This window comes from Enterobacter cloacae complex sp. EB5, assembly GCF_031432835.1.
Classification (GTDB): Bacteria; Pseudomonadota; Gammaproteobacteria; order Enterobacterales; family Enterobacteriaceae; genus Enterobacter; species Enterobacter hormaechei_C.
On sequence record NZ_CP133860.1, the window covers coordinates 1,084,870 to 1,142,540 of the forward strand.

The following is a 57,671-nucleotide window of genomic DNA, read 5'->3' on the forward strand; positions in this document are numbered from 1 at the left end:
GGCTGGTAATCTCCCGGCAGTGTAATATCATCAAGACGGGCATTTGCCCGTCTTGTCATTTGTGCGGTCAACTGCTTCAATATCTGACGTTTTGATTATCCACTGAGGAATTATTATGCGTGCTTTACCGATCTGTCTTTTAGCACTGATGCTGAGCGGCTGTTCTATGCTAAGCAGATCTCCTGTTGAACCTGTTCAAAGCACTGCAACCCCGCCAAAAGCGGAGCCAGCAAAACCGAAAGCGCCTCGCGCTGCGCCGGTACGTATTATTACCAAAGCCGACGAGCTGGTCGGTAAGCCATTCCGTGAACTGGGCGAAGTGAGCGGCGAATCCTGCCAGGCAACGAATCAGGACTCCCCACCCAATATTCCGACAGCCCGCAAGCGTATGCAAATCAACGCGTCGAAAATGAAAGCCAACGCGGTGCTGCTGCACAGCTGCGAAGTCACCAGCGGCACACCAGGTTGCTATCGCCAGGCGGTATGTATCGGTTCTGCGCTTAACATTACGGCGAAATGAGTTCATTTCAGTTCGAGCAGATAGGCGTTATCCGCTCCCCTTATAAAGAAAAGTTCGCCGTGCCGCGTCAGCCGGGTCTGGTCATTAACGGCGGCGGCGAGCTTCATCTTGTCGCGCCATATAATCAGGCCGATGCAGTGCGCGGGCTTGAGGCGTTCAGCCATTTATGGGTGGTCTTTGTATTTCACCAGACCATGGAAGGCGGCTGGCGTCCCACCGTGCGTCCGCCTCGTCTGGGCGGAAATGCCAGAATGGGTGTCTTTGCCACCCGCTCAACCTTTCGTCCCAACCCCATCGGGATGTCGCTGGTCGAGCTGAAAGGCATACGTTGTCAGAAAGATCAGGTGATCCTGGAGTTAGGTAGCCTTGACCTGGTTGATGGCACGCCGGTCATAGATATTAAGCCTTACCTGCCCTTCGCCGAAGCGCTGCCGGATGCCCGGGCAAGCTATGCACAGGACGCACCGCAGGCAGATATGCCGGTTCACTTCACGTCTGAAATTACAACGCAAATCAGCGAGCTGGAAAAGCGTTATCCTCGTCTGCGTGACTTTATCGTTGAAGTGCTGGCCCAGGACCCCCGTCCCGCCTACCGCAAAGAAGAGGAATCCGGGAAAACGTACGCCGTCTGGCTGCTGGACTTTAACGTGCGCTGGCGCGTGACTGCGGCGGGTTTTGAAGTGTTTGCCCTGGAACCCAGGTAATTTTGTTCTCCTCTCTTTTGGCATCTTTGCCACACTGGTAAACTAAACCACTTTTTTTGTGTCAGGCTGGTGTTTCAGCCTGTTCCAATCGTCGAAATGGAACCGTAACAACATGCGTACTAGCCAATATCTGCTCTCCACTCTGAAGGAGACACCTGCCGACGCCGAGGTGATCAGCCACCAGCTGATGCTGCGCGCCGGGATGATCCGCAAGCTGGCCTCCGGGTTATACACCTGGCTGCCGACCGGCGTGCGCGTCCTGAAAAAAGTCGAAAACATCGTGCGTGAAGAGATGAACAACGCCGGTGCTATCGAGGTGTTAATGCCGGTCGTTCAGCCCTCTGAACTGTGGCAGGAGAGCGGTCGCTGGGAGCAGTACGGTCCTGAACTGCTGCGTATTGCCGATCGTGGCGATCGTCCATTCGTTCTCGGCCCAACGCATGAAGAAGTGATCACCGATCTGATCCGTAACGAGCTGAGCTCTTACAAACAGCTGCCGCTGAACTTCTTCCAGATCCAGACTAAGTTCCGTGACGAAGTGCGTCCACGCTTTGGCGTCATGCGTTCTCGCGAGTTCCTGATGAAAGATGCTTACTCTTTCCATACTTCTCAGGAATCGCTGCAAGAGACCTACGACAAAATGTACGCGGCCTACAGCAAAATCTTCTCCCGCATGGGGCTGGATTTCCGTGCTGTACAGGCTGATACCGGTTCAATCGGCGGTAGCGCCTCCCATGAATTCCAGGTTCTGGCGCAGAGCGGCGAAGACGATGTGATCTTCTCTGACTCCTCTGATTACGCCGCGAACATCGAATTTGCAGAAGCGCTGGCACCGAAAGAACCACGCGGCGCGGCAACGCAAGAGATGACGCTGGTTGATACGCCAAACGCGAAAACTATCGCCGAGCTGGTTGAGCAGTTTACTCTGCCGATCGAAAAAACCGTGAAAACCCTGCTGGTGAAATCGGCTGAAGGTAGCGCTTATCCACTGGTTGCCCTGCTGGTACGAGGCGATCACGAGCTGAACGAAGTGAAAGCCGAGAAGCTGCCGCAGGTTGCCAGCCCGCTGACCTTCGCAACGGAAGCGGAGATCCGCGCCGTGGTGAATGCAGGTCCTGGTTCTCTGGGCCCGGTGAACATGCCTGTTCCGGTGGTCATTGACCGCACCGTTGCGGCGATGAGCGACTTCGCTGCGGGCGCAAACATCGACGGTAAACACTACTTCGGCATCAACTGGGATCGTGACGTGGCGACGCCGGAAGTGGCTGACATCCGTAACGTGGTCGCAGGCGATCCAAGCCCGGACGGCAAGGGTACCCTGATGATCAAACGTGGTATCGAAGTAGGCCACATCTTCCAGCTGGGCGATAAGTACTCACGCGCAATGAACGCTGCCGTTCAGGGCGAAGATGGTCGTAACCAGGTTCTGACCATGGGCTGCTACGGCATTGGCGTAACGCGCGTTGTTGCGGCCGCTATCGAGCAGAACTATGACGAACGCGGAATCGTCTGGCCGGATAACATTGCGCCATTCCAGGTAGCGATCCTGCCAATGAACATGCACAAGTCTTACCGCGTGCAGGAGCTGGCTGAGAAACTCTACGCTGAGCTGAGCGCAAAAGGTATCGACGTGCTGATGGATGATCGTAAAGAGCGTCCTGGCGTGATGTTTGCTGACATGGAACTGATCGGTATTCCACACACCATCGTCATCGGCGACCGTAACCTCGACAGCGACGAGATTGAATACAAGTACCGTCGCAACGGCGAAAAACAGATGATCAAGACGGGCGATATTCTTGATTACCTGGTGAAAGCCATCAAAGGTTAAAAAACAAAAAACCCCGCCAGTGCGGGGTTTTTTAATGGCTATATCTTATTTGCTTTCGCAGTCTTTCCCCGCAGCAAACTTCGCGTCTTTATCTGCCACCAGCGTTTTCACCAGCTCACCGCTATCCGGGTTTGGCTCCAGCGTAAAATGCCCTTCAACCGTCAGCAACACGGGCTTACTGTCGTTGCCGCGCGCGACGGCATAGTCTCGCTCCAGCTGGGCATTGTTCGCCACGCTGACTTTCTTCCCGGTTGCACAGTCAGTGAAGATCGCCGCATCCGCCATGTAGAAATACATCCCTCGCATTGCCATTGGGGTGGCTGGCAGGGTCGCTTTCACCGGGGCCAACGTGTAGTTGAACTGGGATTCAATCGGATTGCCTTCGCGATCGAGCATCTCCATCCCCTCGCCTTTGGCGCGGAAATAAGTTTTATCGCCCGTGGTATCCGTCAATACCAGCTTCTCAGCCGTACGCGCCCATGTTCCATAAGATGCAAAAGAAGACGGTTCTTTCGCCCCCTGGTAACGCTGGTTCATGACCCAGGTGCCATCTTTTTGCAGGAACAGAGAGGTTTCGATGCCCTCGCAATCTGCACACGGTAATACGCCGCGCCAGCTCTGCTGCATCGGCTTTAATTCTTCATTTTGTGTGGGCTGTAGTACCTGGGTTTCCGAACGGTTGTTACAGCCAAAAAGCGCAAACAGGCTTGTCACGGCCAGCGCTGATAATAATGCTTTTTTCACAATTCTTTCCTTATGAAAAAGGGTGTCCCTTTCGTCACATTACGGGTGACGGACTTTGCCACGCAGTGATTTTACGGTGGATTTCTGCGCCTTCGATGACAACCGACGTTCTTTCGATGCCCGCGTTGGACGTGTTGCCCGGCGACTTTTTTGCACAGCCGTCAGCTCTTTGATGACCGCGACCAGCCGGGCTATTGCCGCTTCCCGGTTAAGCTCCTGGCTGCGATACTCCTGCGCTTTAATCACCATCACACCCTCGCTGGTGATCAGGTGATGGCTGGCGGCAAGCAGACTTTCTTTATAATACTCTGGCAGGCTGGAGGCCCGAATGTCAAAGCGCAAATGGATAGCCGTTGAGGCCTTGTTAACGTGCTGTCCCCCTGCTCCCTGGGCCCGGATGGCGGTGATCTCCAGCTCGTTATCAGGGATGCTGACGTTTCGGGACAATACAATCATGATGCGGGCTGCCAGGCCGTGAGATGAATTTCCAGATTATTCTGAGAATCGGAAAGCCAGATGGCGCCGTCCTGAATCGTCGCCTGTAGCGCCATCGTCCGGCTGGCGAACGCACTCAGCTGCGCCAGCTGTTCATCATCCAGATACCAGACGGTAAGATTTTTGAACTGCGCACATTTATTTTTATTTTGTTGCCACCAGATCTCCGCCGCGCGCTGGTTATAGGCAAACAACGCCACTTCAGCTGACTGGGTGCAGGCCTTTTTGATCCGGCGTTCATCCGGCAGGCCAAGCTCAATCCATAAATCGATACCCAGATGATCGTTGCGCAGCCAGGCTTCCGGTTCATCTTCCGCGCTTAAACCACGGGTAAATTGCAGACGCTCGTCGGCATACTTAATCCACGCCAGCAGGCGCAGCATCATCCGCTCCTGGGTTTCAGAAGGGTGACGCGCCAGCGTCAATGACGCATCCAGAAACTGGTTACGGTCAAGATCCGCCACATTGACCACAGCTTTATAAATTGTCGCTTTCAGCGCCATGAGAGAACTCCTTTCGAATCAGGCGTACATTGTAGCGAAAACCGCGGCAAAAGGCTGTTACGAGGTGGTGGCTCCCTCTTATCAAGGCGCTGATATTGCTTAAATGAGTATGGTATAGTCACCTTGCTAAACCGAGTTTAACTTCGTAGGCTTAATGATATCTCACAGTAAGTCAGTACGCTGGCAGGAGGTGATGTGAATAATTATTGTGAGTTGATTCGCAGACGGTATGCGGAGATCGCCAGCGGAGATCTGGGGTACATTCCGGATGCGTTGGGCTGTGTATTGAACGTGCTAAATGAAGTGGCCTCTGATGAGAGCCTTTCTGAATCGGTCAGGGAAAAAGCAGCGTATGCTGCGGCGAATTTACTGGTGAGCGATTATGTCGATGAATGATACCTATCAACCCATCAATTGTGATGACTATGACAACCTCGAACTCGCCTGCCAGCATCATTTAATACTGACGCTGGAGCTAAAAGATGGCGAAGTGCTAAAGGCAAAGGCCAGCGATCTGGTTTCCCGTAAAAATGTGGAATACCTGGTTGTGGAAGATGCAGGTGCAACGCGTGAGCTACGCCTCGACAAAATTGCCAGTTTCAGCCATCCGGAAATCGGCACCGTCGTGGTGAGCGAATCCTGATAACCAACGGGCAGCCAGGCTGCCCGTTACGCTTTCCATTCAAAATTAACTCCGGCTTCAGCCCACCCCTCTTCAGTGATGAACACCCCTGCCGCCGCGATGAGCGTGTCGCCGTAAAACAGAAGCGGCGTGGTATCACGTCGCCAGGGCGGAACGTTCTGTTCCTGCCAGATTTTCTTCAACTTACGCCCGCCGTTACGCCCGACGATATGCAGCATGCCGCTGGCCCTGAAGCGTATGGTGACGTTCTCGTCCGGCTCAGGTAGACGCACATTGCCTGAATGGCTTAACGCAACGACACCGGCATTCAACGGTAGCGTTAATGCATTCTTCGGCGACGGCCAGTCGAGCACAACGTCAGCCAGCGACGGCACAGATTTCACCCACCAGAGTTGCCCTTTATAACGCCTGACGTCATAACCATTCAGGTGTATACACGGGGCGGCATCTTCCCTCGCCTGTACAACTTCCTCCCAGATACGGTTGAGCATCGCCCGGGACGGCATAACCGCACGCTGGGAAGCCAGCCAGCGGCGAATCAGAGCAGCCCGACGCACGGGGCTCATCACCTTCAACGGCGCAATGTTCAGGGCACCGTCAACGGTAATCAGCGTATCCAGCTCCTCGCTCAGCAATTCATCCAGCAAGCTTTCCTGTTCAGCACAAAGCATGGCGCTTCTGGCCACCGCTTCGGAAAAATGCGCCCAGCGCTCGCTCAGCAGCGGTAAGACGCGCAGGCGCAGGAAGTTACGGTCGTAACTGTCGTCCTGATTGCTCTCGTCTTCAATCCAGCGCAGATGATGCTGCTGCGCCCAGGCTTCCAGTGATGCGCGCGTCTCACCCAGCAGCGGGCGGATGAGCTCTGTTTCAGCAAAATCAGCGCGCTCAGGCATGGCGGATAAACCCGCAGGCCCGCTGCCCCGCTTGAGCGCCAGTAAAAACGTCTCGCACTGGTCGTCCAGATGCTGCGCGGTGACCAACGCTTCTCCAGGCTGTAATGCGCCAGAAAACGCGGCGTAGCGGGCTTTCCGCGCCTGCGCCTCAATACCCAGCCCCTCATCCTCAAGCGTGACGCGTTCAACGATCAGCGGGATCGCCCACCCTGAACACACCGCTTCGCAGTGCGCCACCCAGTCGTCGGCATGGGGGCTTAAGCCGTGATGGATATGCATCGCCCGCAGCTGGACGTCAGGCTCACGGTCGCGCCAGAGCTTAAGGCGGTGCAGCAAAACGGTGGAATCCAGGCCACCGCTGAACCCCACCAGCAGCTGGCGGTAGGGTGAAACGGCGTGCGCGATTGCGGGTAAGGTCATAGGAAATTACACATAAAAAATGCCCGAACTGAACGGGCATTATCACACATGACGGCGATTACTGCTGGTAAAGCTCCAGCGGCAGCCCGTCCGGATCGTTGAAAAAAGTGAAACGTTTATCGGTAAAGGGATCGACACGAATCGCTTCACAGGCCACGCCGTGGGCTTCCAGATGTTTTACCGCGCTGTCCAGGTCATCGACGCTGAAGGCGAGGTGGCGCAGGCCGCAGGCTTCCGGGCGTGAAGGACGCGCTGGCGGGAAAGGAAAAGAGAACAGTTCAATCACATATTGACCGTTTAACGCCAGATCGCCTTTCCAGGAGTCGCGCTCCTCACGGTAGGCCTCGCTTAACAGCGTAAAGCCGAGAACGTCGCAGTAGAATGCCTTACTTTTCGCATAATCGGTGGCAATGATCGCAATATGATGAACCGCTTTTAAACCCAGCATAGTTTCTCCTTTTTATGATGCCCTGAACGTTACAACCGACAACCCGCTCCTGGCAAGCAGACCCTTTTATTTTAGGACTCTCACCCAGTACACGCCGTTATCATCGCGTTTCGCGCCATGAATATCCGTTTCAAAGCCCGGATAGTGGCGCCCCACCGAACAGAGCATCAGCAGGAAATCGAGCACCGCCCGGCTCTCCTCGGTGATCATTTCACCCGGCATCAGCAGCGGCACGCCCGGCGGATAAGGCAGGATCATGTTGGCCGATACCCGCCCGACCAGGTTCTCCAGCTCAACGGTTTCAACCTCCCCTTTCACCTGGCGCTGCCACGCCCTGTGCGGCGTCAGCTTCATTTCAGGCAGAACATCAAATGCCTGCAACATCAGACGCGGCAGATCGTGCTGGCGGATCAGCCTGTGGATCCCCTGGGCCAGATCCTGAATACGCATATTACGGTAGAAGTCAGGATCTTCCGCGTAGAGATCCGGCAGCATATTCTTCACCCGCAGGTTCAGATCGTATGCGCGCTTAAACTCCATCAGTCCGCGCAGCAGACCCATCGCGCGGGTTTTATCGATCCCGATGCTGAACAGGAACAGCAAATTATAGGGGCCGGTTTTCTCCACCACCACGCCGCGCTCATCAAGGAACTTCGCCACCAGCGCAGCCGGGATCCCTTCCTCACCCATCACACCCTGTTCATCCATGCCCGGCGTCAGGATCGTCACCTTAACCGGATCGAGGAACATGTGGTCCGCATCGGCATCCCGAAAACCGTGCCAGCTCTCCCCCGACGCGACGGGCCAGCATTCTGCCTCATCAATCTCTTCCGGCTGCCAGATATCAAAGAACCAGCCATCCGCTTCATCTTTAAGCCGCTGAACCTCTTTTCGGAAATGCAGCGCCCGTTCCACCGAACGATTGATCAGGCGTTTACCCGGATTACCGCGCAGCATCGCCGCCGCCGTTTCGATGGACGCCACCAGCGGGTAGCTCGGCGACGTGGTCGTGTGCATCATAAAGGCTTCGTTGAAGGTGTCCTCGTCGTACTCGCCCTTGATGTGAATAAGAGACGCCTGGGAAAACGCGGCCAGCATTTTGTGCGTCGACTGCGTTTCGAAGAACACCTTGCCAGGCACCCGTTCGCCACTCATCCCACTTTTACCCGAGTAAATCGGGTGGAAATTGGTGTAAGGCACCCAAGCGGAGTCAAAGTGGATCGACGGCACGTCCAGCGTCTGCTTGATCCAGTTCGTGTTGTAAAGCAGCCCGTCATAGGTGGAGTTGGTGATCACCGCGTGCACAGGCCAGCCTGCCTCGGGGATCGCCGCGATCTTATTTTCAATGGCTTCATGCGTGAACTCACGGCGAGGAATGCCGCCGAGAATACCCAGCGCATTACGCGTAGGCGACAGCCAGAGCGGCACCACGTCGCTCATCATCAGCAAATGCGCCAGTGATTTATGGCAGTTGCGGTCAATCAGCAGCGTACTGCCGGCAGGCGCGGCATACATCCCGACGATTTTGTTCGAGGTTGAGGTACCGTTGGTCACCATGTAGCTTTGCTCGGCGCCAAAGGTCCGGGCGATGTACTCTTCAGCTTCCAGATGCGGGCCGGTATGATCCAGCAGAGAGCCTAACTCGGTGACCGAAATCGACACGTCCGCCTTCAGCGTGTTACCGCCGAAGAAATCGTAGAACAGGCATCCCACCGGACTTTTTTGATAGGCCGTTCCCGCCATGTGGCCTGGCGTACAGAAGGTGTACTTCCCTTCATTCACATAGGTGAACAGCGCGCGCGTGAACGGCGGTGTGATGTTATCGAGGTATTCACCGGTGTACTGCTGAATGCGGGTCGCAATGTCCTCGGCAACGCCGAGTGAGTATTCGAAGAACCACAGCGCCATACGCATATCGTGAGCGCTCACGTCCATGGTCGAGTGAGTGTTGATAAACGCGTACAGCGGAAGATATTCGTTGAGCTTATTGATATCGCTGCACAACTCCATGTCGTATTCGTCCCAGTCGAATATCACGCCACAGATGCGCGGATTGTGTTCGATAAATTTCAGCAGGTCGGCGCTGTTTTGCGGCCAGATCAGCTGATATCCGCGTGCTTTAAGGGCTTGCTCCAGCTCCTTGATGGGTTCGTCTTTATAAAAGACGCCATGTGGCCCCATGATGGCAATGATGTTCATGGTTTACCTCCTTGAAAAACATCAGATAAGCATAGTTAAGGTAAACGGCAGGTATAAAAAAAGCCGCAACAATGTGCGGCTTTTAGGATAATTGTGAGGCTTACGCGTAACCGTAGGTCATCAGACGTTGATAACGACGGTTGAGCAGATCTTCTTTGCTCAGCACGTCCAGGTCCGCCAGGTCTGCCAGCAGCTGCGCTTTCAGGGAAGCAGCCATCACTTCCGGCTTACGGTGCGCGCCGCCCAGCGGTTCAGGGATAACGGTGTCGATCAGCTTCAGCTCTTTCAGACGTGGGGCAATGATGCCCATCGCTTCGGCAGCCAGCGGCGCTTTATCGGCACTTTTCCACAGAATGGAGGCACAGCCTTCCGGAGAGATAACGGAATAGGTACTGTACTGTAGCATATTCACTTTATCGCCCACGCCAATTGCCAGCGCGCCGCCGGACCCACCTTCACCGATAACGGTACAGATGACCGGCACTTTCAGGCGAGACATCTCACGCAGGTTGCGTGCGATGGCTTCAGACTGACCGCGCTCTTCTGCGCCAACACCCGGGTAAGCCCCCGGCGTGTCGATGAAGGTGATGATTGGCATATTGAAACGCTCAGCCATCTCCATCAGTCGCAGGGCCTTACGGTAGCCTTCTGGTGCTGGCATACCGAAGTTACGACGGATTTTCTCTTTGGTTTCACGGCCTTTCTGATGACCAATGATCATCACCGGACGTCCATCCAGACGCGCGATACCGCCGACGATAGCTTTATCGTCAGCGTATGCGCGGTCGCCTGCCAGTTCGTCAAATTCGTCAAACGCCAGGCGGACATAATCCAGGGTGTACGGACGCTGTGGATGACGTGCCAGCTGGGCGATCTGCCATGCGCCGAGATCGGCAAAGATTTTGCGCGTCAGTTCTACGCTTTTTTCGCGTAGACGATGCACTTCTTCGTCGATATTAATATCCAGTTTTTCATCCTGACGGCTCACGGCTGTCAGAGAATCGATTTTCGCTTCCAGCTCTGCAATCGGCTGTTCGAAATCAAGGAAATTCAGACTCATAGTATTCCTGTATTAGTCAAACTCCAGTTCCACCTGCTCCGAACCAATGAGGCCACGGAGATCGTTCAGTAAACGATCGCTCGGAGAGACACGCCACGTTGCACCAAAGCGCAACCGCGCACGTGCATCCGCCCTCTGATAGTAGAGATGTACTGGAATGGTCCCCGAGCGATGGGGTTCCAGAGACTGACGGAGTCGGTTTAAAAGCTGGTCATCAATTTGCCTGTCCGTCAGCGAGATAGCAAGCCCGCGAGCATATTTTTCCCGGGCTTCGTCAATGTCCATCACTTCGCGGGCGGTCATTTTAAGCCCCCCGCTGAAGTCATCAAAGCTGACCTGTCCGCTGACGATAAGTATGCGGTCTTTTTCCAGCAATTGCTGGTATTTATCCAGCGCGTCGGTGAACAACATCACCTCCAGACGCCCGGAACGGTCATCCAGGGTACAGATGCCGATACGATTGCCACGCTTGGTGACCATTACCCTTGCAGCAATCACGAGCCCCGCAGCCGTGGTGATTTTACCACGTTCTGTCGGATGCATGTCTTTAAGCCTGTGGCCGCCGACATAGCGCTCAATTTCTTTCAGATACTGGTTGATCGGGTGCCCCGTCAGGTACAGGCCTAACGTCTCACGCTCCCCATCCAGCACCACCTGTTCTGGCCAGGGCTGGCAGTTGGAATAAGACTGCTCAATCTGCTCTGGCTCTTCCGCCAGCACGCCGAACATATCCGCCTGGCCAATGGCTTCCGCTTTCGCGTGCTGATCGGCCGCTTTCAGCGCATCGCCGAGCGAGTTCATCAGCGCGGCGCGGTGTGGCCCCAGCCGGTCAAACGCGCCGGACATGATCAGTTTTTCCAGCACGCGGCGGTTCAGTTTTTTGGTATCGGTGCGGGCGCACAGATCGAACAGCTCGCGGAAATAGCCGCCGTTGTTACGCGCTTCAATGATCGCCTCGATCGGCCCCTCACCCACGCCCTTGATCGCGCCGATCCCATAGACGATTTCCCCGTCATCGTTAACGTGGAAATGGTACAGGCCCGAGTTAATATCCGGCGGCAGGATCTTCAGCCCCATGCGCCAGCACTCGTCCACCAGGCCAACCACCTTCTCGGTGTTGTCCATATCGGCGGTCATTACCGCCGCCATAAACTCAGCGGGATAGTGAGCCTTCAGCCACAGCGTCTGATACGAAACCAAAGCATAGGCGGCAGAGTGAGATTTGTTAAATCCGTACCCGGCGAATTTCTCCACCAGGTCGAAGATTTTCATCGCCAGTTCGCCATCAATGCCGTTTTTCTTCGCCCCATCTTCAAAGATGGAACGCTGCTTGGCCATCTCTTCCGGCTTTTTCTTACCCATCGCACGACGCAGCATGTCTGCTCCGCCAAGGGTGTAACCCGAAAGTACCTGGGCGATCTGCATGACCTGTTCCTGATACAGGATGATGCCATAGGTTGGCTCCAGTACCGGTTTCAGGCTTTCATGCTGCCACTGCACGTCCGGGTAGGAAATCTCTTCGCGCCCGTGCTTACGGTCGATAAAGTTATCCACCATCCCCGACTGCAACGGCCCCGGACGGAACAGGGCCACCAGCGCGATCATATCTTCGAAGCAGTCTGGTTGCAGACGCTTAATCAAATCTTTCATGCCGCGGGATTCAAGCTGGAAGACGGCTGTCGTCTCCGAGCGTTGCAGCATGTCGAAACTTTTCTTGTCATCAAGCGGGATAGCCGCGATATCCAGCGGCGGTTCGCCGTTCTTCTCGCGACGGGCGTTGATCATCTCCAGCGCCCAGTTGATGATGGTCAGCGTACGCAGGCCGAGGAAGTCAAACTTCACCAGCCCGGCGTATTCCACGTCGTTCTTGTCAAACTGGGTGACCGGATGCTGGCCCGCTTCATCGCAGTACAGCGGCGCAAAATCAGTGATTTTGGTCGGGGCGATAACCACGCCCCCCGCATGCTTACCGGCGTTACGCGTGACGCCTTCCAGCTTGCGCGCCATGTCGATCAGCGCTTTGACCTCTTCGTCGGCTTCGTAGATTTCCGGCAGCTGAGGTTCAGCTTCAAAGGCTTTCGCCAGGGTCATGCCCGGATCGGGCGGCACCAGCTTAGAGATTCGATCGACAAAACCGTACGGGTGGCCCAGAACGCGGCCCACGTCGCGGATAACCGCTTTCGCCGCCATCGTACCGAAGGTAATGATCTGCGAAACCGCATCACGACCGTACATATCGGCCACGTGCTCAATCACCTGGTCGCGTTTTTCCATGCAGAAGTCGACGTCAAAGTCGGGCATGGAGACACGTTCCGGGTTGAGGAAACGTTCGAACAGCAGGTCGAATTCCAGCGGATCGAGGTCAGTGATTTTCAGGGCATACGCCACCAGCGAGCCGGCACCGGAACCACGGCCCGGGCCTACCGGCACGCCGTTATCCTTCGACCACTGGATGAACTCCATCACGATCAGGAAGTAGCCAGGGAACCCCATCTGGTTGATCACCTGGAGTTCAATATCCAGGCGCTCATCATATTCAGGACGTTTCTCTTTACGGACCGCTTCATCCGGGAAGAGGAATTCCAGACGCTCTTCCAGACCCTCTTTCGATTTCATGACCAGGAAATCTTCGGTGGTCATATCGCCCGTCGGGAACTGCGGCAGGAAGTATTCGCCGAGACGCACGGTGACGTTACAGCGCTTGGCAATCTCTACGCTGTTTTCCAGCGCTTCCGGGATGTCCGAGAAGAGCTCACACATCTCCTCTTCGCTGCGCATGTACTGCTGCGATGAGTAGTTGCGCGGACGTTTCGGATCGTCGAGGGTGAAACCGTCGTGGATAGCGACGCGAATTTCATGTGCGTCAAAATCGCCCGCCTCAAGGAAGCGCACATCGTTGGTGGCCACCACAGGCAGGCAACGCGCTTCCGCCAGGGCGACGGCCGCATGCAGATAGCTCTCTTCATCCGCACGCCCGGTACGGATCAGCTCCAGGTAATAGCGATCCGGGAAATACTCTTCGTAGAACGAGACGCACTGATCCACCAGCGCGTTGTTACCGCGCAGCAGACATTTGCCGACATCCCCCATGCGGCCACCGGAGATCAGCAGCAGACCTTCGTTCAGCTCCGCCAGCCAGTCGCGGTCAATCCATGGACCCAGTGCGCCGTAGCCGCGCTGGTAGGCTTTTGAGATCAGCAGAGTGAGGTTCTGATAGCCCGTGTTATTCATGGCTAACACGGAAATTTGCGTCATCTCATCGCCGAGCAGGTCGCTCTGCACATGAAAATCCGCGCCGACGATGGGCTTTAATCCTGCGCCATGCGCCGTTCCGTAGAACTTCACCAGGCCACACAGGTTGGTAAAATCGGTGATCGCCAGCGCAGGCATGCCAAGCGAGGCCGCCTTTTTTACCAGCGGCCCGGTCTTTGCCAGCCCATCGATCATGGAGTAGTCGCTATGCACCCGCAGGTGTACGAAACGTGGTTCAGCCATCTTCAAATCCCGCGTTACTTAATTGCTTGCGTCTTGATTCAGGACACCAGTCCCAGCGCGCGTTTCACCGGGCCAAAGCTGCGCCGATGATGTTCAGTTGCGCCATGTTCAGCCAGCTTTTCCAGATGGAAAGCCGTTGGATATCCCTTGTGCTGGGCGAAACCATACGCGGGATAAGTGAGGTCCAGCGCGGCCATTTCGGCATCGCGCGTCACTTTGGCAATGATTGACGCCGCACTGATTTCTGCGACGCGGCTATCGCCTTTAACAACAGCCATGGAAGGCATCGGCAGCGCCGGGCAACGGTTACCGTCGATCAGCACATACTCAGGCACAATCTTCAGGCCAGCAACGGCACGCTGCATCGCCAGCATGGTGGCGTGCAGAATGTTCAGATCGTCGATCTCATGCGGCTCTGCGCGCCCGAGACTCCAGGCCAGCGCCTTCTCTTTAATTTCATCGAACAGCGCTAAACGACGCTTTTCGCTCAGTTTTTTCGAGTCGTTCAGGCCAACGATCGGGCGGGCTGGATCGAGGATCACCGCCGCGGTCACAACGGCACCCACTAACGGGCCACGACCGACTTCATCCACACCGGCAACGAGGTGGGTATGGGGATAAATAAATTCCATCATTGTGCTAACTCCAGCACCGCATCGGCCGCCTGCTCATCAGCATTACAGCGGATCAGTTGATGCAGTTCACGGAAGGTATCATGCATCTGGTGGCTGGTTTTACCGTTGGCCAGCAGCGGCAGTAATGCATCAGCCAGTGCCTGCGGCTGGCATTCATCCTGCAAGAGTTCTTTCACCAGCTCGCGACCCGCAAGCAGGTTTGGCAGGGATACGTAATCTGTTTTTACCAGACGTTTTGCCAGCCAGAAGGTAAACGGCTTCATGCGATAACCGACCACCATTGGACATTTTGCCAGCATACACTCCAGCGCAGCCGTGCCGGAAGCCAGCAGTGCGGCATCGCTCGCAAACATGGCTTGCCGCCCTTTTCCGTCCAGCAGGCGGACGTGAAGATCCGGGGCGACGTCGGCTTTGATACGCTCAAACTGCTCCCGGCGTTTGGCATTCACCAGCGGCACGACCACTTCAAGATCGGGGTAAGTCTTGCGAAGAATTTGCGCCGTTTTCAGGAAATCGGCACTGAGCATTTCAACTTCCGCACCCCGGCTTCCTGGCAGCAACGCCAGACAGTGCACATCATGCGGGATGCCCAGTTCGTCACGCGCCGCGTTTTTATCCGGATCCAGCGGCATGGCATCCGCCATGGTATGACCGATAAAACGGCACGGGACATTAAATCTGTCGTAAAACGCTTTTTCGAAAGGCAGAAAAGCCAGCACCAGATTGGTGGACCGTCCGATTTTGAAAACGCGTTTCTGGCGCCACGCCCACACGGACGGACTGACGTAATGGATCGTTTTGATCCCCTGCTTTTTCAGGTTCCCTTCAAGGGTAATATTGAAATCAGGCGCATCAATGCCGACAAATACATCGGGCTTGAGGTCGGTAAAGCGGCGGGTAAGGTCGGCGCGAATATGCAGCAGGCGACGCAAGCGGCCCAGCACCTCGACGATGCCCATCACAGCCAGCTCTTCCATTTCATACCAGGCTTCGCAGCCTTCGGCCTGCATCAGCGGCCCAGCCACGCCCACAAAGCGGGCATTGGGTACACGGGCTTTAAGCGCGCGGATCAGACCTGCACCAAGAATATCGCCGGAGGTTTCTCCGGCGACCAGGGCGATGGTAAGCGGACGACTGTCGACCATTAACGAATCAGACCACGGGTTGAACGTTCAAAGAATTCCATGAACGTTTTCACTTCAGGGTGCTTATTCGCCAGCTCGGCAATTTCCGGCTTAGCCTCTTCCAGCGTTTTACCGCTACGGTACAGCAGTTTGTACGCGTTGCGGATCGCGGTAATCGCTTCGCGGCTGAAGCCACGACGCTTGAGGCCTTCAATGTTCACGCCAAACGGCGTGGCATGGTTGCCCTGCGCAATCACAAACGGTGGGACGTCCTGCGCCACACCGGAGCATCCGCCGACCATCACGTGTGCACCAATGATGCAGAACTGATGGACTGCGGTCATGCCGCCAATAATGGCGAAATCATCGACCGATACGTGTCCCGCCAGCGTTGCGTTGTTGGCGAGAATACAGCGGCTACCCACGGTACAGTCGTGCGCAATATGCGCATTAACCATAAACAGGTTGTCGCTGCCCACCTTCGTCAATCCACCGCCTTGCGTTGTACCACGATGAATGGTGACGCTTTCGCGAATGCGGTTACGATCGCCGATTTCCACGCGGGTCGGTTCGCCAGCATACTTAAGATCCTGGTTAACTTCGCCGATGGAGGCGAACTGATAGATCTCATTGTTGCAGCCAATGGTGGTATGACCATTCACGACAACGTGAGATTTCAGTACTGTACCCTCACCAATTTCGACATGGGGTCCAACAATACAAAACGGGCCAATGTGGACGTTTGCACCAATAATGGCACCCGTTTCCACAATGGCGGTAGGATGAATAAAGGCGGATTTATCAATCACGTATCAGGCCTCCCGGCTACGCGCACACATCATTGTCGCTTCGCAAACAACTTTGCCGTCAACCATAGCTACGCCCTTGAAGCGAGTCAGGCCGCGACGCGTTTTTTCAAAAGTGACTTCCATGATCATTTGATCACCAGGCACGACCGGACGCTTGAAGCGCGCTTCATCGATACCCGCGAAGTAATAGAGTTCACCCGGTTCCAGTTTACCTACGCTTTTAAACGCCAGAATACCGGTAGCCTGTGCCATCGCTTCCAGGATCAATACACCCGGGAAGATAGGCTTACCAGGGAAGTGCCCCTGGAAGAACGGCTCGTTAACGGAGACATTTTTCACTGCGCGCAGAAAACGACCTTCTTCAAAATCCAGCACGCGGTCTACCAGTAAAAACGGATAGCGGTGCGGCAGAAGTTCTAAAATCTCTTCAATATGCAGAGTATGAGTGTCAGTAGTCAAAATACTCTTCCTGTCAAATGTACTAAGTAGCAATAATAACACGGCCTGCCGGTTTATAAACAAAGCCGACAGGCCGGGAAATTTAGCGTTAAACGGATGAACGCTTAGTCTTGTTGATCGATTTTGCGCTCAATCGCTTTGAGTCGCTTGCTCATATCATCAATATTCATCACCAGTGCAGCTGTTTTACGCCAGACCTTGTTCGGTTGCAGCGGAATACCTGAGGAATAAACGCCAGGCTCAGTGATTGGACGCATCACCATACCCATCCCCGTTACCGTGACTTTGTCGCATATTTCCATATGGCCATTGATCACGCTGGCACCGCCAATCATGCAGTAACGGCCAATTTTCAGGCTGCCTGCCATGATAACACCACCCGCAACTGCGGTATTGTCGCCAATCACAACGTTATGTGCAATCTGGCACTGGTTGTCTATGATAACACCGTTACCAATAATGGTGTCGTCAAGCGCACCGCGGTCGATGGTGGTGCAAGCGCCGATCTCCACACGATCGCCGATAATCACGCGACCCAGCTGAGGGATCTTAACCCAGTTACCCCGATCGTTAGCGTAACCAAATCCGTCAGAACCAATCACCGTGCTGGACTGTACGAGACAATTCTCGCCAATCTCAACCTCATGGTAGACAGAGACATTGGCCCACAGACGAGTCCCTGCGCCAATTTTCGTATTTTTTCCAACAAAGCAGCCTGGGCCAATCACCACGTTATCACCCAGCACAACGCCGGATTCGATAACGGCGTTTGCGCCGACTGATACGTTGTTACCCAGCTGAGCCGTCGGATCAATCGCAGCACTGGCTGCAATGTTCTGTGCCGGCTGCGGCGTGGTATCAAGAATTTGGGCCATGCGCGCATAGGTCAGGTAGGGATTTTTCACTACCAGTGCAGCGCTAGTGGCAAACGGAAGATCGTCCTGCGTCAGAACAACGGCAGACGCCTGGCACTGGGCCAGGTGTTCACGGTACTTAGGGCTTACCATGAAGGTAATAGTGCCTGCTTTAGCAGATTGCATGGACGCAACAGCGGTGATGACGATATCGCCATCACCGTGTAATTCTGCATCCAACTGCTGAGCTAAATCAGCCAGTCGAATTGAAGGCATTACTTATTTAACCTGTTTCAGAACATCAGCGGTGATGTCTTTAACATCGCTGCTGTTGAATGCAACGGCGTTCGAATCAACAACCAGATCGATGCTCTGATCGGCTGCGACTGCTTTAACGGCAGACTGAATACGCGTCACCAGTTTGCCACGCTCTTCGTTAGAACGACGCTGACGATCCTGCTCGAAAGCCTGCGCTTTCTGAGAGAAGGTCTGGCGCTGAGACATGACGTCTTTTTCCAGTTTGCTGCGCTCGCTCGCTTTCATGGTAGAACCATCACGCTGAAGACGCTGCATCTTGGACTGAAGATCACCTTCCATACGTTGCAGTTCGCTCGCACGGCCTTTGAATTCGTTTTCCAGCGTTGCAGAAACACCGGTTTTCTGTGCAACCTGCTGGAACAAATTACCCATGTTGACGATTGCAATTTTATCCGCTGCCTGAGCAGAAGTTGCCATCGCTAAACCGAGACCTGCAGCTAATAACCACTTTTTCACAATTAACTCCTTACCATCCCATTGGCACCCGAGGGGTACCGTTCTTTGCGTGGCAAGGCGATCGTTTTACCGATCGCCGGTTGTCAGCGCTACACTGCCAACGCATTCCATTGCAGCGGATTATTACCAGGTTTTACCAATGTTAAACTGGAACTGCTCCGCTTTGTCTCCATCGTATTTCTTAAACGGCTGGGCGTAAGAGAAGACCAACGGCCCCAGCGGTGACATCCATTGTAATGCGATACCGGCGGACATGCGAATGTTGCTCGGATCGCTGTAGTCCGGCACACCAGCAAGGCGCGTTTCAGTCGTGTTCTGCCAGTTGGTATCCCACACCGTACCTGCATCCATAAAGAAGGACGTACGCACGGAGTTCGCATACTTATCGCTGATAAACGGCGTAGGCGTGATGAACTCGAGGCTCGCCACAGCCATAGCGTTACCACCTACTGCATCATCGGAACTACATACGTTCTTATTGCCTGCTCCGTCCGTAGCCGGTTTGTTGCAGTTATCTTCGTCATTACCGCCGTAATAAACCGCTTTCGGACCAATGTTATTGGACTGGAAGCCACGCACGGTGCTTGATCCACCGGCGTAGAAGTTTTCATAGAACGGCAGTTCTTTGCTTCCAATACCGTCACCATAACCCCAACGGGTACGACCCAGAACAACCCACTTGTGATCTTCATCAATTGGGAAGTAGGACGCCGTATCCAGCGTGACCTTGTAGAACTCGTTATCCGAGCCCGGGATAGTCACTTTACCGTTCAGGTTGACGCGTGAACCTTCCGTCGGGAAGTAGCCACGGTCAAGACGGTTGTAGGTCCAACCGTAGTTGAAGGTGAAGTCATCCGCGGCGAAACCGTTGTCATCGCTGGACGTACTCGCCGACTGACCGATGGAGTCCAGATAACGCCACATCGCCACCTGCGGTTGCATGTTGGACAGGTCGTTATGCACGTACCCTAAACCTGCACGCAGGGTATTGTATTCGTTGACCGGGAAGCCGAGCGTACCATCCAGACCGTAACTCTTGTTGGTATACGAGGAGAGGTCCGCATCGTCCGCTTTAAAGTCGTTATAGAAGATACGACCGCCCAGGCTTACACCGTCAACGGTGAAGTATGGGTTGGTAACGGAGAACTCAGAGTAAGTCTGGTAGTCGTTTTTCGTCCCGTTGATACCGACAGAGTAGCCCGTACCCAGCCAGTTATCCTGCTGAACACCGACCTGGAAGCTCACGCCACTTTCAGTACCGTAACCAATACCGAAGTTGAAGCTACCGGTATTACGTTCTTTAACTTTATAAACAACATCAACCTGATCCGGACGACCCGGTACACGCTGCGTATCGGTATCGACCGTTTCGAAATAGCCCAGACGGTTCAGACGCTCTTTACCCTGGTCTACCAGATCGCTTCCCAGCCATGCCCCTTCCATCTGGCGCATTTCACGGCGCAGAACGGAGTCTTTAGAGGTATCGTTACCTTCGAAGCGGATCTTACGCACGTAGTAGCGGTTGCCCGCATCAACGTTAACGTGCAGCTTAACGGTTTTATCCGTGTCGTTAATTTCCGGCTGCGTTTGCACACGCGGATACGCATAACCATAACGGCCGAGCAGCTTTTTAATGCTGTCTTCCATTTTGGTGACTTTAGATCCGCTGTACAGATCGCCCGGCTGAATTTTGGTCAGGGATTCAATTTCAGCAGAATGTCCTGCCAGGTTGCCGCTGACTTCAACACCCGAAAGCGTGTACTTATCGCCTTCTGTGATGTTAACGGTAATGTAGATACCTTTCTTGTCCGGAGTCAGACTCACCTGAGTTGAATCGATGTTGAAACGGGCGTAACCGCGATCCAGATAGTAGCTGCGCAGGGTTTCAAGGTCACCCGCCAGTTTCTGTTTCTGGTATTTACGATCGCCCACCACGTTCCACCACGGCACTTCGTCACGCAGCTGGAAGTTGGAGATCAGTTCGTCGGTGCTGAACGCGTGGTTACCCACGATGTTGATCTGCTGGATCTTCGCAGAAACCCCTTCCTGGAAGACCAGTTTCAGGTCAACACGGTTACGTGGCAGCGGTGTAACAACCGCTTTAACGCTCGCGCTGTATTTACCGACGCTGTAGTAGAAATCTTCCAGACCTTTTTCAATGTCTGCAAGGGTTGTGCGGTCCAGAGATTCCCCCACACGAACACCCGATGCCTCAAGGTTCTGCTTGAGCATGTCATCTTTCACCGACTTGTTGCCGGAGAAAGTGATGCTGGCAATCGTTGGACGTTCTTTTACCTGAACCACCAGCGTATCACCATCGCGCAGGACGCGGACGTCCTCAAAGTTGCCAGTGGCAAACAGAGCACGGATGGTGTTACTGATATCTTCATCATTAACCGTATCGCCGGGGCGCACAGGCATACTGAGGAGGGCCGCACCAACGGCGACACGCTGAAGGCCTTCGAAATGAATATCTTTCACTACGAACCCGTCAGCACCGTATACGGTCGCGCTGCTAAACAGCAGCGACGCTATGAGCAACTTTTTCATCGCCATCGTTATTATGCGTTCTTCCTAACTAACTCTCTTACAACCGAGAGAAATCATTGAAAAGTGCAAGCCCCATTAACAGCACCAGCAAAATCGAGCCAATGCGATAACTAAAGTCTTGAACTCGCTCGGATACCGGTCCGCCTTTTAGCTTTTCAATCGCTAAAAACAGCAGATGGCCCCCATCTAATACGGGAAGCGGGAACAGGTTGATTATCCCCAGGTTCACGCTAATCAGCGCAAGGAACATGAGATAGTAAATCACCCCGAACTCCGCTGACATCCCAGCCCCCTGAGCAATCGAAATTGGCCCACTGAGGTTGTTCAGTTTCACATCACCGGTTATCAATTTCCCCAACATGTTGACCGTAAGCTTCATCAGCTGCCATGTTTTATCCGTGGCCTCAACGATGGCGCTAAACGGCCCATACTGGCGTATTGTCTTGTACTCATCTGGCAGTGGGATCACTTTCGGCACAACGCCTGCAAACCCTTCCGCCTTACCGCCGCCCGATTTGGTATCCGGAGTGAGGGTCAGTGAGAGCGAACTCCCCTGCCTTTCCACTTCCAGCGCGAGCGGCTTGCCTGGATTATCGCGCACCAGAGTAACAAAGGTCATCCATTGTGTTAATGGCTGACCATCGACTTTAACGATCCTGTCACCCGCTTGTAAACCTGCTTTACTCGCTGCCGATTTGGCCTGTACTTCGGCTAATACCGGCTCGATCTGCGCGCCGCGCGGTCGAATCCCGAGTGCGGCGACAGGGTCCTCTTTGTCTGGCTCAAAGCGCCAGTGGCGTAAATCCAGCACTTTTTCCTGCCGCTGGTCGGAACCAAATGGCGATACGCTGACGGTTGTCTGCTCATCACCGATTTTGGCAACCAGTTGTAACCTCACGGCATCCCAATCAGGGGTTTCGATACCATCAATCGCTTTAAGTTCCATTCCCGGTGTAATTTGCGCCGTTGCCGCAATAGAACCCGTGGTGATTTCGCCCACGACCGGGCGCACGCCAGGCACGCCGATGATAAACACCAGCCAGTAGGCGAAGATAGCGAAGATGAAATTGGCTACCGGGCCGGCAGCGATGATGGCAGCACGTTGTCCAACAGTTTTATTGTTAAACGCGCGATGGCGAAGTTCCGGGGCGACAGGCTCAACGCGTTCGTCGAGCATTTTGACATAGCCGCCCAGGGGAATCAGAGCAATGACAAACTCGGTGCCATGCTTATCGGTGCGCTTCCAGAGCGATTTGCCAAAGCCAATCGAGAATCGCTCCACCCGCACACCACAGCGCCGGGCAACCCAGAAATGGCCAAATTCATGCACGGTAATCAGTACACCCAGTGCAACAATGAACGCCGCCAGATTCCAGAGAATGCTCAGCATAAAACCTTCCGTTATATCGTCCCAAACACCAGTAAAAGCAGGCAAGCAAATACGGGAACAGCCGCGGTAAGGCTGTCAATGCGATCCAGTATTCCGCCATGTCCTGGAATCAGGTGACCACTGTCCTTAATCCCTGCTTCACGCTTAAACATACTCTCGGTTAAATCACCCAGCACCGATGCCAGCGCCGCGAAAATCGAACATACCAGCAGCGTGGAGGGGGCAACCTCAAGATTCGCCCAGACGCCATAGCCCCAGGAGATAATCGCTGCCGTAAACAGGCCGCCGATGAAGCCTTGCCAGGTTTTGCCCGGAGAAACCTTTGGCGCCAGTTTATGTTTGCCGAACAGTTTACCAAACATATAGGCCCCGGAGTCAGCCCCCCAGACGAGAATCATCACATAAAGCAGCCATATCGCGCCGCTGTAGTGGTTTTCGTCATAGTGCCAGGCGCGCAGCGCAACCATCCCCCAGAAAAACGGAACAATCGTGAGCAGACCAAAAATAAGGCGCAACACTTTAGAGTTACGCCAGATCGCCGCAGAGCCCGGATAGAAAAGCACTAAAACAAGCGCAGCAATCCACCAGGCCAGCGATATCCATAAGGATCCGGCAACCAGCGGCTGGTGAACATCGTGATGATATTCAGGCAAGGTATACAGCATCAGGGCCAGTAAAAAACCACAGAGTACCGCCAGCCATACCCGCTGAGTGCGCGAGGTAAAGCCGCTAAGCTGCCCCCATTCCCACGCGGCGAGCATACACACCACCAGCGTAACAATAGCGAATCCCACCGGAGGCAGTAAAAACAGCGCTGCGATGACGACGGGTATTAATACAAAAGCGGAAATCAGGCGATACTTCAGCAAAAGCTACCCCCATCAGGCGTTATCGCCACCAGGCTCGGTGCCGCCGAAACGACGCTCTCGATTGGCAAAGGCATGCAGCGCACCTTCAAAGTCTTGTTCATCAAAATCTGGCCAAAGAACATCCGTAAAGTAAAGTTCGGCGTAGGCAATTTGCCACAGCAAAAAGTTACTTATGCGATGTTCCCCCCCTGTCCTTATAACCAAATCCACGGGTGCCAGTTCATTCATGCAGATTTGCTGACTCAGCGCCTCTTCATCAATCTGGTCGGGTCTTAACAGCCCTTCCTGAACCTGCTCAGCCAGATGCCGAACCCCCTGGATAATATCCCAGCGTCCGCCGTAATTCGCCGCGATATTGAGCGTCAGGCCGGTATTATTTTCCGTCAGCGCTTCTGCTTTGCGAATCCGTTCCTGCAAACGTGAGTTAAAACGACTGGTATCGCCAATAATACGCAAGCGGACGTTGTGGCGGTGCAGGCTTTTTACTTCGCTATCGAGCGCCCACACGAACAGTTCCATCAACGCCGTCACTTCCTGCGCAGGTCGATTCCAGTTCTCACTGCTAAAAGCATAGAGCGTTAACGCATCAATGCCGTTATTGGCGGCAAAAGAGACGGCGCGGCGAACAGATTTCGCCCCAGCTTTATGCCCAAAGGCTCGTATCTTCCCTTGTCTTTTCGCCCAGCGGCCATTGCCATCCATGATGATTGCAACATGGCGACAGCCATGTGCTGGCAAGTTTTCGCTTATTGGTTGATTCGCAGACAACATAACGCGTTTTTAGTCCCTGAAAGGATTTAACGGTACACAGGAATACTGAAGCCTATACATAAAAAAGCCGTGTCAAACCACGGCTTACCTGACCACTTAAAGCCAAATACCTGCGATCAGGTGGCGCAGACTATATCACTGAAGCCCAACGCTAACAAATAGCACGACGACTAGTGCTTGCTTTATCACCAGCTTGCGAGACGTGTCACCTGTTTACGCGCAACAATGCGTGCCTGTTCATCCACGGCCAGCACCTCTTCCACGCTCTGTGGCTCACGCAAATCCATCATCTCCAGCACGGATAAATTCAATGCGGCGATATCAGTAAAGCGGATCTGCTGATTCAGGAATGCTTCAACGGTCACTTCATTGGCTGCATTAAGCGCCGTTGTCGCCGCCTGCCCCTGATCGAAGGCCGTCATCGCCAGTTTCAGACAGGGATAACGGTCGTAATCAGGCTCGCTAAACGTCAGTGAACTCAGCTTGCAAAAATCGAGAGGCTTAACGCCCGATTTTACGCGGTTTGGCCACGCCATTGTATGAGCAATTGGCGTACGCATATCCGGTTCGCCCAGTTGGGCCAGCACGCTGCCGTCCTGATAGCGCACCATCGAGTGAATCACCGACTGCGGGTGGATCAGCACTTCCATCTGTTTCGCCGACGCATTGAACAGCCAGCGAGCTTCAATGTATTCCAGACCTTTGTTCATCATGGTGGCCGAATCGACGGAGATCTTACGCCCCATTGACCAGTTCGGATGACGACATGCCTGATCCGGCGTCATTGCGCTCAATTCAGACAGTGGCGTTTCACGGAACGGGCCACCAGACCCGGTAAGCAGAATCGACACAACGCCATTCTGCTCCAGGTCAGCGTACCCCAGGTTTTGTTGAAAAGGTTGGGGTAAACTCTGAAAAATCGCGTTGTGCTCGCTATCGACCGGCAAAAGACGCGCCCCACGCTGTTTTACCGCCTCCATAAAGAGGCGTCCGCAGGTGACCAGCGACTCTTTGTTCGCAAGCAGGACATCTTTTCCCGCATCAATAGCGGCAAGCGTCGGCAGAAGACCCGCCGCCCCGACGATTGCCGCCATAACCTGATCAACTTCATCAAGCGCGGCCATATCGCACGCCGCCTGTTGCCCGCTGAGCACCTCGGTACGGCAGCCCCTCTCCTGCAACAGCGCTTTCACCTGGCGGGCGCTCTCTTCATCATCCATCACCGCAAAACGGGGGGTAAACTCCAGGCACTGTTCGACCATTCGCTGCACGTTTTTTCCGGCCACAAGCGCGGCTACGGTGTAGCTGTCAGGATTATGACGTACAACGTCGAGAGTGCTGCAACCGATAGAGCCGGTCGAGCCGAGGAGAGTGAGATGCTTCATGAGATGCCCAAAAGTTAGACCAGATAAAAGCAAAACGCCGCCAGCAAGACTCAATGTCCTTCTGAACGGCGTTTATCAGTGTACAGCGAAAATCAGAACTGCATCAGTTCCGCTTCTTTTTCTGCCAGCGCCGCATCAATTTTCTTGATCGCCGCGTCGGTCATTTTCTGAATGTCGTCCTGAGAACGACGATCGTCATCTTCGCTGATCTCTTTTTCTTTCAGCAGGGCTTTCACTTTATCGTTCGCATCGCGACGCACGTTACGTACGGAAACGCGACCCTGCTCAGCTTCACCACGCACGACTTTGATCAGGTCTTTACGACGCTCTTCCGTCAGCGGAGGCAGTGGAACGCGAATATCCGCGCCCGCTGAGCTTGGGTTCAGACCCAGGTCAGATGCCATGATCGCTTTTTCAACGGCCGGGCTCATTGAGCGATCGAACACGTTGATTTTCAGGGTACGGGTATCTTCTACCGTCACGCTCGCCAGCTGACGCAGTGGCGTAGGCGTACCGTAGTATTCTACGATGATGCCATCCAGCAGGCTTGGGGAAGCACGGCCAGTACGGATTTTGCTGATTTGGTTTTTGAACGCTTCAACGCATTTGTCCATGCGTACTTCAGCATCTTTTCTGATGTCGTTAATCACGTTACGAATCCTTGAAAACTTGTCTCAGGCAGACTATCCGCCAGCACAGCGCTACAGGTGTGCTAAGTATAGTCGCGTTTAATTCATGACAACGCCAAAGGCGCGCCCGGGTAAGATACCACGTCGAAATAAAGCGGAATCTTACCTGTATTTATCGCCGACGGAAATTATTCCGTGATCAAAGTGCCTTCTTTTTCGCCCATAACAACGCGACGCAGCGCGCCAGGCTTGTTCATATTGAAGACACGGATCGGCAGTTTGTGGTCACGAGCCAGCGTAAAGGCGGCAAGATCCATCACTTTCAGCTCTTTTTCCAGCACTTCGCTGTAGCTCAGCTGATCGTACATGGTCGCTGAAGGATCTTTTGCCGGGTCGGCAGTAAACACGCCATCGACTTTAGTCGCTTTCAGCACCACATCGGCTTCGATTTCGATACCGCGCAGGCAGGCTGCGGAATCGGTGGTAAAGAACGGGTTACCCGTACCGGCGGAGAGGATCACCACGCGGTTGTTGCGCAGCAGGCTGATGGCCTCTGCCCAGCTGTAGTTATCGCATACGCCATTCAAAGGAATAGCGGACATCAGGCGAGCGTTCACATAGGCGCGATGAAGCGCATCACGCATCGCCAGGCCATTCATCACGGTTGCCAGCATACCCATGTGGTCGCCCACTACGCGGTTCATCCCCGCTTTCGCCAGACCAGCACCACGGAAAAGGTTGCCACCGCCAATGACCACGCCAACCTGAATACCCAGTTCGACCAGTTCTTTGATTTCCTGTGCCATGCGATCAAGGATGCTTGCGTCAATACCGAAGCCTTCCGATCCTTGCAGCGCTTCGCCACTCAGCTTAAGCAGAATGCGTTTGTACACGGGTTTTGCATTGGTAGCCATGTTTCTTTCCTGAGACTGTCAACGATTAAGATGGGGTTAATTCTGGCGACATGATATGTCGCAAATCAGCACAGCGATACTGGAGCCTGTCTGATTTCGTGAGACGGGTGACAAAAAGAAGCCGCCCTCAGGCGGCTCCTTTTCAATCATTAAGACTGCTTGGACATTGCAGCAACTTCTGCTGCGAAGTCAGTCTCAACTTTCTCGATGCCTTCGCCCACTTCGAAGCGGATGAAGCCAGTTACATCAGCGTTGTGCTCTTTCAGCAGCTGAGCAACAGACTTGCTTGGATCCATTACGAAAGGCTGGCCAGTCAGAGAAACTTCGCCGGTGAATTTCTTCATGCGGCCTTCAACCATTTTCTCTGCGATTTCTTTTGGCTTACCAGACTGCATCGCGATGTCCAGCTGAACCTGGTACTCTTTCTCTACCACTTCAGCAGACACGTCTTCTGGCTTAACGAATTCTGGTTTGCTTGCAGCGATGTGCATTGCCAGCTGTTTAACCAGCTCTTCGTCAGCGCCTTTAGCCGCAACCAGAACACCGATACGCGCGCCGTGCTGGTAAGAGCCCAGAACGTCACCTTCCAGGGAAGCAACGCGACGGATGTTGATGTTCTCACCGATTTTAGCAACCAGCGCTACACGCTCTTCTTCGAACTGTGCTTTCAGAACTTCAACGTCAGTGATTTTGCCTGCAACCGCTGCGTCCAGAACTTTGTTAGCAAATGCCTGGAAACCAGCATCTTTAGCAACGAAGTCAGTCTGGCAGTTAACTTCCAGAATGATGCCGTAGTTGCCGTCGATTTTGGTGATGATCACGCCGTCAGCAGCAACGTTGCCTGCTTTCTTAGCTGCTTTGATCGCACCGGATTTACGCATGTTTTCGATTGCCAGCTCGATGTCGCCGTTCGCTTCGGTCAGCGCTTTTTTGCAATCCATCATGCCTGCGCCAGTACGCTCACGCAGCTCTTTTACCAGGGATGCGGTAATTTCAGCCATTCTTAAATCCTCGGGAGATGTGAACTGCCCGGCCGGGAGCCAAACAGTATAAATTGAAAAAAGGGGCCGATAATGGGCCCCTATTCATACACGGTACTAATAAGGGGTAAAACCTTATTATTCAGCTTCTACGAAGCTTTCTTCCGCCTGAGAAGCCAGATCCTGGGAACGGCCTTCACGAACGGTAGCAGCTACAGCGCTCAGGTACAGGCTAACAGCACGGATTGCGTCGTCGTTACCCGGGATAACGAAGTCAACACCGTCCGGATCGGAGTTGGTATCAACGATAGCGAATACCGGGATACCCAGGTTGTTAGCTTCTTTGATTGCGATGTGCTCGTGGTCTGCATCGATTACGAACAGCGCGTCTGGCAGGCCGCCCATATCTTTGATACCGCCCAGGCTGTTTTCCAGCTTGTCCAGTTCACGAGTGCGCATCAGCGCTTCTTTCTTAGTCAGCTTATCGAAAGTACCGTCCTGAGACTGGGTTTCCAGATCTTTCAGGCGCTTGATGGACTGACGAACAGTTTTCCAGTTGGTCAGCATGCCGCCCAACCAGCGATGGTTCACGAAGAACTGGTCGCAGCTGTTAGCAGCATCTTTCACAGCTTCGCTTGCAGCGCGCTTAGTACCAACGAACAGAATCTTACCTTTACGGGAAGAGATCTTGTTCAGCTCAGCCAGGGCTTCGTTGAACATTGGTACAGTCTTCTCAAGGTTGATGATGTGAACTTTGTTACGTGCGCCGAAGATGAAAGGCTTCATTTTCGGGTTCCAGTAACGGGTCTGGTGACCGAAGTGAACACCAGCCTTGAGCATGTCGCGCATGGAAACAGTTGCCATGTTTAAAACCTCTATATTGAAAGTTGGGGTTATGCCTCCACGTATCCCATATTACCGACCCCGAAGGGCACCCCGGAATATGTGCCGATACGTGTGTGTTGTTACACAAAGTGAGATTTGTCGCTCCCGTCCAGCCTGTGTATCTGAGATGGATCGGAAGTCCGGCGCGCTTTATATCACAAAACACGGCCAGAAACCAATAATTGTTGGCGGAGTGTGCTGTTAATGATTCTCAATTTGGCACGGGGTGCGCCTGACTGATACCATTGACAACACTTACACTAGTATTGTCGAAAAAATCGACACCGATGGACAGATTACATGGCTATCTCTATTAAGACACCTGAAGAAATTGAAAAGATGCGCGTCGCCGGTCGTCTGGCCGCGGACGTGCTGGAAATGATCGAGCCGTTTGTGAAACCGGGCGTCAGCACTGGCGAACTGGATCGCATCTGTAACGACTATATCGTCAACGAGCAGCATGCGGTCTCCGCCTGCCTTGGCTATCACGGTTTCCCGAAATCCGTCTGCATCTCTATTAATGAAGTAGTGTGCCACGGCATTCCGGATGACGAGAAGCTGCTGAAAGATGGCGACATCGTCAACATCGATGTGACCGTCATCAAAGACGACTACCACGGCGACACCTCTAAGATGTTCATCGTTGGCAAGCCGACGATTCTGGGCGAGCGTCTGTGCAAAGTGACGCAAGAGAGCCTCTACCTGGCGCTAAAAATGGTGAAGCCGGGTATCCGCCTGCGCACCATCGGCGCCGCAATCCAGAAATTTGTGGAAGCGAAAGGTTTCTCCGTGGTGCGCGAATATTGCGGTCACGGTATTGGTCGTGTGTTCCATGAAGAACCGCAGGTTCTGCACTACGATGCAGACGACGGCGGCGTAGTGCTGCAAAAGGGCATGACCTTCACTATCGAACCAATGGTCAACGCGGGAGATTACCGCATCCGTACCATGAAAGATGGCTGGACGGTAAAAACCAAAGACAGAAGCTTGTCTGCCCAGTACGAGCATACTATTGTGGTTACAGACAACGGCTGCGAAATTATGACGTTGCGCAAGGATGACACCATCCCGGCGATACTGACGAACATTGAGTGATAAGAAGCCGGCGAATGCCGGCTTTTTTAATGGCGATAGCTTTTTCTTATGGGTGGCGCACGATGAGTAATCTCTTACCCGAACAGTATGCTAACACAGCACTTCCCACCCTCCCCGACCAGCCTGATAACCCGGGCGTCTGGCCACCGCATGAGCTGACCTGCGCGCATATCAAAGCCCACATGGAGGTTTTCCATCGCTGGCTGGGTAGCGCATTTGACGCAGGCGTTTCAGCCGAGCAGCTCATTGAAGCGCGCACCGAATTTATCGACCAGCTCCTGCAACGTCTGTGGATCGACTACGGTTTCGGCCAGGTGAGCGACGTCGCGCTGGTTGCGGTCGGCGGCTATGGCCGGGGTGAACTACATCCGCTCTCTGATATCGACCTGCTGATCTTAAGCCGTAAAAAACTGCCGGACGATCGGGCGCAGAAAATCGGTGAACTGTTGACCCTGCTCTGGGACGTAAAGCTGGAAGTGGGCCACAGCGTACGCACGCTGGAAGAGTGTCTGCTGGAAGGGTTATCCGACCTGACCGTCGCCACCAACCTGATTGAAACCCGCCTGCTGATTGGCGACGTGGCGCTGTTCCTCGAACTGCAAAAGCACATCTTTAGCGACGGCTTCTGGCCTTCGGAAAAATTCTTCGCCGCGAAAGTCGAAGAACAAAACCAGCGCCACCAGCGCTATCACGGTACCAGCTATAATCTCGAACCGGATATTAAAAGCAGTCCCGGTGGCCTGCGCGATATCCACACGCTGCAATGGGTCGCCCGTCGCCATTTTGGGGCAACATCGCTGGACGAAATGGTCGGGTTTGGTTTTCTGACCGAAGCCGAACGTAACGAACTCAATGAGTGTCTGCATCTGCTGTGGCGCATCCGTTTTGCCCTGCACCTGGAAGTCACCCGCTACGATAACCGCCTGCTGTTTGACCGACAGCTCAGCGTGGCGCAGCGCCTGAATTACCAGGGCGAGGGCAACGAGCCGGTCGAGCAAATGATGAAGGATTTCTTCCGCGTCACCCGCCGCGTCTCTGAGCTAAACCAGATGCTGTTGCAGCTGTTCGATGAGGCGATCCTCGCGCTGACGGCAGACGAAAAACCGCGTCCGATTGATGACGAATTTCAGCTGCGCGGCACGCTGATCGATCTGCGCGACGAAACGCTGTTCATCCGCGAGCCGGAAGCGATCCTGCGAATGTTCTACACCATGGTGCGCAACAGCACGATCACTGGGATCTATTCTACTACCCTGCGTCATCTGCGCCATGCACGGCGTCATCTGAAGCAGCCGCTGTGTTACATTCCGGAGGCGCGCTCGTTGTTCCTGAGCATGCTTCGTCATCCGGGCGCCGTCAGCCGCGGTCTGCTGCCGATGCACCGTCACAGCGTGCTGTGGGCCTATATGCCCCAGTGGTCGCATATTGTCGGGCAGATGCAGTTCGACCTGTTTCACGCCTATACGGTGGATGAGCACACGATCCGCGTCATGCTGAAGCTGGAAAGTTTCGCTAAAGAAGAGACGCGATCCCGCCATCCGCTGTGCGTTGATCTGTGGCCACGTCTGGCGCACCCGGAACTGATCCTGATCGCTGCCCTGTTCCATGATATCGCCAAAGGTCGCGGCGGCGACCACTCCGTACTCGGTGCCCAGGACGTGCTGAAATTTGCCGAGCTGCACGGCCTGAACTCGCGTGAAACGCAGCTTATCGCCTGGCTGGTTCGCCATCATCTGCTGATGTCGGTTACCGCTCAGCGTCGTGATATTCAGGATCCGGAAGTGATCAAGCAGTTCGCCGAGGAAGTGCAAACGGAGAACCGCCTGCGCTACCTGGTTTGTCTGACGGTGGCCGATATCTGCGCCACCAACGAAACCCTGTGGAACAGCTGGAAGCAGAGCCTGCTGCGCGAGCTCTACTTCGCCACCGAAAAACAGCTGCGTCGCGGGATGCAGAACACCCCGGACATGCGCGAGCGTGTGCGCCACCATCAGTTGCAGGCGCTGGCCCTGCTGCGCATGGATAACATCAACGAAGAGGCGCTGCATCAGATTTGGGCGCGCTGTCGCGCCAACTACTTTGTGCGCCACAGCCCAAACCAGCTTGCCTGGCACGCCCGGCATCTGCTGAAGCACGACCTGACAAAACCGATGATTCTGCTCAGCCCGCAGGCCACGCGCGGCGGGACGGAGATCTTTATCTGGAGTCCGGACCGGCCTTATTTGTTTGCTGCGGTCTGTGCCGAGCTGGACAGGCGTAACCTGAGCGTTCACGACGCGCAGATTTTTACCACCCGCGACGGCATGGCGATGGACACCTTTATTGTACTGGAGCCGGACGGCAGCCCGCTGTCGTCGGACAGGCATGAGGGGATACGCTTTGGCCTCGAGCAGGCCATTACCCAGCGCAGCTGGCAACCTCCACAGCCGCGTCGTCAGGCGGCAAAACTGCGCCACTTTACCGTCGATACCGAGGTCAATTTCCTGCCGACCCATACCGACCGTAAATCGTTCCTTGAGCTGATTGCGCTCGACCAGCCAGGGCTGCTCGCCCGCGTCGGCCAGGTTTTTGCCGATCTGGGAATTTCGCTTCACGGCGCCCGAATTACAACCATTGGCGAACGAGTAGAAGATTTATTTATAATCGCGACGGCCGACCGGCGTGCCCTTAATAATGACCTGCAACTTGAAGTGCAACAACGGTTGACAGCAGCCCTCAATCCAAACGATAAAGGGTGACGTGTTTTTTAGTGAAATGGAAAGAGTAAACAATGCAGCAGTTACAGAACGTTATTGAGTCCGCTTTTGAGCGTCGCGCCGACATCACTCCGGCAAATGTGGATACCGTGACCCGTGAAGCGGTAAACCAGGTTATTTCCCTGCTGGATTCCGGCGCGCTGCGCGTGGCAGAAAAAATCGACGGTCAGTGGGTTACTCATCAATGGCTGAAGAAAGCTGTGCTGCTCTCTTTCCGCATCAACGATAACCAGGTTATCGACGGAGCAGAAAGCCGCTACTTCGATAAAGTGCCAATGAAATTTGCGGATTACGACGAAGCGCGCTTCCAGAAAGAGGGCTTCCGCGTAGTACCACCGGCGTCCGTTCGTCAGGGTGCCTTCATCGCACGCAACACCGTGCTGATGCCATCCTACGTGAACATTGGCGCCTACGTTGACGAAGGCACCATGGTGGACACCTGGGCTACCGTCGGCTCCTGCGCGCAGATCGGTAAAAACGTTCACCTGTCCGGCGGTGTGGGCATCGGTGGCGTTCTGGAGCCACTTCAGGCTAACCCAACCATCATCGAAGACAACTGCTTCATCGGCGCGCGTTCCGAAGTGGTTGAAGGCGTGATCGTCGAAGAAGGTTCTGTGATCTCCATGGGCGTTTATATTGGCCAGAGCACCCGTATTTACGATCGCGAAACCGGTGAAATTCACTACGGCCGCGTTCCAGCTGGTTCCGTTGTGGTTTCCGGCAACCTGCCGTCTAAAGATGGCAAATACAGCCTGTACTGTGCGGTCATCGTGAAAAAAGTGGACGCCAAAACGCGCGGTAAAGTGGGCATCAATGAACTGCTGCGCACCATCGATTAATCGGGTATAACAAAAAGCGGGGGCAACCCCGCTTTTTTTATATCCGAAGGTGGCGAAAATAGATTTTTTCGTTAATTATTCATAGGTTATGTTGAGATCAAAGGTACCGCTATGTACGATAATCTGAAAAGTCTGGGCATTACCAATCCTGATGAAATTGATCGTTATAGTCTTCGCCAGGAAGCCAATAACGATATTTTGAAAATCTATTTTCACAAGGACAAAGGAGAGTTCTTCGCCAAAAGCGTGAAGTTTAAATACCCTCGCCAGCGTAAGACCGTTGTCGCTGACGGTATCGGTCAGGGATATAAAGAAGTACAGGAAATCAGCCCTAACCTGCGCTACGTGATCGACGAACTCGATCAAATCTGCCAGCGCGATCGCAGCGAGGTCGATCTGAAACGTAAGATCCTTGACGACCTGCGTCACCTGGAAAGCGTAGTCACCAATAAGATCAGCGAGATTGAAGCGGATCTTGAGAAATTGACGCGGAAATAAAAGCAAAACGGCAATCCTCGATTGCCGTTTTTAATGTTTGCGCCCTCTCCCCGTGGGAGAGGGATGGGGTGAGGGCACCAGACCGCACTCAGTTATCTCTGTTCATCCAGCTGCAACGCCACATACAGCAGTAGCCGGTCGTCAAAATTCCCTAAATCCAGCCCCGTCAGTTCCGAGATCCGGTTAAGCCGATACTCCAGCGTATTACGATGGATAAAGAGCGCTTTTGACGTTGCCAGCGGCTGCACGTTATGTCGGAACCATGCCTGCAAGGTGCGGCGCAGCAGCCCGTTGTTGTCCATCGCTTTCAGACGCACAAGCGGACGCGCCAGCTCGTTGGCCTGCCAGCCACCGCGCAGGCTGTCGAGCAGGACCGGCAGCATCAGATCCTGATAGAAATAACTGCGGCTCTCCGGCATGCGCTGTTTCCCTACCATCATGGTGGTGCGCGCCGTTCGCCATGAACGGGCAATACTTCCCGGCCCGGTAAAGTAATTTCCCAGCGCGACGCGAAAACGGAGCTGTCCGTTCTCCTTCATGCGCTCGATGAGCAGCTCAACGCGGCGACGATGATCTTCCGCGTCCCAGCGACCAAACTGATTAAGCGCAGGCTTGAGCACCACCATTTCCGTCAAAGAGACAATCGCCACCAGGTTGTTACGCTCCGGCGTCGCCAGCATGTTTTGCAGCTGCTGTAGCTCCACCATGGCGCTGTCCACACCAAGCTGGCCGCTATCCACCTCTATTACGGCGACCACCCGCGGCTGATTCAGGTCGATACCCAGACGCTGCGCCCATTCGCTCAGGGCAGGCGTGTGCTCCTCAGCCTGAATCAAATTCATCACCAGCTCTTCGCGCAGGCGGCTGTCCTGGGCGAGCAGATGCATCAGACGCGACTGCTCCAGCATCATCTCCGCCGTCATGCAGACCAGCTCGCCGTATTTACGCAGCGATTCAGGATCGCCGGTCAGACCGATAACGCCAACAATCTCTCCTTCCAGACGCAGCGGCAGGTTGATCCCCTGACGGACCCCGTGGAGATGTTTCGCCACGGCGTCATCGATGTCGACCACGCGCCCCTGAGAGAGCACCAGCAACGCCCCTTCGTGCAATTCCCCAATACGCTCACGATCGCCGCTGCCGATAATGCGCCCACGGGCATCCATTACGTTGATATTTGTATCAATGATGCGCATGGTTCGCGCCACGATATCCTGCGCCATTTTGGTATCAAGATGCCAGCCAGCCATATAACCCTCCCGTGAGCAGAGCTCAAGCATAGAGAAGTTCCGTTATGGCTGCATTGTGCAGATGCCCAAAGGAAGAGAGAGATGTATGGAGTTGTGGGAAAGGTCACAGAAAAGAGAAAGCCCCTGCGAACAGGGGCTTAAGAAGATTACTGCATCAGGAGATAAATAGAGGTATCACCACGCTGAATATTCAGTGCCAGCACGGACGGCTTGCTGTCGAGAATTTTGCGCAGTTCAGCGATGTTTTTCACCGGCTGCTGGTTAGCGCCCATGATCACATCACCTTTTTTCAGGCCGATACGGGCAGCAGGTGAGTTCGCTTTCACGTTGTTCACCACCACGCCTTTATCTGCCCCTTTGTTGCTCATCTCGGCACCTTCAATACCGCTGAAGATGGTGCTGGAATCGACCTGATTCTGACTGCTCTGTTGCAGTTCCAGGCTCACGTTAACCGGCTTACCTTCACGCAGCAGGCCGAGGGTCACTTTACTGCCGATTGGCATAGACCCCACTTCCGCACGCAGGGCGGCAAAGCTGCTGATCGGCTTACCGTTCAGCGAGGTGATGACGTCACCCGCTTTAATGCCGGCTTTCGCCGCCGAGGAGTTCGGCATGACCTGGCTTACGAATGCGCCGCGCTGAGCGTCCACTTTCATCGCTTTCGCCAGCTCGGAGTTCAGCTCGGTACCCATGATACCCAGCTCACCGCGTTTCACCTGCCCATATTGCACCATCTGCGCAGTCAGGTTTTTCACCATGTTGCTTGGGATAGCAAAGCCGATACCGATGTTGCCACCGTCCGGTGCCAGGATAGCGGTGTTGATACCGATCAGCTCACCGTTCAGGTTAACCAGCGCACCGCCGGAGTTACCGCGGTTAATGGCCGCATCCGTCTGGATGAAGTTTTCATAGTTTTCCGCGTTCAGGCCGCTACGACCCAGCGCGGAGACGATACCCGAGGTCACGGTTTCGCCCAGACCAAACGGGTTACCGATGGCGACGGTGTAGTCACCCACGCGCAGCGCGTCAGAGTCGGCAAGCTTAATCGCCGTCAGGTTCTTCGGATCCTGGATTTGAATCAGCGCGATATCGGAGCGCGGGTCTTTACCAACCACTTTGGCATCGAATTTACGACCATCGCTCATCTGCACCTTAATGGTATTAGCATTATCTACCACGTGGTTATTGGTCACCACGTAGCCTTTCGCTGCATCAATAATCACGCCCGAGCCGAGTGCCATGAATTTCTGCTGCTGGCCGCCGCCCATGCCGTCATCCCCTGCACCGCCGCCCTGACAGAACGGGGAGCTCTGGAATGGCGAACCGTCCTGGCAGAATGGCGAATTGTCGCCGAAGAACTGCTGGAAATTACGCGGCATACGCGGCGTATTGACGGTTGTGCTGCCCTCAACGTTAATACTCACCACCGATGGCATCACTTTTTCGAGCATCGGGGCCAGGCTTGGCATCTGCTGCGCAGTCGCTGCCGAGGAAGCTGTCTCGGCCGCCATCGCCAGAGGGGACAGCGCTAAACCTAAACTCAGAGCCAGTGCACTCATTGCTAATGTGGTTTTTTTCATGTTTCTCAATCTCGATTTACCAGATAACGCAAAATTGCTGTGTAACTCAGATTCGTTTTATACCGCTTAGTTCCGGGATTAAGTTTATGGAAAAAGTAAAAATTTATTGGTCGTCTTTACAAAACTCATGGCTTATTCAACGGCCATAAGCTTGCGGTATTCATCCCAGGCATACAAATCTGTCATCCCGCTGATATAGTCCTGGATAAGACGACAGCGATAATAATATTCCATGACAGACCATTGGGAAGAATGGCGATCTATTTTACTGACGGCCTCAATGTATGCCAGCCGGTGGCGGGTTGAAAGCTTCTGATAGAGACGAGATTCAATCGGCAGGCGGCGAACACGTTCATTATCTGCCAGCTCACTGAACTCATCGACCGTCAGTTGGAGCAGCGGGCCATAAATCTCCAGCAACCCGCTGATAACCCGTTATCCTTGCAGCTCCAGCTGTTCGACATCCGGGTGGCTGAAAACATGGCGAACAGCCACGTTTTTATATAATTCAAGAAGCTGACTAAAACTGCTCTCATCTTCCAGCAGGGCGTGATTAAATTCCCCGCTAAATATCATCGGCAAATTATCAATGAAACGGGCGGCCGCATACGGCACCAGTTTATTCAGCGTGTTCACCCGCAAATACATAAAGAACTGATCTTCGGTACTGCGGCTCAGCGAATTTGAACGCGATTTATCCCAGGCATTCTCGACGACCTGCGCAAACAGAGAACCTTTTTCATGCTCTCCCCAGGCATCATGAAGATGCTGATACAGCTCCTCGACGCTGAATATTCTTTTTTCCACCGCGTCTTCCAGATCGGCCACGCAATAAGAAATGTCATCAGCCGCTTCCATAATCCATGTCAATGGAAAACGGCCATTGGGGGTCAGAGACAGTTCTTTACGCAACCGCGCGATGTATGCTTCTTCCGATAGGTAATAGCCCGGTTTTTTCATCAGGTAACTATGCGTGGCGGGCGTTTCTCCGGTCCACCATGCGGGACGCGTGTATTTAAGAATACAGCCCACCTGGGCCCAGGTCAGATTCATCCGCATCAGGGAGTGCACCAGACGGATCCCCTGCGCGTTACCTTCGAAATGACACAGATCCTGGCGCACCTTACGGCGCAGATCGTTCAGGCTATCTTCACCTTCACGCAGGCGTAAATCGCGTACCACACAGCGGTCATCGCTGAGCGGCTGGCTTATGGCGTCAGAGGGAAAAAGCCGCTGTTTAAACCAGTCATTGATGGCGGCCTCGCCGAAATGACCAAAGGGAGGATTGCCGATATCGTGCATCAGGCAGGCCATCTCGACGATGCTTTCGAACGGCCCGGTCAGTTCATCCAGTCCGTAGGTTTCCAGCAGACGTTGCTCTTTAAGGCGGCTGAGGATCTCTTTCGCAATGTAGCGCCCCACCTGCTGCACTTCCATGGAGTGCGTTAACCGCGTACGCACCGCAGCGTTACGCTCCAGCGGGAACACCTGGGTTTTTTGCTGTAACCGACGGATGGCGGGCGAGTTAATGATGCGTCCGCGATCGCTTTCGAAAATGCGCAGGATCTCATGTTCGCTCTTATCGCCCTGTGGCGAACGGAAACGTCGGTGCCAGTTAATTTTGGTGCGAAAATCGATTGGTGCCATGTGCTCCCCCGCGTGAGAATGCGTTTCCCCTTAACCGCATGATAGACTATGCATCTTAACAAGGCACATCGCGAGTAAATCTATGAAAATCGGCATTATTGGTGCAATGGAAGAAGAAGTTACGCTGCTGCGTGACAAAATTGAGAACCGTCAGACCCTCTCCCTCGGTGGCTGTGAGATCTACACCGGCCAGCTGAACGGTGTTGACGTGGCTCTGCTGAAATCAGGCATCGGTAAAGTTGCAGCGGCACTGGGCGCGACCCTGCTGCTTGAGCGCTGCAAGCCTGACGTTATCATTAATACGGGTTCTGCGGGCGGTCTGGCGCCGACGCTGAAAGTGGGCGATATCGTGGTTTCCGACGAAGCGCGTTACCACGATGCAGATGTCACCGCATTCGGCTACGAATATGGTCAGCTTCCGGGCTGCCCGGCCGGGTTTAAAGCGGATGATAAGCTGATTGCCGCCGCTGAAAGCTGCATTAACGAGCTGAACCTCAATGCGGTGCGTGGCCTGATCGTCAGCGGCGATGCCTTTATCAACGGCTCTGTCGGTCTGGCGAAAATCCGTCATAACTTCCCGCAGGCTGTGGCCGTTGAGATGGAAGCCACGGCCATCGCGCACGTATGCCATAACTTCAGCGTGCCGTTTGTGGTCGTTCGCGCGATCTCTGACGTGGCGGACCAGCAGTCCCACATCAGCTTCGACGAATTCCTGGCCGTTGCGGCGAAACAGTCCACCGTGATGGTGGAAACCCTGGTGCAGAAACTGGCGCGTGGGTAAGGTGTCATTCAGGGCGCTGGTCGCCCTGCTTCTGCTCGCTCCGGCCTGGCTCATCGCCGCGCCGCGGGTGATCACTCTCTCCCCTGCCAATACGGAACTGGCGTTTGCCGCCGGGATCACGCCCGTTGCGGTAAGCAGCTTTTCCGATTATCCACCGCAGGCCGCCCATATCGAACAGGTTGCTACCTGGCAGGGAATGAATCTGGAACGCATCGTGGCGCTAAAGCCCGATCTGGTCCTCGCCTGGCGCGGCGGTAATGCCGAACGGCAGGTGAACCAGCTCTCTTCGCTGGGAATAACGGTGAAATGGGTGGATGCGGTGAGCATCGAACAGGTGGCGCAAACCCTCCGTGACCTCGCGCCCTTCAGCCCTACCCCCCAACGCGCCGGGCAGGCTGCACAGCAGATGCTCAACGACTATGCCGCGCTAAAAGCCCGATACGGTACGCAACCGAAACAACGCGTTTTTCTGCAATTTGGCAGCCAGCCGCTGTTCACTACCGGTAAAGGTTCGATCCAGAACCAGGTGCTTGAGACCTGTGGAGGTGAAAATATCTTTGCCGAAAGCCGGGTTCCCTGGCCCCAGGTCAGTCGTGAGCAGGTTCTTGCCCGACAACCGCAGGCCATTGTGGTGGTCGGAAATGCGAGCGAGATTCCTAAAATAGAACAATTCTGGCATCGGCAGCTTAAAATTCCGGTCATCGCACTCAACAGCGACTGGTTTGAACGCGCCAGCCCGCGTATTATCCTCGCCGCAAAACAACTCTGCGCCGAACTGGCAGAGAGTCACTCAAACAGATAAATACCCCCTTCGAGGATTTAACGATGCTCGTGTATTGGCTGGATATTCTTGGCACAGCCGTTTTTGCTATCTCCGGCGTTTTGCTTGCCGGAAAACTACGCATGGACCCTTTTGGCGTACTGGTACTCGGCGTTGTTACGGCGGTGGGAGGCGGAACGATCCGCGATATGGCGCTGGCAAACGGCCCGGTATTCTGGGTAAAAGATCCCACGGATCTGGTGGTGGCGATGGTCACCTGCCTGTTAACCATCGTGCTGGTTCGTCAGCCTCGCAGACTGCCAAAATGGATATTGCCGGTGCTGGATGCCGTCGGTCTGGCGGTTTTTGTGGGGATAGGCGTGAATAAAGCCTTTATTGCCGGGACTGGCCCGCTGGTGGCGATCTGCATGGGCGTGTTAACCGGCGTGGGCGGAGGGATTATTCGCGACATACTGGCGCGAGAAGTCCCGATGATCCTGCGAACGGAAATCTACGCGACGGCCTGTATCATCGGGGGGATTGTTCACGCCACGGCGTATTACACCTTTGCTGTCCCGCTGGAGAATGCGGCGATGCTGGGGATGGTGGTCACGCTGGTGATCCGTTTAGCGGCGATACGCTGGCACCTGAAACTGCCGACGTTTGCGCTGGATGAAAATTCAAGATAGATATCGTTTATAAGCCCGGTAGCGCTTCGCTTACCGGGCCTACAATCTGCGTTCAGGCTTAAATACTGAACGAAGAACCACACCCGCAGGTGCTGGTTGCATTCGGGTTAGTCACCACAAAGCGCGAACCTTCCAGACCTTCAGTGTAGTCCACTGAACCGCCCACCAGATATTGCAGGCTCATCGGGTCAACCACCAGCGCGACGCCCTGTTTCTCGATAGTCATATCACCATCGTTAACCTGGTCGTCAAAGGTAAAACCATACTGGAAGCCGCTACAGCCGCCGCCGGTAATATAAACACGCAGTTTCAGATCCGGATTGTCCTCGTCGGCAATCAGGGTTTTCACTTTTTTCGCTGCTGCTTCGGTAAATTCCAGCGGCAACGCTACGTCATCACTCATCTTATGCTCCCATGAATACTGCGACTGCTATTGGGCAAAAATCACCCAATTCTTTTTGTCATTATCTAATACCCTGGTAATTCATTCAAGTATTCTGCTTCAGGGCCTGTTCAGCTTCCTGTTTCGCCAGGGTACGGGCAAGAATGGTGGAGTATAGCGGTTTTCCACCCAGGAATTGGGCTAATAGTGTCGCGCCGAGACAGGTAATGATCATTGGCAAAATGAGCTGGTAATTGTCGGTCATTTCCAGCACCAGTACGATCCCGGTCAGCGGCGCGCGCAGGGAGGCCGCCAGCAGCGCCCCCATTCCCGCCACCGCAAACGTCCCGGCATCCAGATGGTAGGCCGGGAAGCCTGCCGCCGCCGCCATCCCGAACGCCGTACCCAGCAGCGTCCCCAGCGCCAGCATCGGAGCGAAAATGCCACCCGGTGCGCCGGAGGAGAAGCACAATACCGTAGTGATGACGCGAGAAATAAACATAAACAGCAGCAGGCCTACGCTGAAATTCCCCGCCGCGGCAATGGGAATCAGGCCGAAACCGCCGCCCGCCGCATTCGGTTCGATAAAGCCGAGGATCCCGCACACGCCGCCAAGCAGGCCTCCCACCAGCACCCATTTCGTGGTATTTCCGCCATGGATGCGCTGAAACATATCCTGCGCCCGTAAAATCAGGGTGTTAAAAAGCGGGCCGACGACGCCAAAAATCATCCCAAGAACCAGATACAGCCATAAAGTATTGACCGGCGCAATGGTCAGCTTGCCAACTTCTATCACCGCCCCTTCGCCGTTAAAGACGCGAAAGACAATGCTCGACATAATCACGCCGGTAAACACCGCTTTAATGGAGATCAGGTTGTAGCGGAACTGGGCGCGCATCTCTTCGATGATAAACAGGATACCCGCCAGCGGCGCGTTAAACGCCGCAGACAGCCCCGCCGCCGCCCCCGTCGCCAGTAGCGTATGCCGAGCCTCGGCGCTGCGCATACGGAACAGATCGCCGACCATGCGCCCGACGTTACCGCCCAGCTGTACCGTTGGCCCTTCCCGACCGAGCACCATGCCCGCCCCGAGCGTTCCCATCCCGCCGATAAATTTTACCGGGAGCACCCGCCACCAGCGAACCGGGCGCAGCTCCTCGAGCGCCCCCTCAATTTCAGGGATCCCCGAGCCACCTGCTTCAGGGGCGAATTTACGCACCAGAAAATAGCCCACCATGGCAAACAGCGCCGAAAGGCCAAAGGCCCACAGCCAGACCAGCCATTCCCGATCGGCAAAGCTGGCGACGGTACCGATGCGCCAGTTGAGCACCGCATTGACCGCTTTCTCGAATGCGACCCCCACCAGCCCGGCCAGCGTACCGACCACGGCGGCTGCCAGCAGAATGGCTAACGGGGTTTTGTCACGGTTGAGCAGCCGCCGGATACTGACCCGGTGCTTCGCGCGCGTAAACTGTTGTTGTTCAAAAGAAGGCGTGTTCTCGTTCATTACCTGTTCTGTTTCGTCATACAAAAGGCCGCAGGGATTCTACCAGAGACAATCCCCTCGTCCCCTGAAAAATACTTAACAATTGTTAAGGCTTCTGAGGGGCAAAAATTTTATAACCTCTTCCGAATCACTTAGAATAGTTGCCTTAACTTATTTCTACGAACCAGGAACGACGCCATGAGCAAGTCTGAAAACCTCTACAGCGCAGCCCGCGAGCTTATCCCAGGCGGCGTGAATTCACCCGTGCGCGCCTTTACCGGCGTGGGTGGCACCCCGCTGTTTATCGAACGTGCGGATGGCGCATATCTGTATGATGTGGATGGTAAAGCCTATGTCGATTACGTCGGCTCCTGGGGCCCGATGGTACTAGGGCACAACCACCCGGCGATCCGCAACGCGGTGATTGAAGCCGCTCAGCGCGGCCTGAGCTTCGGCGCGCCAACCGAGATGGAAGTCAAAATGGCGGAGCTGGTCACCGAGCTGGTGCCAACGATGGACATGGTGCGTATGGTGAACTCCGGTACCGAAGCGACCATGAGCGCTATTCGTCTGGCGCGCGGTTTTACCGGTCGTGACAAGATCATCAAGTTCGAAGGTTGTTATCACGGCCACGCCGACTGCCTCCTGGTGAAAGCCGGTTCCGGCGCGCTGACCCTTGGCCAGCCAAACTCTCCGGGGGTGCCGGCTGATTTCGCGAAACACACGCTGACCTGCACCTATAACGATCTGAACACCGTTCGCGCCGCGTTCGAGCAGTATCCGCAAGAGATCGCCTGCATCATCGTTGAACCGGTGGCGGGCAACATGAACTGTATTCCACCGCAGCCGGATTTCCTGCCGGGCCTGCGCGCACTGTGCGATGAGTTCGGCGCGCTGCTGATCATCGACGAAGTGATGACCGGTTTCCGCGTCGCGCTGGCGGGGGCGCAGTCATACTACGGCGTCGAGCCGGATCTGACCTGCCTCGGCAAAATCATTGGCGGCGGCATGCCCGTCGGCGCGTTTGGCGGCCGTAAGGACGTAATGGACGCGCTGGCGCCAACCGGTCCGGTTTACCAGGCGGGTACGCTCTCCGGTAACCCGATTGCGATGGCGGCGGGCTTTGCCTGTCTGACCGAAGTGGCGCAGCCGGGTATCCACGAAACCCTGACGGACCGGACGACGCAGCTGGCAAACGGTCTGCTGGAAGCCGCAGAAGACGCGGGTATTCCGCTGGTGGTAAACCACGTCGGCGGGATGTTCGGGATTTTCTTCACCGATGCGAAAACCGTGACCTGCTATCAGGACGTGGTGAAATGCGACGTGGAACGCTTCAAACGCTTCTTCCACCTGATGCTGGAAGAAGGCGTGTATCTTGCGCCGTCAGCGTTTGAAGCGGGCTTTATGTCCGTGGCGCACAGCGAAGAAGATATCAATAACACCATCGACGCAGCGCGTAAGGTGTTTGCGAAGCTCTAAGGGCATTGCCGGGTGGCGCTAACGCTTACCCGGCCTACGATGTTCTCCATCTTCCCTTGGGAGAGGGAGCAAACACGAAAACGGCAATCCAAGGATTGCCGTTTACTTTTACTACCGACTCTGCTTTCTCAACAGATATATAAAGTACGGCGCGCCGATAAAGGTCGACAGCAGGCCCGCCGGGATCTGATACGGGAACAGCACCATCCTTCCGCACCAGTCAGCAAAGACCAGGATTACCCCGCCCGTCAGCGCAGAGATCACGATATGCGGCAAAGTCCGGCGGAAGCCCATCATACGGGCGATATGCGGCGCCATTAATCCGACAAAACTGAGCGGGCCGATAGTCATGGTGGCCGTCGCCGTCAGGCACGCGGCCAGCAGCAACAGGGCGATACGCGTTGGCGTCAACGCCAGCCCGACCGCGCGAGCGGTATCCCCACCCAGCGGCAGAATGGTCATCCAGCGACGGCACAGCGGCACAATCGCCAGCAGCACGATCATCACAATCCCGGTATGCACTACCTGACTGCCGGTGGCGTTATACGTTGAACCGGAAATCCAGGTCAGGATCTGCGCCATGCGCGGATCGCCGCTCGCCTGCAACATCATCAGCAGCATAGTAAACGCAGTGCTGAGCGCCATCCCGGCCAGCAGCATGCGGTGAGGTGAGAACCCCCCTCGCCCGGAGGCGATCAGGATAATCATCAGCGTGACTGCCGCGCCGATACTTCCGGCAGGCATCAGCCAGCCGAACGCATTTCCCGGCACGAGGAACAACATCAACACTACGCCAAACGCGGCCCCGGAGCTGATCCCTAATACTTCCGGGCTTGCCATCGGGTTGCCGGTGAGACGCTGGATAATACAGCCCGCCACCGCCAGCATGACGCCCGCAATCAGCGCGGAGAAGATCCGCGGCCAGCGCCACTGCATGAGTTCATGCAGCAGATCCCCCGTCGCCCAGTGCCAGCCCGTGGCGTCGCGTCCCAGCGAGAGTGCGGCAAACGAGGCGATAACCAGCACCGCCAGCCCGGCAAGGCTGAACCACACCACCGACTGACGTTCGGCATGAACTTTATCGCCGGTATCCATTGCCGGAGCGCTAATGCTGCGCAGGCGCGGCAGCAGCCACAGCAGCAGCGGCGCGCCGATCAGGGCCGTCACCGAGCCCGTGGAAACTTCCATCCAGACGCGCGCCAGCCAGAGAATGAGTTGATCGGAAAGCCAGAGGATCAGCGCGCCAATCAGCGGAGCCAGCATCAGCCGCGCCAGCAGACGGCGTGCGCCGAGCATTTTTGCCAGCAACGGCGCAAACAGGCCGATAAAACCGATGATGCCGACGGCGTTAACCAGTAACGCGCTCAGCACAATCGCCAGGGTCAGGGCCGCCAGACGCGCCAGCGACAGCGCCAGCCCCAGATTGCGCGCCACGCCGTCATCGAGGCCCATCAGCGTGAGCGGACGCAGCAGCAGCAGCGTCAGCACCACGCCGCCGAACAACTGCGGCCACAGGCGCTGGACGATACTCCAGTCGGTCTGGGTGAGCGTGCCGGTACTCCACATAAACATGCTTTGCAGCTGGTCGTGGTGAAACAGCACCAGCAGCTGGTTGATCGCCCCACAGTAGAGGCTGACGACCAGCCCCGCGAGGATCAGCGTGACCGGCGAGAGACGTTTTCCCCAGGCCACGCCAAAGACCAGCGCACCGACCACGCATGCGCCTGCCAGCGCGGCAAACTGCGAGGTTAACGCTCCCGGCAGGGTCCAGAGAGTGGTGATGGTGATCCCCAGCTGAGCCCCCGTCGCCACGCCCAGCGTGGTCGGTTCTGCCAGCGGGTTACGCAGCACCTGCTGAAACAGTACGCCCACCAGTCCCAGTCCCGCCCCGACCAGCAGGGAGATAGCCAGACGCGGCAGCAGGCTGTAGTGGAACAGCATTTGCTGAATATTATCGATATCCGGTGCGGCAAACGCGGCTGCCCACTGATCGCGCGGTAACGCCGTGGTCAGGTTAAAGCCGGTTAACGCCAGGGCAGCCAGAAAAATGAGCGCTAACAGTAACATCGGGAAACGGGCCATCCGCGTGCTCATGCCTTGCCTCCCAGTGCATTGTCCAGCACGCGGGCAAAATGCATTGCCGACAGCGTCGCGCCGTAGAACCATACCGCTGGCGCGCGCAGGAAGCGCTGCTCGCGGACGAACGGCATTGCCTGCCAGAGCGGGGTCGCCATCAGAGTTTGCATTTCGCGCTCGTTCCCGTGATCGAAGCACAGCACGTCCACATCACGAAACGCCGCCAGACGGTCAATCCCCACGGCGGTACTGCCCCAGAACGTCATCTCGCCTTCCCAGGCATTGCGAATGCCAAAGCTGTCGAGCACTTCCTGGAACAGACAGTTATTTCCAAAGACCAGCATATGGCGGGCATCCAGCAGGGTCACCATCAGCAAAGGCCGATCGCCACGGTGGGCAAAGCGCGGCTTGAGGGAATCAATCAGCGCATCAAATTCATCGAGATGTTTTTTCGCCTGAGCCTCACGGTTGAGGAACTGCGCCATCTCGTGGATGGAATTTTTTGCCATGGTCAGCGGCTTTTTGCCGTCGCTAAAGGAAAAGCCCCGTCCGGGCGCAATCTTCGCCATGGTCTCTTCCGACGGGCCATACCCCGCAGACCAGAATAAATAAGACGGTTTCATCTGGGTGAGAAGCTCAAGGTTCGGCTCCGTACGCAGGCCGATGTCGATGACGGAGTCCGGCAGTTTTGGCTCATTCACCCACAGGGTGTAGTTGGGAATATCGGCCACGCCGTAAGGCGTCACGCCCAGCGCCATCATCAGTTCGACGGGCAACCACTCCAGCGCCACGATGCGGTGCGGATCGATAGCGGCAGCGCGGGCCGGGCCCATCTTTAACAGCAGCGGTGAGAGCGCCATGGCCGTCAGCAGGCGACGGCGGCTAATGAATGTTGGATCCAGCATCAGTAGACAAAGCTCACGGGTGCAGCCCCGGCCGGGTGAGGCAGGATGCCCATAGGAATACCGTAGATATGTTCCAGTGTTTCGCTGCGCATCAGTTCGGCAGGCGTACCCTGAGCGATCATTTCACCGCCGCGCAGCGCTACCAGGTAGTCGCAATAGCGTGCCGCCATGTTGATATCATGCAGAACGGCAATCACCGTCAGGCCGCGCTGCTGGCTTAAGCGATGCACCAGCGCCAGGACGTCAACCTGATGCGCAATGTCCAGCGCCGACGTGGGTTCGTCGAGCAGCAGGCAGCGGCTGTCCTGCGCCACCAGCATCGCGATCCATGCGCGCTGACGCTCGCCACCGGACAGGCTATCCACCAGACGGTGCGCCAGCGGTTTTAACCCAACCAGCGCGATCGCCTCTTCCACTTTCTCTCTGTCAGCGACGCCAAAACGCCCGAGCGCACCGTGCCACGGATAACGTCCAATCGCCACCAGCTCGCGCACCGTCATCCCCTCCGCCTGCGGCAACTGCTGCGGCAGATAGGCCACCTTGCGGGCAAAGGCCTTACTGCTCCAGCTCGCCAGCGGCTGGTCATCCAGCAAAATGTCGCCCCCGGACGGCGGCTGATGACGACCCAGCATCTTCAGCAGCGTCGATTTACCGGAACCATTGTGCCCGATTAAACCGGTCACTTTACCTGCGGGAAACGTCAAAGAGAGCGGATGCAGCAAAGTGCGCCCGGGTACGCGAAAGGAGAGATTGTTGAGCGTGAAGGTGGAGTCGGATTGCGTTTTATTATCCTGCATGTCAGCCAACTTAAATAAAAAGGGCACGGCGAACCGTGCCCATAAAGAGGTTAGAAGCGGAAGGTCGCCGTGGCAACAACCTGGCGTCCTGCTCCCCAGTAGCATGCATACTCGCTGTAGCAGCTGGAGACGTATTCACGGTCAAAGATGTTGTTCACGTTGACGCCGACGGAAGATCCCGGCAGACCGAAGCGCGCCAGATCGTATTTCACGGTCGCATCCGCAAGGGCATAACCCGCGACGTTAAAGGACTCATAGGCTTTAGGCGACGCTGAGGAGTAGTACGTCACCGTGTTACCGATGTAACGCGCGCCCGCACCGACGGTCAGGCCACTCAGCGCCGTCTCGTGGAAGGTGTAATCCGCCCACAGGGATGCCATGTTGCGCGGTACTTCTGCCGGACGACGACCTTCATACCAGGTATCGTGGGTATATTCCGCATCGGTGTAGCTGTAGGCCGCCGTTACGTTCACGTTAGCCGACACCGCCGCTTTCGCTTCCAGCTCAAAGCCACGGGAGCGAATTTCACCGCCCTGCACGCTAAAGCCGCTGGTCGGGTTCGCCGGATCGGCGGTCAGGTTGTTGTTCTTGGTCAGCTGGTAGACCGCGGCCGTCACCACAACAGGCAGATCTTTCGGAACATACTTCACGCCCGCTTCATACTGCTTGCCGCGCGCCGGATCGAACGGTTTGCCGCCCTGGGTGGTACCAGAGAGCGGCTCAAAGGATTCACTGTAGCTGAAGTATGGGGTGATCCCGTTGTCGAACAGGTAGTTAATCCCCCCGCGCCAGGTAAATGCCTGATCGTTAATTTCCGCGGTGGTCCCGTTATTACGGTTAAAGGCAGACGTTTTCGCAAAGTCATAGCGCCCACCCAGGGTGAGTACCCACTTATCCCATTCCGCCTGATCCTGCGCATAGAGCCCGGTCTGCTCCTGGCGATTGAGCATGGCATACGGGAAGTTCACATTGACGTTCGCATTGCCGTGCTGCGGATTGTTCATGCTGATCGGATCGGCGGTACCGTAGTCAGCATCAATATCATTGCGCATACGAAGGTAATCCACACCCGTCAGCAGCGTATGGTCAACGGCGCCGGTCGCGAATTTCGACTGGAGCTGTGTATCAACCGTGAACGAGTTGAGGTCTTCATCTGAGCGCACGTACGCGCGGCTGATCTGGGCAGGGGCGATATAGCCGTTACCGTAAACTGAACGGTAAAGCGTGTTGATTTTGGTATAACGCAGGTTCTGACGCACGGTGAAGGTGTCGTTGAATTCATGCGCGAAGCTGTAACCCACCATTTTCTGACGACGAGAGATCTTATTGTCTTCATCGCCTTCGTTGAAGTCGGTCGGCAGTTTGTGCGCCTTTCCGTTAGCATCATAGTAAGGCACAACGGTACCTTCACGCGGCAACCAGCCGTAGTAACCCGCATCCGGATCGCTCTGGAAGTTGCTCAGGAAAGTGAAATCGGTTTTATCATCAGGACGCCAGCTGAAAGACGGCGCAATCGCGTAACGAGTAGACTTCACCATTTCCTGCTGCGCGTTCTCACTGCGTCCCAGGCCGGTCAGACGGTAGGACCACACGCCGTCATCGTCAATCGCGTCGCTGAAATCAAACCCAGTCTGCCAGAGGTTATCCGTCCCCATTTTGAACTGAATTTCTTTCAACGGTTCCGTGGTTGGACGCTTGCTGACCATACTCACCACCCCACCCGGGTGGCTTTTGCCATACAGTACGGACGTCGGGCCACGCAGCAGCTCTACGCGCTCAAGGAAGTACGGGTCCATGGACGCTTCAGAGTAGTTGTCTCCCTGCAACTTCATACCATCCAGATACTGGTTGGTATTCACGGTGCTGGAGGTCGTGAAACCACGAATCGAAACCACATCGTAAGTTGTTGATGCGCCGCGCGTTGCGAAAACGCTTGGGGTATAGGCCAGTGCCTGTTTAACCGTTCCCGGCTGTTTCATGTCCATCTCTTCACGTGTCACCACGGAAATAGACTGCGGGGTTTTCTCGATCGGTGTATCGGTTTTCGTCGCCGTTGCAGTGCGCTTTGCTGCAATCGTCGGTGCAGGACCCCAGGCACTTTCCTGCGCTGCCGGTGCGGCAGTCACGGTGATGGTTTCTTCTTTCTTGGGGGTTTCAGCGGCCTGTGCGTAAGCAGACATGCCGGCAACCGCTGTGGCTACGACGACTGCGAGTTTACGCAGCGACGTGTTAATTGGCTGAGCAGTATTGGAAAGCGCCATGATGGATCTCTGATGGAAAAGTGAATGATAACGTAAACGAGAATTATTATTATGACCGCAGAATAATATGCGAAACGCTGACGGCATAGCAAGCGATATGCGGCCCTACAAGAATTGAGGGTTTAAGAAATAATCAACGGAAAACGGGTCGTTAATAAGGATTGAAAACAGGGTTAAGGAAATGAGTTACTGAGGTGAAAAAAATACCCCCTTCCTGAGAAGGGGGTATCAGTAGGGTTAGTTCCCGCCGAACATATCCTTGATCCAGCCGGCGACGCCATCGCTGTCTTTCTTCTCTTCCTGCTGCTGCGGCTGTTGCTGCTGCGGCTGCTGAGGTTCAGAAGACTGATCGAACGGGTTACCTGTCGGTTCTTCTGGCTGGCTTTGCTGGCACAGCGCATCCGGGTTAGTCGTCCAGACCGGCAGCGTACGCACGCCACCGCCGCAAATGAAGTTACCCGAACTGTCCACGCCCATATCGACGATATCTTCCGGGGCAACGAGGTTCAGCGGCACCGGAGACTGATTCGCGAGGTAGCGCTGGTAAATCGACATCGCACCGCTCGCGCCATACAGTTTGGTCGGCTGGTTATTATCGCGACCCACCCAGGTGATCACCACTTCACGGCCATCAATACCGGCGAACCAGGTATCCACGTTGTTGTTAGTGGTCCCGGTTTTACCTGCCAGATGCAGGCCAGGATATTTCGCCCCCAGCTGACGGCCGGTACCACGCTGAACAACCTGCTGCATGGTCCACAGCGTCATATAGGCCGCCTGCGCCGGAACAGCGCGCTCAGCCTGTGGGAAGCTCTGATACAGCACGGAACCATCTTCAGCAATCACCGAACGCAGGGCGGAGAGCGGAGCACGGTTACCGCCGCTGGCGATGGTCTGGAACGCCTGCGCCACTTCGATTGGCGTCAGGTTAAGCGCCCCCAGGATCATGGCCGGAACAGGGTGCAGCTGATCTTTCGGTACGCCCAGCTTCTGCCAGGTGTCGGTGATGGCTGGCAGGCCCAGCGCCATCCCGAGGTTAACCGTTGGCACGTTCATCGAGCGGGTTAACGCATCCACCAGCATCACCTGGCCGCTGAACTGTCTGTCATCGTTCTGCGGTGACCATACCTGGCCGTTAGGCTGGCGCAGGGAAATTGGCGCATCGGCAATCCAGGTATTCAGGCGATAAAGATTCGGCTGGCTCAGCGCGGTCAGATAGGTCGCCGGTTTTGCCAGTGAACCAATCGAACGACGCGCCTGCATGGCACGGTTATAGCCCGCAAACTGCGGCTCAGCACCGCCCACCATGGCACGAACTTCGCCGGTGTTACGGTCAACCACCACCATCGCGGTTTCAAGATCGCTCAGCTTACGCTGCTTTTTCAGCGCCGGAATGCCTTCAACCGCCGCTTTTTCTGCCGCATCCTGCGCCACGGAGTCGAAGGTGGTAAAGATCTTCACGCCGGAGAGATCTTTGACCTTATCACCGAGCTTGCTTTGCAGCTCCTGACGTACCATCTGCATAAAGGCAGGCTGCGGAGAGATTACCCCACCGCGCGGCTGAACGCCCAGCGGACGCGCGCTCAGCATGTCGTATAGCTCCTGGTCAATCACCTGCTGTTGTTGCAGCAGACGCAGCACCAGGTTACGACGCTCCAGCGCCAGTTTCGGGTTACGCCACGGGTTGTAGATCGACGCGCCTTTCACCATGCCCACCAGCAGCGCCTGCTGGTCAAGGCTCAGCTCTTCTACCGGACGGCCAAAGTAGTACAGGCTCGCCAGCGGGAAGCCGCGGATCTCGTTATCGCCACTCTGACCGAGGTACACCTCGTTCATGTACAGTTCAAGGATACGATCCTTGCTGTAGCGCGCATCCATCAGCACGGCCATGTACGCTTCGTTGGCTTTACGCCAGTAAGAGCGCTCGCTGGAGAGGAACAGGTTTTTCACCAGCTGCTGGGTCAGGGTACTCGCCCCCTGCACCGTACGCCCGGCGGTCAGGTTCGCCAGTACCGCACGACCAATGGAGTAAAGGCTAATACCGTCGTGCTCGTAGAAGTGGCGGTCTTCGGTTGCCAGCAGGGTATCTACCAGCAGATCCGGGAAGCCGTTACGCGCCACGAACAGGCGCTGTTCGCCGTTTGCGGACGACAGCATGGTGATGAGACGCGGATCGAGACGGAAGAAACCGAACTGGCGATCGTTATCCATGTTCTCAATGGTTTCCAGACGATCGCCGTCAAAGGTCAGACGCGCGCGCACCTGCCCTTCTTTGCTGTCCGGGAAGTCGAATGGACGGCGGATCATCTCAATGCTTTTCGCCTGGACGGTAAATTCACCCGGACGGGTCATTTTCGTGACCTGACGATACTGCGTGGCTTGCAGCAGCTTCACCATCTCGTTCTTGCTGATAGACATGTCCGGCTCAAGGTTCACCATGCGGCCGTACACTGCCGCAGGCAATTGCCAGACTTTCCCGTCGATACGGCTGCGGATCTTCTGATCCAGATAAACGCCGTAAATCGCGATCAGGACAACAAAAACAATGAACAGCTTCAGCAGCAGCCAGAACCAGCCGCGCTTCCCACGAGGCTTACGCCCTTTGCCTTTCCCTTTACGCGGCATCGGTTCTTCATCCTCATAATCGTCTTCATAGTCATCGTCATACTCCTCATCTCTGAGGCGACGACGGCTTACCTTTTCTTTCGCCGGACGCGTCGGCTTTCCCTTACGTCCTATTGGCTCGCGGTCATTCCCCGCCATGCTTTTTCTCCGCAACATTCAGGCGCAAAGGCCAGATTTTCTTATCTTGCACAGGTCAGTGAAAGAAGAAATCTCTCAAAGTTTGTTTCTCCCTCTCCCACAGGGAGAGTGCCGGGGTGAGGGCATCAGGCCGCACTTTCCCCATTACGAATATTTCTTTGTGCGCCGTGTCGGCGCGGTATTCGCCGGATCGTCCGGCCAGACGTGTTTGGGATATCGCCCCTTCATCTCTTTCTGCACTTCACGATAGCTCCCCGCCCAGAACGCCCCCAGATCGCGGGTGATCTGCAAGGGACGATGCGCAGGCGAAAGCAGCTCAAGCACTAACGGCACACGCCCTTCAGCGATGGACGGCGTGGTGGCCTCACCAAACATCTCCTGCATCCGAACCGCCAGCGTCGGTGGATTATCCTCATGATAACGAATGGCAATCCGGCTTCCGGTTGGCACAGTGTAATGCCCAGGCAGTTCACTATCCAGACGTTGACGTAACGACCAGTCCAGTAAATTCTGTAACGCAGCCTTAACATCAAGCCCCTTCAGGGCGCGCAGCGAGTGTACGCCGCTCATCTGCGGCAACAGCCACTGTTCAAGCGTCGCGAGCAGCGTCTCATCATCCACCGCTGGCCACCCCTGTTCCGGCAGCCATTTCGCGGCGCAGTGCAGGCGAATGCGATATTGTTCGGCCTCCGGCGTCCAGTTCAGTACGCTCAGCCCTTTTTCCCGAATGCCGTTCAGCATCGCCTGGTGTAACTCGTCCTCCGACGGCTTCGCCAGCGGTTTCGTCCCGAGCGTCAGTTTACCAATCTGGCTACGACGGAACGCCTTCAGCGTGCCCTGGGCATCATCCCATTCCACGATGTCAGATTGCTGAAGCAGCTGAGGGCAGGCACGCGTCAGAGCGTCAATATCCACGGCAACCGCCTGTAAAATGCGCGCGTCCGGGGAGTGACTACCCTGGAGTAAGAGCGGCGCAATCAGCCATTCATGGCGCGTCAGGGCGTCATCGCTGTCCAGCATCGCGCCCATCCCATTTGCCAGCTGATAGCGACCATCCAGCCCGCGACGGCGCGCAATCCTGTCCGGGAAGGCCTGGGCCAGCAGAGGGGTAACTTTATCGCTGTCAGGCGATCCTCCCCGGCTCTTCAGGCGGTGACACAGCTGCTGCGCGCGCTGTTGCCAGTTTCCCTGATGGCGTGAAAAGGCCTGTCCCAGATCGCTGCTGCCACCGCGCGGCGGCTCCTCAAGAATAGCCGCCAGTTTTGCCGCCGTGGCAATTTCATCATCACCCTGTGCTGCCACCAGCATTGCCGCCAGACGCGGATCGTTGCCCAGCGCCGCCATTTTCTGACCGCGCGCCGTCAGTCGCTCGCCTTCCAGCGCGCCAAGCTGGGTCAGCAGACTGCGCGCGGCGGAAAGGTTGACGACAGGCGGAGGATTAAGCCAGGTGAGCTGGTCAGGGTCCGGACAGCCCCACTGCATCAGATCCATCACCAGCCCGGAGAGATCGCTTTGTAAAATCTCAGGCGTGCTCTGCAATGCCGCACGCTCCGCCTGCTCGGCGCTGGTTAAATGCAGGCAAATACCCGGCTCAAGACGCCCTGCTCGCCCTGCGCGCTGCACCATCGAGGCCTGGCTGATGCGCTGCGTCAGTAGCCTGGTCAGCCCGGTACGCGGATCAAAACTGGCTACCCTCTCCTGCGTACTGTCCACCACCAGACGAATGCCTTCGATGGTCAAACTGGTTTCCGCGATATTGGTCGCCAGCACCACTTTGCGCTGCCCCGCCGGTGCGGGAAGGATCGCCTTGCGCTGGTCAGCCAACGGCAGCGCGCCGTAGAGCGGGCACAGCATAACGTCACTGTTCACCCGGGATGCCAGCTGCTCCTGTACGCGCTGGATTTCGCCTGCGCCGGGTAAAAACAGCAGCAGCGAGCCGGGCTCCTGACGGAGCAATTCGGCGGTGGCGATGGCAACCGCTTCGTCAAAACGCTGATGGGCAGGCAGCGGCTGATAGCGGCGCTCAACCGGGAACGCACGCCCTTCAGAGGCGATCATCGGCGCATCAGGGAGCGTCTGCCGGAGCCGCTCGTTATCCAGCGTCGCCGACATAATCAGCAGCCGAAGGTCGTCGCGCAGCCCCTGCTGAACGTCGAGCAGCAGCGCAAGGGCCAGATCGGCCTGGAGGCTGCGCTCGTGAAATTCATCAAGGATCACCAGCCCGACGCCAGTCAGCTCCGGATCGTTTTGCAGCATACGGGTAAGAATACCCTCGGTGACCACCTCCAGCCGCGTGGACGGTCCAACGCAGGTTTCGGCGCGCATCCGGTACCCTACCGTCTCGCCCGGTTTTTCATCCAGCAGTTCCGCCAGGCGCTGCGCCACATTGCGCGCCGCCAGCCTGCGTGGCTCCAGCAGGATAATTTTCCCGCTGATGCTCCCCTCGCGCAGAATTTGCAGGGGCAGCCAGGTGGATTTACCCGCCCCAGTGGGCGCGCTGAGCAAAACCTGTGGCGCATGTTCTAAGGCTGCGAGTAGCTCAGGAAGGACGACGGCGACGGGCAAAGAGGACACTTACGGCTCCAGAGGGTTAACATTAATCGGCGTACATTGTAGCATCGGCGCATATCATTACCGAGTCTTGCGCATGTCTGAGTCAAAACGGCTATTCTTCGCCATTGAATTACCCACCACGCTTCAACGGCAGATTGTTCGCTGGCGCGCCAGCCACTTCCCCGCGGAAGCGGGCCGCCCCGTCGCCGCCGCCAATATGCACCTGACGTTAGCCTTTCTTGGTGAAGTAAGCGCTGAAAAGCAGCGCGCGTTAAGCGCAATGGCCGGACGCATTTCGCAGCCGGGGTTTACGCTGCATCTTGACGATGCCGGGCAATGGCTGCGCTCTCGGGTGGTCTGGCTGGGGACGCGGCAGCCCCCTCGCGGACTGCTACAGCTCGCCAACATGCTGCGGGCGCAGGCCGCGCGCAGCGGCTGTTATCAGAGCCCGCAGCCGTTTCATCCCCACATTACCCTGCTGCGCGATGCGGGTCAGGCCGTTGCCATCCCGCCACCGGGCTTTCACTGGTCCTTTCAGGTGAATGAATTTGCGCTTTACGAATCTGCCTTTTTACAAGGACGCACCCGCTATACTCCGCTCCAGCGCTGGACGCTGGGCGACACGTTAAGGAATCCTGATGAAGTTTAGCCCTGCACTCCAGCCCGCCACGCTGATCCAGCGTTACAAACGCTTTCTCGCTGACGTGATCACCCCTGAGGGCGAAACGCTCACGCTGCACTGCCCTAACACCGGCGCCATGACCGGTTGCGCCACGCCGGGTGACACGGTCTGGTATTCCACATCAGAAAATACTAAACGCAAATATCCCCACACCTGGGAAATGACCGAGACGCAAAGCGGGGCATTTATTTGCGTGAATACCCTGCGCGCAAATCAGCTGGTTAAGGAAGCCCTGACAAATGGAATCCTTCCTGAACTGGTGGGTTACGGCACGCAAAAAAGCGAAGTGAAATATGGCGATGAAGGCAGCAGAATTGATTTTATGTTACAGGCGGAAGACCGCCCTGAGTGCTATATTGAAGTGAAATCAGTGACGTTAGCGGAACAGGAAAACGGCTTCTTTCCGGATGCGGTAACGCTACGTGGCCAGAAGCATCTGCGAGAGCTAATGAGTGTAGCGGCGGCGGGCAAGCGCGCCGTGTTGCTGTTTGCGGTTCTGCATTCAGCCATTGAACGGTTTTCCCCGGCCCGTCATATTGATCCTAAATACGCGCAATTGTTGAATGAGGCACAAAAGCAGGGGGTAGAGATTTTCGCTTATAAAGCGGAACTTTCTGCCGATAATATGACTCTGAGATCCTCTCTTCCCATTGTCTTATAAGGGATTAGACGATTGACTAATAAGTGTTCTGGCCGCGTGCGCAAATACGCTTTTCCTCACAGGGTTGTCAAGTGTTACGTTTAGATAATTGCCATACGGAAAAGCATCTGCTATTTATAGCGACCTGATTTTTCCCCCAACACGGGGATCGATAGTGCGTGTTAAGGAGAAGCAACATGCAAGAAGGGCAAAACCGTAAAACATCGTCCCTGAGTATTCTCGCCATCGCTGGGGTGGAGCCGTATCAAGAGAAGCCGGGCGAAGAGTATATGAACGAAGCCCAGCTGTCGCACTTCAAGCGTATTCTTGAAGCATGGCGTAATCAACTCAGGGATGAAGTCGATCGCACCGTTACACATATGCAGGATGAAGCTGCTAACTTCCCGGACCCGGTTGACCGTGCCGCTCAGGAAGAAGAGTTCAGCCTCGAACTGCGTAACCGTGACCGCGAGCGCAAACTGATCAAAAAGATCGAAAAAACGCTGAAGAAGGTCGAGGACGAAGATTTTGGCTACTGCGAATCCTGCGGTGTTGAAATCGGTATTCGTCGCCTGGAAGCGCGTCCAACAGCCGATCTGTGCATCGACTGTAAAACGCTGGCAGAAATCCGCGAAAAACAGATGGCTGGCTAACGCCTGCCCTCTCACTACTCTGCTAAGGCGGGAGTCTCTCCCGCCTTGTTACCGTTGATATGTCTGAATCTCACTATATCGGGCGCTTTGCGCCATCTCCCTCCGGTGAATTACAC

The 57,671-nt window shown here is 55.5% G+C and carries 51 protein-coding genes and 1 pseudogene (2 of these 52 only partly in view); 18 read left to right on the forward strand and 34 right to left on the reverse strand.

The annotated features are described in order from the left end of the window. From metQ to proS, 4 genes are all read left to right on the forward strand, one after another. Positions 1-9 carry the 3' portion of a methionine ABC transporter substrate-binding lipoprotein MetQ gene (gene metQ / locus RHN82_RS05290; protein WP_047051273.1) on the forward strand. The gene continues 807 nt to the left of window position 1, outside the view, so only the last 9 of its 816 coding nucleotides appear in the window; the start codon falls outside the window, past its left edge; the stop codon is at positions 7-9. Positions 10-115: 106 nt separating this feature from the next. After that, positions 116-520: an Rcs stress response system protein RcsF gene (rcsF, locus tag RHN82_RS05295; protein ID WP_003856133.1), complete on the forward strand. Its 405-nt coding sequence runs from the start codon at positions 116-118 to the stop codon at positions 518-520. Further along, positions 517-1,224: a tRNA (N6-threonylcarbamoyladenosine(37)-N6)-methyltransferase TrmO gene (gene tsaA / locus RHN82_RS05300; RefSeq protein ID WP_047051274.1), complete on the forward strand. Its 708-nt coding sequence runs from the start codon at positions 517-519 to the stop codon at positions 1,222-1,224. The genes rcsF and tsaA overlap by 4 nt, the downstream gene beginning before the upstream one ends. A 112-nt stretch (positions 1,225-1,336) precedes the next feature. Beyond that, on the forward strand, positions 1,337-3,055 hold the full coding sequence (gene proS / locus RHN82_RS05305; protein ID WP_003856138.1) for a proline--tRNA ligase: 1,719 nt from the start codon (positions 1,337-1,339) through the stop codon (positions 3,053-3,055). A gap of 45 nt (positions 3,056-3,100) precedes the next feature. On the opposite strand, the gene nlpE is transcribed toward proS, so the two are convergent. The 3 genes from nlpE to RHN82_RS05320 are packed head-to-tail and all read right to left on the reverse strand — an operon-like array spanning position 3,101 to position 4,797. Next, positions 3,101-3,799, reverse strand: coding sequence for an envelope stress response activation lipoprotein NlpE (gene nlpE / locus RHN82_RS05310; RefSeq protein ID WP_047051275.1), 699 nt, complete (start codon positions 3,797-3,799; stop codon positions 3,101-3,103). Positions 3,800-3,838: 39 nt separating this feature from the next. Further along, a complete protein-coding gene (arfB, locus tag RHN82_RS05315; RefSeq protein ID WP_006810027.1) occupies positions 3,839-4,255 on the reverse strand; it encodes an alternative ribosome rescue aminoacyl-tRNA hydrolase ArfB in 417 nt (138 codons plus the stop codon). Continuing rightward, positions 4,252-4,797 (reverse strand): YaeQ family protein, encoded by a 546-nt coding sequence (locus RHN82_RS05320; protein WP_003856144.1) that lies wholly within the window; start codon positions 4,795-4,797, stop codon positions 4,252-4,254. The genes arfB and RHN82_RS05320 overlap by 4 nt, the downstream gene beginning before the upstream one ends. A gap of 195 nt (positions 4,798-4,992) precedes the next feature. Between RHN82_RS05320 and RHN82_RS05325 the strand changes: the two genes are divergently transcribed. Together RHN82_RS05325 and rof are read left to right on the forward strand one after the other, a co-directional pair. Beyond that, on the forward strand, positions 4,993-5,193 hold the full coding sequence (locus RHN82_RS05325; protein WP_003856146.1) for a YaeP family protein: 201 nt from the start codon (positions 4,993-4,995) through the stop codon (positions 5,191-5,193). Beyond that, complete coding sequence (gene rof, locus RHN82_RS05330) at positions 5,180-5,440, forward strand: Rho-binding antiterminator (protein WP_003856148.1); 261 nt, start codon at positions 5,180-5,182, stop codon at positions 5,438-5,440. The genes RHN82_RS05325 and rof overlap by 14 nt, the downstream gene beginning before the upstream one ends. 26 nt (positions 5,441-5,466) lie before the next feature. On the opposite strand, the gene tilS is transcribed toward rof, so the two are convergent. From tilS to rpsB, 20 genes are all read right to left on the reverse strand, one after another. After that, the gene (gene tilS, locus RHN82_RS05335) at positions 5,467-6,753 is read right to left on the reverse strand and encodes a tRNA lysidine(34) synthetase TilS (RefSeq protein ID WP_047051276.1); all 1,287 of its coding nucleotides are present in this window, start codon (positions 6,751-6,753) and stop codon (positions 5,467-5,469) included. 58 nt (positions 6,754-6,811) lie between these two features. Continuing rightward, the gene (locus RHN82_RS05340) at positions 6,812-7,201 is read right to left on the reverse strand and encodes a VOC family protein (protein ID WP_003856151.1); all 390 of its coding nucleotides are present in this window, start codon (positions 7,199-7,201) and stop codon (positions 6,812-6,814) included. Between the two features lie 66 nt (positions 7,202-7,267). Further along, positions 7,268-9,400, reverse strand: coding sequence for a lysine decarboxylase LdcC (locus RHN82_RS05345; protein WP_047051277.1), 2,133 nt, complete (start codon positions 9,398-9,400; stop codon positions 7,268-7,270). A gap of 100 nt (positions 9,401-9,500) precedes the next feature. Then, a complete protein-coding gene (accA, locus tag RHN82_RS05350) occupies positions 9,501-10,460 on the reverse strand; it encodes an acetyl-CoA carboxylase carboxyl transferase subunit alpha (protein WP_013095666.1) in 960 nt (319 codons plus the stop codon). A gap of 12 nt (positions 10,461-10,472) precedes the next feature. After that, on the reverse strand, positions 10,473-13,955 hold the full coding sequence (gene dnaE, locus RHN82_RS05355; protein WP_047051278.1) for a DNA polymerase III subunit alpha: 3,483 nt from the start codon (positions 13,953-13,955) through the stop codon (positions 10,473-10,475). Positions 13,956-13,993: 38 nt separating this feature from the next. After that, complete coding sequence (gene rnhB / locus RHN82_RS05360) at positions 13,994-14,590, reverse strand: ribonuclease HII (protein ID WP_003856158.1); 597 nt, start codon at positions 14,588-14,590, stop codon at positions 13,994-13,996. After that, on the reverse strand, positions 14,587-15,735 hold the full coding sequence (gene lpxB / locus RHN82_RS05365; protein WP_003856161.1) for a lipid-A-disaccharide synthase: 1,149 nt from the start codon (positions 15,733-15,735) through the stop codon (positions 14,587-14,589). The genes rnhB and lpxB overlap by 4 nt, the downstream gene beginning before the upstream one ends. Continuing rightward, on the reverse strand, positions 15,735-16,523 hold the full coding sequence (gene lpxA / locus RHN82_RS05370; protein WP_003856164.1) for an acyl-ACP--UDP-N-acetylglucosamine O-acyltransferase: 789 nt from the start codon (positions 16,521-16,523) through the stop codon (positions 15,735-15,737). Before lpxA ends, lpxB begins: the two co-directional genes overlap by 1 nt. Before the next feature lie 3 nt (positions 16,524-16,526). Then, complete coding sequence (gene fabZ, locus RHN82_RS05375; protein WP_003856165.1) at positions 16,527-16,982, reverse strand: 3-hydroxyacyl-ACP dehydratase FabZ; 456 nt, start codon at positions 16,980-16,982, stop codon at positions 16,527-16,529. Between the two features lie 104 nt (positions 16,983-17,086). Next, the gene (gene lpxD / locus RHN82_RS05380; RefSeq protein WP_003856168.1) at positions 17,087-18,112 is read right to left on the reverse strand and encodes a UDP-3-O-(3-hydroxymyristoyl)glucosamine N-acyltransferase; all 1,026 of its coding nucleotides are present in this window, start codon (positions 18,110-18,112) and stop codon (positions 17,087-17,089) included. Positions 18,113-18,115: 3 nt separating this feature from the next. Continuing rightward, positions 18,116-18,610: a molecular chaperone Skp gene (gene skp / locus RHN82_RS05385; RefSeq protein WP_003856169.1), complete on the reverse strand. Its 495-nt coding sequence runs from the start codon at positions 18,608-18,610 to the stop codon at positions 18,116-18,118. Positions 18,611-18,733: 123 nt separating this feature from the next. Next, positions 18,734-21,166: an outer membrane protein assembly factor BamA gene (bamA, locus tag RHN82_RS05390; protein ID WP_047051279.1), complete on the reverse strand. Its 2,433-nt coding sequence runs from the start codon at positions 21,164-21,166 to the stop codon at positions 18,734-18,736. Positions 21,167-21,197: 31 nt separating this feature from the next. Then, on the reverse strand, positions 21,198-22,550 hold the full coding sequence (gene rseP / locus RHN82_RS05395; protein ID WP_003856174.1) for a sigma E protease regulator RseP: 1,353 nt from the start codon (positions 22,548-22,550) through the stop codon (positions 21,198-21,200). A gap of 11 nt (positions 22,551-22,561) precedes the next feature. Beyond that, positions 22,562-23,419: a phosphatidate cytidylyltransferase gene (cdsA, locus tag RHN82_RS05400; RefSeq protein WP_003856175.1), complete on the reverse strand. Its 858-nt coding sequence runs from the start codon at positions 23,417-23,419 to the stop codon at positions 22,562-22,564. A gap of 12 nt (positions 23,420-23,431) precedes the next feature. After that, the gene (ispU, locus tag RHN82_RS05405) at positions 23,432-24,190 is read right to left on the reverse strand and encodes a (2E,6E)-farnesyl-diphosphate-specific ditrans,polycis-undecaprenyl-diphosphate synthase (RefSeq protein WP_047051280.1); all 759 of its coding nucleotides are present in this window, start codon (positions 24,188-24,190) and stop codon (positions 23,432-23,434) included. A 185-nt stretch (positions 24,191-24,375) separates the two neighbouring features. After that, positions 24,376-25,575, reverse strand: a complete 1,200-nt coding sequence (gene ispC, locus RHN82_RS05410) for a 1-deoxy-D-xylulose-5-phosphate reductoisomerase (RefSeq protein ID WP_047051281.1) — start codon at positions 25,573-25,575, stop codon at positions 24,376-24,378. 92 nt (positions 25,576-25,667) lie between these two features. Further along, positions 25,668-26,225, reverse strand: coding sequence for a ribosome recycling factor (gene frr, locus RHN82_RS05415; protein WP_003856180.1), 558 nt, complete (start codon positions 26,223-26,225; stop codon positions 25,668-25,670). Positions 26,226-26,392: 167 nt separating this feature from the next. After that, entirely contained in the window at positions 26,393-27,118 is a 726-nt protein-coding gene (pyrH, locus tag RHN82_RS05420) for a UMP kinase (protein ID WP_003856194.1), read from the reverse strand. A 149-nt stretch (positions 27,119-27,267) separates the two neighbouring features. Then, positions 27,268-28,119, reverse strand: coding sequence for a translation elongation factor Ts (gene tsf, locus RHN82_RS05425; protein ID WP_003856196.1), 852 nt, complete (start codon positions 28,117-28,119; stop codon positions 27,268-27,270). A 117-nt stretch (positions 28,120-28,236) separates the two neighbouring features. Continuing rightward, positions 28,237-28,962: a 30S ribosomal protein S2 gene (rpsB, locus tag RHN82_RS05430; RefSeq protein ID WP_003856207.1), complete on the reverse strand. Its 726-nt coding sequence runs from the start codon at positions 28,960-28,962 to the stop codon at positions 28,237-28,239. A gap of 321 nt (positions 28,963-29,283) precedes the next feature. Between rpsB and map the strand changes: the two genes are divergently transcribed. The 4 genes from map (at position 29,284) to RHN82_RS05450 (ending at position 34,171) form a co-directional block, all read left to right on the forward strand. Further along, positions 29,284-30,078 (forward strand): type I methionyl aminopeptidase, encoded by a 795-nt coding sequence (gene map, locus RHN82_RS05435; RefSeq protein WP_063160383.1) that lies wholly within the window; start codon positions 29,284-29,286, stop codon positions 30,076-30,078. A gap of 62 nt (positions 30,079-30,140) precedes the next feature. Beyond that, the gene (gene glnD, locus RHN82_RS05440) at positions 30,141-32,816 is read left to right on the forward strand and encodes a bifunctional uridylyltransferase/uridylyl-removing protein GlnD (protein WP_003856210.1); all 2,676 of its coding nucleotides are present in this window, start codon (positions 30,141-30,143) and stop codon (positions 32,814-32,816) included. Positions 32,817-32,848: 32 nt separating this feature from the next. Then, on the forward strand, positions 32,849-33,673 hold the full coding sequence (gene dapD / locus RHN82_RS05445) for a 2,3,4,5-tetrahydropyridine-2,6-dicarboxylate N-succinyltransferase (RefSeq protein ID WP_310398956.1): 825 nt from the start codon (positions 32,849-32,851) through the stop codon (positions 33,671-33,673). Between the two features lie 111 nt (positions 33,674-33,784). Then, on the forward strand, positions 33,785-34,171 hold the full coding sequence (locus RHN82_RS05450; protein WP_003856216.1) for a DUF3461 family protein: 387 nt from the start codon (positions 33,785-33,787) through the stop codon (positions 34,169-34,171). 92 nt (positions 34,172-34,263) lie between these two features. Here the strand turns inward: RHN82_RS05450 and RHN82_RS05455 are convergent, their stop codons facing one another. The 3 genes and pseudogenes from RHN82_RS05455 to dgt form a co-directional block, all read right to left on the reverse strand. Continuing rightward, a complete protein-coding gene (locus tag RHN82_RS05455; RefSeq protein ID WP_003856217.1) occupies positions 34,264-35,421 on the reverse strand; it encodes a CdaR family transcriptional regulator in 1,158 nt (385 codons plus the stop codon). Positions 35,422-35,567: 146 nt separating this feature from the next. Beyond that, positions 35,568-37,001 carry a serine endoprotease DegP gene (degP, locus tag RHN82_RS05460; RefSeq protein ID WP_023303104.1) on the reverse strand — a complete coding sequence of 478 codons (1,434 nt, stop codon included), beginning with the start codon at positions 36,999-37,001 and terminating at the stop codon, positions 35,568-35,570. Between the two features lie 132 nt (positions 37,002-37,133). Continuing rightward, positions 37,134-38,648, reverse strand: a pseudogene (gene dgt / locus RHN82_RS05465) (dGTPase). 82 nt (positions 38,649-38,730) lie between these two features. Here dgt and mtnN point away from each other — a divergent pair. Genes mtnN through RHN82_RS05480 form a run of 3 tightly spaced genes read left to right on the forward strand, consistent with a single transcriptional unit; the run spans position 38,731 to position 40,878 of the window. Beyond that, a complete protein-coding gene (gene mtnN, locus RHN82_RS05470) occupies positions 38,731-39,429 on the forward strand; it encodes a 5'-methylthioadenosine/S-adenosylhomocysteine nucleosidase (RefSeq protein ID WP_003856223.1) in 699 nt (232 codons plus the stop codon). Continuing rightward, the gene (gene btuF, locus RHN82_RS05475; protein WP_017383741.1) at positions 39,422-40,231 is read left to right on the forward strand and encodes a vitamin B12 ABC transporter substrate-binding protein BtuF; all 810 of its coding nucleotides are present in this window, start codon (positions 39,422-39,424) and stop codon (positions 40,229-40,231) included. Before mtnN ends, btuF begins: the two co-directional genes overlap by 8 nt. A 23-nt stretch (positions 40,232-40,254) precedes the next feature. Then, positions 40,255-40,878, forward strand: coding sequence for a TRIC cation channel family protein (locus RHN82_RS05480; RefSeq protein WP_003856227.1), 624 nt, complete (start codon positions 40,255-40,257; stop codon positions 40,876-40,878). 58 nt (positions 40,879-40,936) lie between these two features. Here the strand turns inward: RHN82_RS05480 and erpA are convergent, their stop codons facing one another. Together erpA and clcA are read right to left on the reverse strand one after the other, a co-directional pair. Further along, on the reverse strand, positions 40,937-41,281 hold the full coding sequence (gene erpA / locus RHN82_RS05485) for an iron-sulfur cluster insertion protein ErpA (protein ID WP_003856230.1): 345 nt from the start codon (positions 41,279-41,281) through the stop codon (positions 40,937-40,939). Positions 41,282-41,366: 85 nt separating this feature from the next. Beyond that, on the reverse strand, positions 41,367-42,767 hold the full coding sequence (clcA, locus tag RHN82_RS05490) for a H(+)/Cl(-) exchange transporter ClcA (RefSeq protein ID WP_047051283.1): 1,401 nt from the start codon (positions 42,765-42,767) through the stop codon (positions 41,367-41,369). A gap of 177 nt (positions 42,768-42,944) precedes the next feature. Between clcA and hemL the strand changes: the two genes are divergently transcribed. Next, positions 42,945-44,225, forward strand: coding sequence for a glutamate-1-semialdehyde 2,1-aminomutase (gene hemL / locus RHN82_RS05495; protein WP_015572714.1), 1,281 nt, complete (start codon positions 42,945-42,947; stop codon positions 44,223-44,225). A 111-nt stretch (positions 44,226-44,336) separates the two neighbouring features. Here the strand turns inward: hemL and fhuB are convergent, their stop codons facing one another. The 6 genes from fhuB to hrpB all read right to left on the reverse strand — a co-directional run bounded on the left by fhuB (position 44,337) and on the right by hrpB (position 55,601). Further along, the gene (gene fhuB / locus RHN82_RS05500) at positions 44,337-46,319 is read right to left on the reverse strand and encodes a Fe(3+)-hydroxamate ABC transporter permease FhuB (RefSeq protein ID WP_047051284.1); all 1,983 of its coding nucleotides are present in this window, start codon (positions 46,317-46,319) and stop codon (positions 44,337-44,339) included. After that, a complete protein-coding gene (gene fhuD / locus RHN82_RS05505; RefSeq protein WP_047051285.1) occupies positions 46,316-47,206 on the reverse strand; it encodes a Fe(3+)-hydroxamate ABC transporter substrate-binding protein FhuD in 891 nt (296 codons plus the stop codon). The genes fhuB and fhuD overlap by 4 nt, the downstream gene beginning before the upstream one ends. Further along, positions 47,206-48,003, reverse strand: coding sequence for a Fe3+-hydroxamate ABC transporter ATP-binding protein FhuC (fhuC, locus tag RHN82_RS05510; protein ID WP_032652619.1), 798 nt, complete (start codon positions 48,001-48,003; stop codon positions 47,206-47,208). The genes fhuD and fhuC overlap by 1 nt, the downstream gene beginning before the upstream one ends. A gap of 50 nt (positions 48,004-48,053) precedes the next feature. Beyond that, positions 48,054-50,264, reverse strand: coding sequence for a ferrichrome porin FhuA (gene fhuA / locus RHN82_RS05515; RefSeq protein ID WP_003856244.1), 2,211 nt, complete (start codon positions 50,262-50,264; stop codon positions 48,054-48,056). A 237-nt stretch (positions 50,265-50,501) separates the two neighbouring features. Further along, on the reverse strand, positions 50,502-53,027 hold the full coding sequence (mrcB, locus tag RHN82_RS05520) for a bifunctional glycosyl transferase/transpeptidase (protein ID WP_047051286.1): 2,526 nt from the start codon (positions 53,025-53,027) through the stop codon (positions 50,502-50,504). A 144-nt stretch (positions 53,028-53,171) separates the two neighbouring features. Continuing rightward, positions 53,172-55,601, reverse strand: a complete 2,430-nt coding sequence (gene hrpB / locus RHN82_RS05525; RefSeq protein ID WP_047051287.1) for an ATP-dependent helicase HrpB — start codon at positions 55,599-55,601, stop codon at positions 53,172-53,174. Positions 55,602-55,674: 73 nt separating this feature from the next. Here hrpB and thpR point away from each other — a divergent pair, with 73 nt between their 5' ends. The 4 genes from thpR to gluQRS all read left to right on the forward strand — a co-directional run. Further along, entirely contained in the window at positions 55,675-56,229 is a 555-nt protein-coding gene (thpR, locus tag RHN82_RS05530; RefSeq protein ID WP_047051288.1) for an RNA 2',3'-cyclic phosphodiesterase, read from the forward strand. Next, positions 56,219-56,923 (forward strand): DNA/RNA nuclease SfsA, encoded by a 705-nt coding sequence (gene sfsA, locus RHN82_RS05535; protein WP_032103207.1) that lies wholly within the window; start codon positions 56,219-56,221, stop codon positions 56,921-56,923. Before thpR ends, sfsA begins: the two co-directional genes overlap by 11 nt. Before the next feature lie 176 nt (positions 56,924-57,099). Next, complete coding sequence (dksA, locus tag RHN82_RS05540) at positions 57,100-57,555, forward strand: RNA polymerase-binding protein DksA (RefSeq protein ID WP_001155232.1); 456 nt, start codon at positions 57,100-57,102, stop codon at positions 57,553-57,555. Positions 57,556-57,614: 59 nt separating this feature from the next. Next, a protein-coding gene (gene gluQRS, locus RHN82_RS05545; RefSeq protein ID WP_047051289.1) for a tRNA glutamyl-Q(34) synthetase GluQRS crosses the window boundary here: on the forward strand, positions 57,615-57,671 show its beginning. Its footprint extends 834 nt past the window's final position; 57 of the gene's 891 nt are visible here — the first part of the coding sequence; it begins with the start codon at positions 57,615-57,617; its stop codon lies beyond the right edge, outside the window.

Coding starts and splice junctions, on each gene's coding strand:
- rcsF (WP_003856133.1), top strand. CDS start 116: ATGCGTGCTTTACCGATCTGTCTTTTAGCACTGATGCTGAGCGGCTGT.
- tsaA (WP_047051274.1), top strand. CDS start 517: ATGAGTTCATTTCAGTTCGAGCAGATAGGCGTTATCCGCTCCCCTTAT.
- proS (WP_003856138.1), top strand. CDS start 1,337: ATGCGTACTAGCCAATATCTGCTCTCCACTCTGAAGGAGACACCTGCC.
- arfB (WP_006810027.1), bottom strand. CDS start 4,255: ATGATTGTATTGTCCCGAAACGTCAGCATCCCTGATAACGAGCTGGAG.
- RHN82_RS05320 (WP_003856144.1), bottom strand. CDS start 4,797: ATGGCGCTGAAAGCGACAATTTATAAAGCTGTGGTCAATGTGGCGGAT.
- rof (WP_003856148.1), top strand. CDS start 5,180: ATGTCGATGAATGATACCTATCAACCCATCAATTGTGATGACTATGAC.
- tilS (WP_047051276.1), bottom strand. CDS start 6,753: ATGACCTTACCCGCAATCGCGCACGCCGTTTCACCCTACCGCCAGCTG.
- RHN82_RS05340 (WP_003856151.1), bottom strand. CDS start 7,201: ATGCTGGGTTTAAAAGCGGTTCATCATATTGCGATCATTGCCACCGAT.
- RHN82_RS05345 (WP_047051277.1), bottom strand. CDS start 9,400: ATGAACATCATTGCCATCATGGGGCCACATGGCGTCTTTTATAAAGAC.
- accA (WP_013095666.1), bottom strand. CDS start 10,460: ATGAGTCTGAATTTCCTTGATTTCGAACAGCCGATTGCAGAGCTGGAA.
- dnaE (WP_047051278.1), bottom strand. CDS start 13,955: ATGGCTGAACCACGTTTCGTACACCTGCGGGTGCATAGCGACTACTCC.
- rnhB (WP_003856158.1), bottom strand. CDS start 14,590: ATGATGGAATTTATTTATCCCCATACCCACCTCGTTGCCGGTGTGGAT.
- lpxB (WP_003856161.1), bottom strand. CDS start 15,735: ATGGTCGACAGTCGTCCGCTTACCATCGCCCTGGTCGCCGGAGAAACC.
- lpxD (WP_003856168.1), bottom strand. CDS start 18,112: ATGCCTTCAATTCGACTGGCTGATTTAGCTCAGCAGTTGGATGCAGAA.
- bamA (WP_047051279.1), bottom strand. CDS start 21,166: ATGGCGATGAAAAAGTTGCTCATAGCGTCGCTGCTGTTTAGCAGCGCG.
- rseP (WP_003856174.1), bottom strand. CDS start 22,550: ATGCTGAGCATTCTCTGGAATCTGGCGGCGTTCATTGTTGCACTGGGT.
- ispU (WP_047051280.1), bottom strand. CDS start 24,190: ATGTTGTCTGCGAATCAACCAATAAGCGAAAACTTGCCAGCACATGGC.
- ispC (WP_047051281.1), bottom strand. CDS start 25,575: ATGAAGCATCTCACTCTCCTCGGCTCGACCGGCTCTATCGGTTGCAGC.
- pyrH (WP_003856194.1), bottom strand. CDS start 27,118: ATGGCTACCAATGCAAAACCCGTGTACAAACGCATTCTGCTTAAGCTG.
- tsf (WP_003856196.1), bottom strand. CDS start 28,119: ATGGCTGAAATTACCGCATCCCTGGTAAAAGAGCTGCGTGAGCGTACT.
- rpsB (WP_003856207.1), bottom strand. CDS start 28,962: ATGGCAACTGTTTCCATGCGCGACATGCTCAAGGCTGGTGTTCACTTC.
- map (WP_063160383.1), top strand. CDS start 29,284: ATGGCTATCTCTATTAAGACACCTGAAGAAATTGAAAAGATGCGCGTC.
- glnD (WP_003856210.1), top strand. CDS start 30,141: ATGAGTAATCTCTTACCCGAACAGTATGCTAACACAGCACTTCCCACC.
- dapD (WP_310398956.1), top strand. CDS start 32,849: ATGCAGCAGTTACAGAACGTTATTGAGTCCGCTTTTGAGCGTCGCGCC.
- RHN82_RS05450 (WP_003856216.1), top strand. CDS start 33,785: ATGTACGATAATCTGAAAAGTCTGGGCATTACCAATCCTGATGAAATT.
- RHN82_RS05455 (WP_003856217.1), bottom strand. CDS start 35,421: ATGGCTGGCTGGCATCTTGATACCAAAATGGCGCAGGATATCGTGGCG.
- degP (WP_023303104.1), bottom strand. CDS start 37,001: ATGAAAAAAACCACATTAGCAATGAGTGCACTGGCTCTGAGTTTAGGT.
- mtnN (WP_003856223.1), top strand. CDS start 38,731: ATGAAAATCGGCATTATTGGTGCAATGGAAGAAGAAGTTACGCTGCTG.
- RHN82_RS05480 (WP_003856227.1), top strand. CDS start 40,255: ATGCTCGTGTATTGGCTGGATATTCTTGGCACAGCCGTTTTTGCTATC.
- erpA (WP_003856230.1), bottom strand. CDS start 41,281: ATGAGTGATGACGTAGCGTTGCCGCTGGAATTTACCGAAGCAGCAGCG.
- clcA (WP_047051283.1), bottom strand. CDS start 42,767: ATGAACGAGAACACGCCTTCTTTTGAACAACAACAGTTTACGCGCGCG.
- hemL (WP_015572714.1), top strand. CDS start 42,945: ATGAGCAAGTCTGAAAACCTCTACAGCGCAGCCCGCGAGCTTATCCCA.
- fhuB (WP_047051284.1), bottom strand. CDS start 46,319: ATGAGCACGCGGATGGCCCGTTTCCCGATGTTACTGTTAGCGCTCATT.
- fhuD (WP_047051285.1), bottom strand. CDS start 47,206: ATGCTGGATCCAACATTCATTAGCCGCCGTCGCCTGCTGACGGCCATG.
- fhuC (WP_032652619.1), bottom strand. CDS start 48,003: ATGCAGGATAATAAAACGCAATCCGACTCCACCTTCACGCTCAACAAT.
- fhuA (WP_003856244.1), bottom strand. CDS start 50,264: ATGGCGCTTTCCAATACTGCTCAGCCAATTAACACGTCGCTGCGTAAA.
- mrcB (WP_047051286.1), bottom strand. CDS start 53,027: ATGGCGGGGAATGACCGCGAGCCAATAGGACGTAAGGGAAAGCCGACG.
- thpR (WP_047051288.1), top strand. CDS start 55,675: ATGTCTGAGTCAAAACGGCTATTCTTCGCCATTGAATTACCCACCACG.
- sfsA (WP_032103207.1), top strand. CDS start 56,219: ATGAAGTTTAGCCCTGCACTCCAGCCCGCCACGCTGATCCAGCGTTAC.
- dksA (WP_001155232.1), top strand. CDS start 57,100: ATGCAAGAAGGGCAAAACCGTAAAACATCGTCCCTGAGTATTCTCGCC.